Genomic DNA, 55168 nt, shown 5'->3' on the forward strand with positions numbered 1-55168 from the left:
CGCCGGGCGTCCTGGGTGTATTACCGCGTGGTTCCGCAAGCCTTGCAGCGACTGTCGGATGTGCTGCTCGTGGAAAGCGGCGCCGCGGAGGTACGCGCGTGAGCGTCACCACCGAGACACCGACCCCGGTGGTCGGCAAGCTGTCCACCCTCGACCGCTTCCTACCCCTGTGGATCGGCGCGGCCATGGTCGCCGGGCTGTTGCTCGGCCGGATGATTCCCGGCCTCGGCGATGCGCTGAGCGCAGTGGAGATCGACGGGATCTCGCTGCCGATCGCGCTCGGGCTGCTGATCATGATGTACCCGGTGCTGGCGAAGGTCCGCTACGACCGGCTCGACACCGTCACCGGAGATCGCAAACTGCTGCTCGGATCCCTGATCCTGAACTGGGTGCTCGGTCCGGCGCTGATGTTCGCGCTGGCCTGGCTGCTGCTGCCGGATCTGCCGGAATACCGGACCGGGTTGATCATCGTCGGGCTTGCCCGCTGTATCGCTATGGTCATCATCTGGAACGACCTCGCCTGCGGTGACCGGGAGGCCGCCGCGGTCCTCGTCGCGCTGAACTCGATCTTCCAGGTGATCATGTTCGCCGGGCTCGGCTGGTTCTATCTGTCGATCCTGCCCGGCTGGCTCGGCCTCGAACAGGCCACCATCGACGCGTCGCCATGGCAGATCGCGAAATCCGTGCTGATCTTCCTCGGCATCCCGCTGCTGGCCGGATTCCTCACCCGCCATTTCGGCGAGAAGGCCAAGGGCCGCGACTGGTACGAATCCACCCTGATCCCCCGCATCGGTCCGTGGGCACTGTACGGGCTGCTGTTCACGATCGTCATCTTGTTCGCGCTCCAGGGCGAGCAGATCACCTCCCGCCCGTTGGACGTGGTTCGCATCGCCGTCCCGCTGCTGGCCTACTTCGCGATCATGTGGGGCGGCGGCTACCTCCTCGGCGCCGTCATGGGCCTCGGTTACGAACGCACCACCACCCTCGCTTTCACCGCCGCGGGCAACAACTTCGAACTCGCCATCGCGGTCGCCATCGCCACCTACGGCGCCGCCTCCGGCCAAGCGCTCGCCGGCGTCGTCGGACCGCTCATCGAGGTCCCCGTCCTGGTCGGGCTCGTGTATGTGTCGCTGGCATTGCGCACACGGTTCCGCTCGGCCGGCAGGCCCACGTCGATTGCGGCGCACCCGCCAGCCGCACCCTGACAAACCGAACCCCCTCGCTGACCCGAAAGGCACACTCCCCCATGGCGAAAAAGCCCAGCGTCCTGTTCGTCTGCGTGCACAATGCAGGCCGCTCCCAGATGGCCGCCGGATTCCTCACCGCGCTGGCGGGAGACGACATCGAGGTCCGCTCGGCCGGCAGCGCCCCGGCCGATTCGATCAATCCCGCCGCGGTCGAGGCGATGGCCGAACTCGAAATCGACATCTCCGCGCAGACACCGAAGATCCTGACCCACGACGCCGTCGAAGCCTCCGATGTCGTCATCACCATGGGCTGCGGCGACACCTGCCCGGTGTTTCCCGGCACAAGTTACCGCGACTGGGTTCTCGAAGACCCGGCAGGCAAGGGCGTGGAATCGGTGCGCCCGATCCGCGACGAGATCAAGTCACGCGTGGAGGCACTCATCGTCGAACTGCTGCCCGCCCGCGCCTGACTGCCGAGGCAGCTCGACCTCTCTGCGCACCATCGAGGTATCCGAACCGGCACCGTTCTGCACATACCCGGAACCTGCGATCCCGATGTCGACCCGGCGCTGATCACATTCAGTCCCGACTTGGACCGAGTCCGCAGCAACGGTGGCGACATCCGTCGGGAACGAGACAGGTACGGCCAGCAAGCTCGGTCTCGCCGAAACGGCGACACCCCTACTCCACCAACTACTCGACACCTTCGGCATCGGCGTGCACCACATCGTCGATCTTGGTGACCGAGCGGTCCAGCTTCACCAGCGGCACACCCGCGAGCAGGGTCGGGATCACCGCGGAGAAACCGCGCAGCGAGCGCGGGTTATCGGTGTAGAGCTCGATCATTTCCTGGGTCATCCCCGCGCCGTGGGCTTCTTCGCACACGGCCGCGATCTGGGCTTCGGTCATTTCGGGCTTCCCGGCGTAACCGACCCGCACCGCATCGGTGACGCCGGCGGTGGCCGATACCTTGAACCGATGCGTTCGCCCCGCTCGATCGCGTCGCGTTCGGCCACCACCTCGTAGGCCACGTCGCCGACGCTGCGCAGCGTGGTGACACCGCTGTTCAGCTGGGTCGCGATATTGCGTCGGGTCCGGCCGGCGAGCATGCGCCTGCCCAGCGGCCCGCGCAGAAACCACATCGTCAACGGTTCGAGCGACTTGTTGGCGTGGATCGAGGGCAGTGGCCTGCCGTCAGGGCCGCCGCTTTGATCACCAGCCGGATGGTAGCCCGGCCGGATGCCATTGCGGGCCGATACGCCCCCGCTGGATTCCACCGGGAGAACCGAATCCGATGCCGGGAACGCCGCTGCGGTTATCGTCGATCCATGGCAGTTGGCGTGCGGGAAGTAGCCGTATTCGAGGATTTCCGGCCTCGCTTGGAGGCGATCGCGTACCGGCTACTCGGGTCGGCCGGCGACGCCGAGGACGCGGTGCAGGACACGTTCGTGCGCTGGCACGCCGCCGATCATGACGCGGTGGAAACACCACAGGCGTGGCTGACCAAGGTGCTCACCAACGTCTGTCTCAACCAGCTCACCTCGGCGCGGGCGCGCCGTGAAGCCTATGTCGGCCAGTGGCTGCCCGAGCCGGTCTTGGCAGGCGACCGGATGGCGGGTCCGGCCGATACGGTCGAGCAGCGCGAATCGGTGTCGATCGCCATGCTCACGCTCATGGAAAAGCTCTCGGCCAGAGAGCGCGTCGTCTACGTGCTGCGTGAGGCATTCGGTTACCCGCACAGCGAGATCGCCGAGATCCTGGAGATCACCGAGGCCAACTGCACACAGATCTACCGGCGTGCCAAACAGCACCTGGCCAACGGCAAGACGCGCCGGGAGGTCGACGAGATCGCCGCGCGGAAGGTTGTCGAGGAGTTTCTCACCGCTTCGCTCAGCGGCGATATCGACGCGCTGGTGCGGATGCTCGCCGACGACGCGATCAGCATCGGCGATGGTGGCGGCATCGTCTTCTCGCTGCCGGAGCCGGTGACCGGTGCGCTGCGGGTGGCGCGGTTCTTGCGCCGTCTCTTCGAACCCAGCGAGGGCAAATGGGCCATGATCGGAGGCCGCGCCGACATCTTCGCCGGGATGGCCAACGGCATGCCCGCGCTGGTGATCACCGTCGGCGAGCGCATCGTCGGCATCATCAGCCTGGAGCTGACGACCGACGGTATCGCTGCCGTCCACACCCAGGGCAATCCCACCAAGCTCGAACGCGCGACCCGGCATTGGGCGGCAGCTGGGCACGCCGAACCCCTCACCCAGGGTTGGTGATGTAGCTCACAGTCTGCTTCCTGTCAGATTTCGCGCTGCTGTCCGGTTCAGGTACCGAACACCACCGCCAGACAGGAGCAAGACCATGAAGCACCGCATCGTCGTCCTCGGCGCCGGCTACGCCGGAGCCAACGCCGCCGGCCGCCTCGCCCGGCGGCTGCACCCCGCCGACGTCGACATCACCCTCGTCAACGCCGACTCCGAGTTCGTCGAGCGGATCCGCATGCATCAGGTCGCGACCGGTCAGCGGCTTCGCCGCCGTTCGCTGACCGATGTGTTCGCCGGTACCGGTGTGCGCGTGCTGGTGGCGCGGGTCCAAGCGGTCGACGCCGACCGCAAGACCGTCACCCTCGCCGATGCCGACGGCGATCGCGCCATGACCTACGACACCCTCGTCTACGCCCTCGGCAGCGCCGTAGCACACGGCGGCGTGCCCGGAGTAGCCGAATACGCGCTCGATATCGCCGGTAAGCAATCGGCGCTGCGGGTGCGCGATCGGCTGGCAGGCCTCGACGCGGGAGCGACCGTGCTGATCGCCGGTGGCGGGCTCACCGGCATCGAAGCCGCCTCCGAAATCGCCGACGCCCGACCGGATCTCGAGGTCGCCATCGCTGTGCGTGGCCGCCTCGGCGAGTGGCTGAGCGAGAAGGCACGGCAACACCTGCACACGGCGTTCGCCGGACTCGTTATCACCGTGCACGAGCACACCGACATCACGCGGGTCGAGCGTGACGGCGTGGTCGCCGTCGACGGGCGAACGATCCGATCGCAGCTCACGGTCTGGACAGCCGGATTCGCCGCGCACCCGATCGCCGCGGCCTCGACCCTCGAGGTGTCCGGCAGCAGGCAGATCGTTGTCGACGACACGATGCGGTCGATATCGCACCCGGATGTCTACGCCGTCGGGGACGCCGCGCTCGCATCCGGTAAGAACGGTGTGCCGCTGCGCATGTCCTGCGCGTCGGGAGTCCCGTCGGCTCAGTACGCCGCCGACGTCATCGCTGCCCGCTTGGCGGGCCGCGCGGTGCCGCGCAACGAGATCAGTTACTCCGCCCAGTGCATCAGCCTCGGCAGGCGTGACGGCATCGTGCAGTGGGTCACCCCGGACGACCGGCCCAAATCCTCCGCGGTGACCGGCCGATCGGCCGCGCGACTCAAGGAGTTCATCTGCAAGAGCGCTGTCTGGAGCACCTCACACCCGACCTCCATGATGCCGTCGCGCCGCCGCCGCGTCACCGCCATGGCGTAATAGCCAGGCCGCCGCTACCGCTATCGACACCGCCGCGCGGACCGTCACCCTCGACAGCGGGGCCACCCTGCACTACGACACGCTCGTCTACGCCCTCGGCAGCACCACCGACACCGGCATCGTCCCCGGCGCGGCCGAGCACGCCTGGACGCTCGACGACCCCCGCCTGGCCCGCGACTTCTCGAAGCGGCTGGCGGAGACCGCGGCCGCCGCCGGCACGGTCACCGTTTGCGGCGGCGGCCTCACCGGGATCGAGGCCGCCGCCGAAATCGCCGAAGCGCACCCTGGGGTGACCGTCAACCTGATCAGCGCCACCGAGCCCGGGGCGATGATGGGCGACAAGGCTCGCCGCTACATGAATCGCGTCCTGGACGAGCTGGGTGTGGTGCGCACCGTCGGAACGAAGGTCACCAAGGTGCTTCCCGATGCGGTGCACCTCGACAACGGCGACACCATTGCCTCGGACCTCATCCTGTGGACCACCGGAGTAAAGGTGGCTCCGCTCGCCGCGCGGGCCGGAATCGCGACCGACGCGCGCGGGCTGATCGTCACCGATGCGACCCTGCGCTCGATATCGCACCCCGACATTCACGCCATCGGTGACGCCGCGCTGGTCCGTCAAGCGTGGGGGCAGTTGCACGGCACGTGCCAAAGCGGGGTTGTCACCGCCGATTACACCGCTTCGGTCATCGACCAGCTGCTGCGCGGCAAGCCGGTGAGGCCTACAAGGAGCAGGTCAGCAGCACCCCGCCGCTCGCCGCCAAGCTCAGCCGCCACGTCAAACTGCCGGTGCAGCTGTCGAAGGGCGGCCGCGCGACTCGCAAGACGCCGTGAGGCGCAAGTATCGCGTATCGCGGTCGATCGCACGTCCGCCTCGAGACACGGCCGGATCACGACGTGAGGCGTGTCCGTGACGGGGTGTGGTGACCGCGATGGCGGGTACCGCTACAGCAGGTCAGCGATCTGCCCGGGCAAATCGGTGATCGAGAGTGCACCGGTTCAGGCCATGACGCCGGTGCACTCGTCACAACCGCCCGCGGGGATATCCGCTTCCCGGGCGGAGCGCGGCCGTGGGGTTCGTGCCGCGCTGACCCGGGCGGGGTCAGCGGTCGGGGCGGCTCGGCGGGATCGCCTGGTCGATGAGGTCGACGGTGGCGCGGGGGTCGTCGACCTGGATGATCAGGCGGGCGTAGCGTTCGTCGCGCAGTTCGATGACGACGGCGCGGCTCGCGTCGCGGACGTCCCAGAACACCCGCTCACCCCCGGTGTAGAAGGTTCCGGCGGTGATGACGCCGGGCAGGTAGGTGCCGGGGGCGCGAATGCCCTTGGACTCCTTCACCACTCCGGGGTCGACGGTCGCGCCGCGGACGTTGGCCAGCGGAATCTCCAGGCGGCTCTTCAGGGCCCAGAGTTTGCTCAGGCCCTCCATCTCGACGACCAGAGTTCTCTCGCGAATCGCTACCTTGGCCAACGTCATTCCTCTCGATCACGCTCGGACGGATGGGATAGGAGGCTTCCGCTCGCCCTGGCCCGCAGGCGCAGACCGAGGACCGTCGCCGACAGCGCGGCGGTGTCACCGGTGGGGGTGGCACCGTCCGACACAGCCGCGTCGAGCGCATCCAGGGCGGCGGCGATCTCGCGAGCGACGTCCGGATCGACCGGTGCACGCTCGACCGCCGCCAGCAACAGAAAGTCCAGATCGGCTGCCGCCGGCAAAGTTTCGCGCAGGTTCGGCTCGTCGCCGACCCGTGCGAGCACTGGACGCAGCCGGTGCTCGACGTACCACCGCAGCGCGGCCAGATACAGGCCTCGCTTGCTTCCGAACACCTTGTACAGGCTGTTGCGATGGACGCCGAGCCGGTTCACCAGATCGTCCACCGACACACCGTCATAGGCCCGCTCGGCGAACAACCTCGCCGCCGCGGCGATCACCTCATCCTCGTCGAAACCCCGCGGCCTTCCCATGACCACAGCATGCCAGTTGAGGAACGATCGGTCAAGAACGATCGTTCCTCAACCGCGTGGGCCGCCGCTGACCGGTGAGTTACGGCTCGGCCGGCGCGGTGGCAGCAACGGCCGGGACTCCGGAATCCGGCAGCCCCACGTAATCAGGTAGCTCGACTCCATTGATGGCGCGCTCGACCAACTCGGCGAACCACTCCCCGGTGAAATCGGGGCCCGGCTCACCATCGGTCCCGGTGACGTCGCGGCTGCGAGCGTTCAATCGGGCGATCTCCTGATTGGCCTCGACGAACGAGCGCATCCGCGCCTCGTAGCGGGCGAAACCGATCTCCGGATCCCATCCGGCAGCAGCCAACTCGCCGGCCAGCACGTAGGCGCCGACCAGCGCCAGCCCGGTGCCCTGGCCCGACATCGGCGAGGAACTGAACGCGGCGTCGCCGAGCAGCCCCACCCGCCCACGTGACCAGCGATCCATGACCACTTGGGCGACCTGGTCGAGATAGAAGTCCGGGGCATCGTCCAGGTGCGCGAGGATGCGCGGGGTCAACCAGCCGAAGCCGTTCATCCGCTCACGCAGCAGCCGCTTCTGCGCATCGATATCGCGGTAATCGACGTCGACGTCGGCCGCGGGAAAGGAGAACATCGCCATCGCCCGGGTGGCGTCCCGGATCGGCCGCAGCCCGGCCGAGCGCCCGGCCTCCTGATACTCGAGCAGCCAGGTATCGAGCCCGAACTCATTGGGGACGCTGAAGAAGGCCAGCACATGGCCGAGGTGGCGGACGAACTGCTGTCCTCGTAGAGCACCTGCGACAAGTCACCGCGCAGGATCTCGATCTCCGCGATGAAGCCGTCGCCGCCGTCGTCGTCCACGCGGAAGGTCTCCAGCACGTTCCCGTCCGCGTCCACGGTGTGTGCGCCGACGGTCTGGGTGCAGGCCGCGCGAACCGCGGAGTCCAGCCCCATCCGCCGGATGACGTCCTTGGTCACACCACGCGCGTCCACGGCCTGGCCACCGGGGCGCAGTTCGGCGGCTCGTTCCACCACGGTCACCGCGGCACCACGACGGTGCAGCCAGTGGGCCAGCGCCGGCCCCGCTATGCTCGCCCCCGCCACCAACACTCTGACACCGCTCACCGCGCCTCCCACCTGCCCCGCCGGATCATCGTCCGGATCGATTGGTTCCGACACACCGCAATCGGTGCATCCAGAGGTACCGACGGCGGACACGCGAGGAATTCATCGGTGATGACGGCACCGATGACGGACGCCGTCATTTCCGCAGGCGCGGCACACAGCGCAGCCGCCCGAGCCGGCTCATGTCGACCGAGCCTCGATATCGACGCGCATGAGCGCGATGCGTTCGGACCCCACCGAGTCCGAGCAGCATCATCCCCGTGACTGCCCGGCGGCGAGGCCACTCAACAGAGCGCGTGCCACGGCGGCGGCTTCGGCGCGGCCCTTCTCGACGTCGTCGGATTCGGCGATGGTCAGTGACATCTCGGTCAGCGCGCCGTACAGCGCGCTCGCCACCAATTCCGGCGGGTGCGGCTGGATCACGCCGGCGTCGAGCAGGGTGCGCGCGCCCTCGAGCACCAGGTTGTTCAGGTGACGCCGGTCCACTTCCCGCCAGCGCCGCCAGCCCAGTGCGATCGGAGCTTGCAGCAGCACGATATGGCGGTAATCGGGTTCCACACAGACGTCGAGGAATGCCTCCAGACCGCGATCGACACGTTCGGCCGGGTCCGTCGCGGAGTCGATGGCAGCTCTGATGCGTTGCGCTGCACGGACTTCCAGTTCATCGACGACTGCCTCGAACAACCCCTTCTTGCCGTCGAAGTGGTGATACAGCGCACCCCGGGTCAATCCGGCGGTACGCACGAGCTCCTCGGCGGACAGATCGGTGTATTCCCGCACCGCGAACAATCGCGCGGCGGTATCGAGTAGTGCCCGGCGAGTGTCCTCGATGTGCTTGTCACGCAGCGACGCCATACAGTACGTTTACCACATACACGCTGTATGTCAGATACGCGGTGCATGATTCTGGAGGATCGAGATGGACAAGTCAGTGGATGTCGTCGTCATCGGTGCGGGCATCGCCGGCCTCGTCGCCGCCCGCGATCTGGTGCGCGCGGGCCACGAGGTGCTGGTACTGGAGGCGCGGGACCGGGTGGGCGGGCGGCTGCTCAACGCCGAGTTGCCCGGTGGCGCGCCCATCGAAGTCGGCGGCCAGTGGGTCGGCCCGACGCAGCATGCGGCGATGGCATTGATCACCGAACTGGGCTTGCAGACGCATCCGACGCACACCGCCGGCCGCCACATCGCCGAACTGGACACGGTCCGCTCCGAATACACCGGCCGGATTCCCGCGCTGAACCCCCTGGCCCTGGCCGACATCGCGCAGACACAGTGGCGGCTGGACCGCATCGGGCGCCAGGTGTCGCGCATCGAACCCTGGCGGGCGCGACGAGCCGAGGCGCTGGATGCGCAGACCTTCGACACCTGGTTGCGCCGCGCCACCCACACCGCGACAGGCCGGGCATTCTTCCGGGTGATCACCGAGGCGGTGTTCGCCACCGAACCGGCGGACATGTCGGCACTGTGGGCGAGCTTCTATCTCGGCGCGGGCGGCGGGGTCGATGCGATGATCGGCGTCGCAGGCGGCGCCCAGCAGGATCGGGTGGTCGGTGGGACCCAGATGATCGCGCTGACGCTGGCCGGCCGGCTGGGCGACCGGGTAGTGCTGAACAGTCCGGTGACCGAGATCGACTGGGACGAGGCCGGTGTGCGGGTCCGGGCCGGCGGTGCCGTGGTGCGAGCGCGGCGCGCGGTGATCGCGGTGCCGCCGCCACTGGCCGCGCGCATCCGCTTCTCCCCCGCCCTGCCGGGCGACCGCGACCAGCTCGTCCAGCGGATGCCGATGGGCCGCGTCATCAAAGTCAACGTCGTCTACGACGAACCGTTCTGGCGCGCTGACGGATTGAGCGGCCAGGCCGTCAGCGACCGGCGGCCACTCGGGACGGTGTTCGACAACACCCCGCCGGACGGATCACCCGGGGTGATCGTCGGTTTCCTGGAGGGCCGCCACGCCGACGCGGGCTCACGATTGGATCCTGCCGACCGTCGCGCGCTCGTCGTCGACGACCTGGTCGGCTACTTCGGCCCGCGGGCCCGCACACCGATCGACTATATCGAAAAGGATTGGGCCGAAGAGGAATACAGCCGCGGCTGCTACGGCGCGTTCACCGCGCCCGGCACCCTCACCCGCTTCGGGCACGCCCTGCGACCCGCGATCGGCCCACTGCACTGGGCGGGCACCGAAACAGCCACCCGCTGGGCGGGTTACATCGACGGCGCCGCCGAATCCGGTCACCGTGTGGCGCGCGAGATCGATCCTCGGTGATGCTCTGTCCTTCCTGGACGGTCTGGCGCCCCTACTCGGCCTGGCGGTCGATCCGGTCGAGGTAGCGCCGCCGGACGTCGTCGTCGACGCCGTTGATGGCCGCGTCGTCGTGGAACAGCTTGCGGGCGGTCAGGAAGACACGCTCGGGGATGAAGGGGACGGTTTTCGTCGCGAAGCCGACGTAGGAGGGGACGGCGATTTCCGCCGCGCGGGTTTTCACGGACCCGACGATCGCGGCGGCGATGTCCTCGGGGTCGACGGCGGGCAGTACGCCGAGGTCGATGCCCGAGCTCAACTCGGTACGCACCGCGCTGGGTAGCACTGCCGTCACACTGACGCCGGTATCGGCCATTTCCAGTCGCACCGCGGCGGTCAGGCCGACCGCGGCGAACTTACTGGCGTTGTAGACCGCAAGGCCCTTGAGCGGAAATTTTCCGGCCAGCGACGCGACGTTGACGACGTGGCCCCGGCCGCGCTCCACCATGGCGGGGAGCACCAGGCGCATGCCGGTGATGACGCCGTGGACGTTGACGTCCATCATCCTCCGGTCGATCCGCTCGGTCCCCTCCAGGAAGGCCCCGTTCGGCATGATCCCGGCGTTGTTCACCAGGACGTCGACGGGCCGGTCGTGTGTCCGCTCGGCGGCGGTGACGAACTCGGCGAACGAATCCGGGTCGGTGACGTCGAGGTGGTGCGCGCTCACGCCGGCACCGAGCTGCGCGGCCGCCTCCTGAGCGAGGCCGGCGTCGATATCACCGATCGCCACCCGTGCGCGCCGGGCCAGGAACGCCTGCGCGGTCGCCAGCCCGATGCCGCGGGCGCCGCCGGTGATGAGGACGAGAGCGCCCGCGAGGTCGATCGTGGGATAGCGGCTCATCTTGCGATCTCCTGACTGCTCACGCGGCGGTTCCGCGCCGTTCGGCGAGGGCGGTGCATGGTGGCCGGGACGGCGGCGCGTGCGGCCGCCAGGGTCGCCGTGCGCCTGCGGACATCCATGAAGTTGGGGCCCATGACATCGAGTTCGGCGTGGCCGGGCTCGACGCGGACGACGGCGACACCGGCGCGGCGGAGGAGTTCGACCTCCCGGTTCAGCCGCTGGGTCATCGCATGCCGCATGAGCCGTTCCAACCGCGACAAACCGCGGGCGGGTGCGCCGCCGTGTGAGGTCATCGGGGCGATCACGACGACCTCGTCGACGTCGGCGTCGAGCAGCAGATCCGCGGACGCGGTGGAGCACGCGCCGCCGTCGATCAGGTCGCGGCCGCCGATCCGGACCGGTGGAAACCATCCGGGGATGGCCCACGAGGCGGCGATCGCCTCGCCGAGTGACGCCGACGGTGCGCCCGGTGCGCCGAGGGTGACGCGCTCGCCGGTGCGTACGTCGGTGGTGCCGATCCACAGCGCCGGATGGTCCACCCAGCCCGCGTCGTTGCTCAGGGCGGCGCCGAGCGTGCGCAGCCACGAGGCGTCGCCGCGGCCACGGGGCAGCAGGCCCGCCGCGGCCACCAGTGGTGGCGCGTCCCCGGTGACGAGCCGGGCTGTCATGCCGAAGCCGGGCCAGCGGGGAGCCGGCAGCGGCGGCAGCATTCCCGGGTGGTAGGCGAGGTGCTCGCGCAGCCGGGCATCGGTGGCGCGGCCGTCCAGGGCGTCGTTGATCTCGCGGACGCTGATCCCCGCGCCGAGGATCGCCCCCATTTCGGCGCCGGCCGAGGCACCGACGATAGCGACGGCCTCGCGCGCATCCCAGTCCATGGCTCGTTCGACGGCCGCCAGTGCGGCCGCCGACCAGGCGAATCCCAGTGTCCCGCCGCACCCGAGTGCGAGTCCGCGGCGGGTCATCGACCGCCGCCGCGGAATGAAATGTCGTGAACGGAACCGTGCGTCATGAACGGAACGGTATGTCATTTCGAGGGGCCGGGCAACGAGCACACGACGATTCCGCCGATGCCGGCCATCCGAGCGCACACCCGGCGGTTCGAACCACGACCGGCTCCGCTGCGTATGCCACTACGACGTCGTGGAGGTTACGCATGCGGGTGAACAGGGCGACGGTGGATCTGTCGGGGTATCCGGACCTCGTGGTGATCTACCTGGGGATGCGGGTACGCAGGCCGCGCGGAATGCTGCGGCTGCTCGGGGTGGGCCCGAAGCTGTATCGATCTCATCGGGATCGGCCCGACGGGCTGCTGTCCCACGAAGACGTCATCTGGTCACTGTTCCCGCCGCACTGGGGTGCGCGCCAGTACTGGCGTGATCTCGACAGCCTGGAGCGATGGACCCGATCGGCGCCGCACCGCGACTGGTGGCAGCAATTCCTGCGGGATTCCGGCGGCACCGGCTTCTGGCACGAGGCCTACTTCCTGCGCGGCGGCATCGACGCCATGTACGACGACATGAGCACCACCACCGGACTCAGCCGATTCGCCCCGGTCCGGGCCAGCCGCGGCCGCATGTTCTCCACCCGCGGCCGCGTACACGGCGAACCCGCGGCATATCCACCGGTGGTGACCGAAACCGATTACTATCCGGGCGATTCCGTAGGATAGGAACGGATTCGCCGGCATCGCGCAATACTCGCGACACACCCGAACTCGAATGGACATCGCGCGGCGATTGTGTACGGGACGCTAAGCGCAGATGAATATGTGGCCGAGCGAGTGTGATTTTGCACTTTTCGTACTTCTGGTCGGTAATCGGGCGATTTACCGTATCCGCATGCACGTCCTGTTCGTCTGCAATGGCAATGTGTGCCGTTCGGTCATCGCCGAACGGCTCGCCCGCGCCATCGCGATCGAACACGGCCTCACCGGGCTCACCGCGGAAAGCGCCGGAACCCGCGCGCTGGTCGGTTTCCCGGTCGAGCCGCTGGCCGCGCAGACCATCGCGGGCCTGGGCGCCGACCCGGACAACTTCCGGGCCCGCAAACTCAAACCCGAGCACATCGACCGCGCGGATCTGGTGCTGGCCATGACCGAACAGATCCGAGATCAGGCCGCCGCCATGGCTTTCGGGGCCGCGGCGCGCACCTTCACCCTGCTCGAGGCGCACCGCATCGCCAAGGTCACCGGCGCGCGCACCGTCGCCGAATTGCACCGGGCCCGCAATGATCTGTCGCTGGTCGGCCGGGAGAATATCGCCGACCCGGTCGGCCTGTCCGAACCCGCCTACTGCGCCGTCGGCGACCGCATCGCCGAAGCCCTGCTGCCGCTGCTGCTGGCCCTCGACACCGGCGCACCGCAGCCCGAAGATGCCGAGCATCCGGGGCTTGTTCTGCAACCGGCGCACGGCCCCGCTCCGCTGGCAACGTTTCTGGCCGCTCAGCGCACGGGCTGGTATGCCTGACGCCCGCGCGGTTACGGACTACACTCCCGCGAAAAGACCTCCGCCGTCGACGTTTAGACCCGGTGGCGCCCTCCGCACACACGACAGGAATCAGACATGCCGAAACGCATTTCGGATGTTTCGCTCCATGTTTATGTGACACCGGAAAACCTCGAACGCATCGTCGATGCCGTGCGAACGGCCCTCGACGACCACCTACAAGACCGCGATGTGTTCGCCTGGCGGTTCACCCTGCCCGCCGCGCCCGACGATCCCTTGCATCGGGAATTCGAAAACAGCTGGCGCACAGCCCATTCCGGTGCCGCGCCGGAAGGGCACGGCACCTACGAAATCGCACTGAGCCTGGTGGGCGATCCCACCGAATTGACCGATGCCGACATGGTGGCGCTCCAGAACCGTCTGCGCGCCGGCCTCGACAGCGTCACCACCGCCGATACCCCGCTGACGATCCGCGCCCACCAGCGCACCGACGTCGACCTCTACCCCACCATCGAACGGATCTGAGCCGCGCAGGCGCCCGGCACCCGGGCGCCTGCCGGCACGATCAGCGGCGGGCCGGGAAGTGGCGGATCAGCCCTTCCTGCACCGTGGTCGCGAGCAGTTCGCCGCTGCGGGAGTAGAAGCGGCCGGTGGCCAGGCCGCGCGAGCCCGCCGCCACCGGGGATTCGGTCGCGTAGAGCGCCCAGTCGTCGAAGCGGAACGGGCGGTGGAACCAGATGGAATGGTTCACCGTCGCCGCGACGATGCGATCCAGGCCCCAGGACAGACCATGGGTGGTGATGATCGAATCGAGCACCGTGGTGTCGGAGGAGTAGCCGAGGGTCGCGACGTGGATCAGCGGATCGTCGGGCAGGATGCCGTCGGCGCGCATCCAGACCCGGTTGTGGTTGAGCCGCTCACCGGTGCCCTTGAGGATCCAGGCCGGATCGTTGGTGTAGCGCATATCGATCGGATGCGGGGCGTTGACGAACATCTCCAGCTTGTCCTCCAAGCCTTCGAAGCTCTCCTCCACCCGCGGCAACGTCTCCGGATCCGGGACCTTCGGCTGCTCGTGGGCATGCTCGAGGCCCTTGCCCCAGTCCTGGAAGGCGGCGAGCATGACGAACAGTTCCTGCCCGTCCTGGCTGGCGGTGACGGTCCGGTTGGCGAACGAGCGACCGTCGCGGTGGCGGTCCACCCGGTATTCGATCGGCTTCTTCACATCGCCGCCGCGCACGAAATGCGCGTTGACAGCGTGCACCGGACGGTCGCCGACCGTCCGGCCCGCGGCCATGATCGCCTGCGACACCAGCTGCCCGCCGAACGTGCGGCTCCACACCTTCTCCGGGTGCTGACCGACGAACACGTCCTCGTCGACCTGTTCCAGATCCAGCAGATCCAGCAGTACGTCCAGATCGGTACGCTGCGCCCGCGTCACATCGACGCCGACGGAGTCGTCAAGCGAAACGCTCACTCTAATGGTCCTCCTCACCGATACGGTGCACGTGGATCAGGTTGGTGGAACCGACGGTACCGGGCGGGGAGCCGGCCACGATGACGACCAGGTCGCCCTTCTGGTACCGGTTCATGCTCAGCAGCGCCTGATCGACCTGTTTGATCATGGCGTCGGTGCTGTCCACCGTAGGCACGATGAACGTTTCGGTGCCCCACGTCAAGGCCAGCTGGCTGCGCACCTCCGGCAGCGGGGTGAACGCGAGCAGCGGCAGCGGGGTGTGCAGGCGGGCCAGCCTGCGCACCGTATCGCCGGACTGGGTGAAGGCCACCAGCGCCTTGGCGTTGAGCCGCTCACCGATATCGCGGGCGGCGTAGGAGATGACGCCGCGCTTGGTGCGCGGCACATGCGTCAGCGGCGGCACCCGGGTGGATTCGGTCTCCACCGCGTGCACGATGCGCGCCATGGTGCGCACCGTCTCGATCGGGTAGGCGCCGACCGAGGTCTCACCGGACAGCATCACCGCGTCGGCGCCGTCGAGCACCGCGTTGGCGACATCGGAGGCCTCGGCCCGGGTGGGCCGGGAGTTCTCGATCATCGACTCCAGCATCTGGGTCGCCACGATGACGGGTTTGGCGTTCTCCCTTGCCATTTGGATGGCGCGCTTCTGCACGATCGGCACCTGCTCGAGCGGCAGCTCCACACCGAGGTCACCGCGCGCGACCATGACCGCGTCGAAGGCGAGCACGACGGCCTCGAGGTTGTCGATCGCCTCGGGCTTTTCCAGTTTGCCGATCACCGGCACCCGCCGGCCGACGCGATCCATCACGTCGTGCACCAGCTCGACATCCGACGGCGAACGCACGAATGACAGCGCGATGAAGTCGACGCCCAGTTTCAGGGCGAATTCCAGGTCTTCGATGTCCTTGTCGGACAGGGCGGGCACCGACACGTCCATGCCGGGCAGCGACACGCCCTTGTTGTTGCTGACCGGGCCGCCCTCGGTGACCCGGCACACGACGTCGTTACCGTCGACGGCGGTGACCGTCAGGCCGACCTTGCCATCGTCGACGAGCAGGCGGTCGCCGGGCTTGGCGTCGGCGGCGAGTTCTTTGTAGGTGGTGGAGACGCGGTCGTGGGTGCCGTCACAGTCCTCGACGGTGATGCGCACCTCTTCGCCCGTCGCCCACACCGTCCGGCCTTCGATGAAGCGGCCGAGGCGGATCTTGGGGCCCTGTAGATCGGCGAGAATGCCGACGGCGCGGCCGACGTGGTCGGCGGCCTGCCGCACCTTCTTGTAGTTGTCGGCATGGTCGGAGTGCTCACCGTGGCTGAAGTTCAGCCGCGCCACGTCCATACCGCTCTCGACGAGTTCTCGAATACGGTCCTCGGTGGCAGTGGCCGGTCCGAGGGTGCACACAATCTTCGTCCGTCGCATCACGAGTAGAGCCTAGTCCCGACCGCGGTGTGGGTCGCGTCGTGGATGCGCCGAGTCGCCGCGTGACAGTTGCCGAGGCGCCGCGTGGCAGTGCGGGGCCGCCGGGTGGGTGCACGGAATCGCCGGGCCGGGCCGGCTCACCGGGCGCTGAGTGAACGCGCGTAGTTCACCTGATGCAGCAGCATCGGGAAGGTCTGCTGATTCTGCGCCGGGATCATCGTGGAGTGGTAGCGGCCCTCGCTGGTGACCGTCACCTGGACGTAGCCGACCGTGGTCTTCTCCTTGACCAGCAGAAACAGCAGGCCGAGGAAGCACGCCGGGAACAGCAGGATCGCCAGCACCACCGCGTAGGTGGGAATCTTCTCCGAGGTCTGCGACATATCGGTGATCGTCCAGACCGCACCGCGCAACGGCATCGTGCCCGCCGGAGTGGTCACCGAATCCTCGGAGACGCCGATATCGCCGATGGACATCACGAACCCGCCCGGCACGCCGAACGGCATCGGACCGGCCGTGCCCGGCGGCATCGACGGATACATCACACCCACCATGGGTGGGAAAACTGCGGTGTGTTGCGGCCCGGCGGGTCGCTGTGCGCCGGTCACCGGCCGGGCGGGACCGCCGTCGGCGGGGTAGGCCTGATCGCCCGGATGTGATGGTGGTGGATCGGTGGCCTTGCGCAGACTCGGCCCGGTGCCGGGCGGGCCGTACCGCGGGCCACCGGTTCCCGGCGCGTTCGGATCATTGTCGGCCACTCGCGTCCTCCTGTCTCCCGGGCGCTCGCGCCGCCCCCCGGTCAGCTCAATCTCTTCGCCCAACCATGCGGGCCCGCGCCGGACCCCACCGCCCCCATTCTGTCGGGACGGAGCGCGGTTGTCGCTCGAACCCGATCATGGGCTCCCAGCGCTGTCCTCCGCCGGCCGCGAAGGATCGGCGGTGAGCCCGGGCCGCCGGACATGACTGTCGCCGGCCTCTGAGCGACAACGCCCGACAATGTCGATCAAAGGTGGGCGAAAGGACCCTTCGCGCGGACTAACCGCCCTTCTGCACCGTGGACTGCGTCGGCTCGGCGTCGCCATCGGTGCTCGTCTCGGCGCCGGCGTCGGACTCGGCTGTCCGGGTCGCGGCGTCGGCCGGCGCTTCCGACTCGTCCGCGTCGGCACCGGAAGAGCCGCCCTCCGGCGACTTCGTTTCCTTGTCGCTCTCGTCGGCTCCCGCATCCTCGGCCGCAGGGGCACGGCGCAGGGCGCCGATCTGCCACGGCCACGGGCGCGGTTCGGCGCCGGGCTGCAGTTGTGCCGGCGTCTCGCGGCCCTTCGTCGCGAAGACGAAGTAAGCGATGGCAGCGAGGAAGACCAGGGCCGAGGTGAAGGAGTTGATGCGGATGCCCGCGATATGGGTGGCCTCGTCGTCGCGCATGAGTTCGACGAAGAACCGGCCGAAGCTGTAGCCGGCGACGTAGAGCGCGAACAGGCGGCCGTGGCCGATGCGGAAACGTTTGTCGACGTACACCAGCAGCAGCACCACCAGCACGTTCCACAGCAATTCGTACAGGAACGTCGGGTGCACGACCTTCTCCACCACGCCGGTGGAGACGCCGTTCATCATGTCGAGGCGGCCCTGGTCGTCGAAGCGCTGGTAGATCTCGAGGCCCCAGGGCACCTCGGTCTCGCGACCGTAGAGTTCCTGGTTGAAGTAGTTGCCGAGGCGGCCGATGGCCTGCGCCAGCAGGATCGGCGGAGCGATGGCGTCACCGAGGGCCGGCAGCGGGATCTTGTAGACGCGGCAGCCGATCCAGGCGCCGACACCGCCGAGGAAGACCGCGCCCCAGATGCCGAGGCCGCCCTGATAGATCTTCAGCGCGTCCATCGGGTTGCCGTCGGCGCCGAAGTACTTCTGCCAGTCGGTGGCGACGTGGTAGAGCCTGCCGCCGATGAGACCGAACGGAACCGCGAACATCGCCACGTCCAGCACCGCGCCCTGCTGTCCGCCGCGCTCGCGCCAGCGCCGCTCACCCCACCAGATGGCGACGATGATGCCGGCGATGATGCACAGCGCGTAGGCCCGCAGCGGGAAGGGCCCGACCTGCCACACGCCCTGCGGCGGGCTGGGGAGATAGGCGAGCACGTCGGCGGTGGCGGCGCTCAGGACACCGTCACCCGGCGTGCCGATGCTGGAAACACTGTCTGCCAGGACTCGTAAGGTCACGGGGGCCACCGTAGTCGAGGAGCGCGACGGTGCGCCTTCGGGTCAGGACGCGACGGTGGCCGAGCGCACGCCGTCGGCCAGCTCGGCCGTCAGCTTCCGCACCGCGTCCAGGCCGTCGGCGGCCGCGCTCACCAACGCCGAGCCGACGATCACGCCGTCGGCGTAGGCGGCGATCTCGGCGGCCTGCGCACCCGAACGCACCCCGAGACCGACGCCGATCGGGATGTCGGAATGCGCGCGGATGCGGGCGCACAGTGCGGGCGCGGCCGAGGACACCGCGTCACGGGCACCGGTGACGCCCATGGTGGAGGCGGCGTAGACGAACCCGCGCGACGCCTCCAGCGTCTTGACCAGGCGTTCTTCGGTGGACGACGGCGCCACCAGGAAGATCCGGTCCAGGTCGTGCGCGGCCGAGGCGGCGAACCACTCGCCGGCCTCGTCCGGGATGAGGTTCGGGGTGATGATGCCCGCGCCACCCGCGGCCGCCAGGTCGCGGGCGAACCGGTCGACGCCGTACTTCAGCACCGGGTTCCAGTAGCTCATGACCACGGCCTGGGCACCGGCGGCGGTGACGGCCTCGACCACGGAGAACACATCCCGCACCCGCACCCCGCCGCGCAGCGCCTGCTCGGCGGCCCGCTGGATGGTCGGCCCGTCCATCACCGGATCGGAGTAGGCCACGCCGACCTCGACGATGTCGCAACCGGCCTCGACCATCGCGCGCACGGTGGCGATGGAGCCGTCCAGATCGGGGTAGCCCGCGGGCAGGTAGCCGATCAGGGCGGCACGATGTTCGCTGCGGCAGGCCGCGAAGGTGTCGGCGAGTCTGGACTGCTGGCTCACTGCGCGTTCCCCTTGCCCTCTGCGTCGTCGAACAGTCCGAACCAGCGCGCGGCGGTGTCCATGTCCTTGTCACCGCGACCGGACAGATTCACCAGGATGATGGCGCCGGGGCCGAGCTGCTTGCCGAGTTCGAGCGCACCGGCCACCGCGTGCGCGGACTCGATCGCCGGGATGATGCCCTCGCTGCGGCTGAGCAGCAGCAGCGCGTCCATCGCCGCGGTATCGGTGACCGGCAGGTATTCGGCGCGGCCGATGTCCTTGAGGTAGGCGTGCTCCGGGCCGACACCCGGATAGTCCAGTCCGGCGGAGATGGAATGCGATTCGATGGTCTGGCCGTCCTCGTCCTGCAGCAGGTACGAGTAGGCGCCCTGGAACGCACCGGGCGAGCCACCGGTGAAGGTGGCGGCGTGGCGGCCGGTCTCGACGCCATCGCCCGCGGCCTCATAGCCCACCAGGCGCACGCCCGGATCGTCGATGAAGGCGTGGAAGATGCCGATGGCATTGGAGCCGCCGCCCACACAGGCGGCGACGGCGTCGGGCAGCCTGCCGGTGAGCTCCTGCACCTGCTCACGCGCCTCCAGCCCGACCACGCGCTGGAAATCGCGCACCATCAGCGGGAAGGGATGCGGGCCCGCGGCGGTGCCGAAGCAGTAGTAGGTGTCATCGGCGTTGGAGACCCAGTCGCGCAGGGCCTCGTTGATGGCGTCCTTGAGGGTGGCCGAGCCGGTGCTCACCGACACCACCTCGGCGCCGAGCAACCGCATCCTGGCCACGTTGAGTGCCTGCCTGGCCGTGTCGACCGCGCCCATGTAGACGATGCAGTCGAGGCCGAGCAGCGCGCAGGCCGTCGCGGTGGCCACGCCGTGCTGGCCGGCGCCGGTCTCGGCGATGACGCGGGTCTTGCCCATGCGCTTGGCCAGCAGCGCCTGCCCGAGCACATTGTTGATCTTGTGCGAGCCGGTGTGGTTGAGGTCTTCGCGCTTGAGCAGGATGCGGGCGCCGCCGGCGTGCTCGGCCAGGCGGGTGCATTCGAACACCGGCGAGGGACGGCCGGTGTAGTCGCGTTGCAGCCGGTCCAGCTCACCGAGGAATTCGCGGTCGCTGCGCACCTTGTCGTATTCGGCGGTGACTTCGTCGATGACGGCCATCAGCGCCTCGGGCACATGCCTGCCGCCGTAGACGCCGAAGTGGCCGCCGTCGTCGGGTTCGTGTCCGCTGCGGTGGGCGACGCCCTCGCTGGCCGCGGGCAGCCCGGTCGCGGCCATCAGCGCGCCCGCCGGGCGGGCTTCGGGCAGGACGGGTGGGTGCCCGCGGTCACCAGCTGCGATACCGCTGCCCGCGGGTCGCCGCTGGTCACCAGGCCTTCGCCGACGAGCACGGCGTCCGCGCCCGCGCCCGCGTAGGCCATCAGATCGGCGGTGCCGCGCACCCCGGATTCGGCGACGCGGATGACCTCGGTGGGCAGCCCCGGCGCGATCCGCGCGAAGCAGTCGCGGTCGACCTCGAGCGTCTTGAGGTTGCGGGCGTTGATGCCGACGACCGAGGCGCCGGCATTGAGGGCCCGGTCGGCCTCTTCTTCGGTGTGCACCTCGACCAGCGCGGTCATTCCCAGCGACTCGGTGCGGTCGATGAGCGAGCTCAGCGTGTCCTGTTCGAGCGCGGCGACGATCAGCAGGATGACGTCGGCGCCGTGCGCGCGCGCCTCGTGGATCTGGTACGGGCCCACGACGAAGTCCTTGCGCAGCACCGGGATGTTCACGGCCGCGCGGACGGCGTCGAGGTCGTCGAGCGAGCCGTGGAAGCGACGGCCCTCGGTGAGCACACTGATGATGCGGGCGCCGCCGTCTTCGTAGGCCTTGGCCAGGCTGGCGGGGTCGGCGATCTCGGCGAGCGGCCCCTTGGAGGGGCTGGCCCGCTTCACTTCGGCGATGACGCCGATGCCGTCTTCATGCAGTGCCGCGAGCGCGTCCTTGGGCGGCGGCGCGGCGGCCGCTGCGGCTTTGATGGCTTGGAAGTCCAGCAGGGATTCCCGTGCGGCCACATCCGCGCGGACCCCGTCGAGAATCGAGTCGAGTACCGTCATCTGGCTCGAATCCTTTCTGGGGAGACGGACTCACTGCCTGAGAAATCCCCCCAGGCGCTGTCTCACCGGTGCTGATCAAGAGTAAAGGGGCGGGTGTGACGCGCGTTCGCCGGGGTTGTCCCCCGGGTTGCGGGCGTCGGCTACTTGTGCTGCGCGAGGTCGCCGGATCATCGGATCACCTGGTGCCGGGCTCGGCCGGGCCATCATCGGAGCCGGTCCGCGGGTGATCTTCGGTGGGGTCGGTCCCCGCGTCGAGCGCGTCCCAGAGGACTCGTTCGGTCACCGGCGGCGCGGTGGGGTCGCTCGCCTCGCCGCGCCCGGCGACCAGGTCGGTGGCGGCGGCGCGGCGGGCGACCGGCGTGTCGTACTTGCCCGACAGCTGTGCGCTGTCTTTGGGCATTCTGGCCAGCAGCACGCCCGCGGCGAAGGCGGCCAGCGCGCCTGCCATGGTCAGCACGGCGGGCGCGGCGGAAGTGCTCACCTGCTCGACCTGGGCGCGTGCCGGGAGTTCGGCGAGGGTGGCGGCGCGTTGCGAGGTCGCGCCGGAGCCGGTGAGCAGTGCCAGCGCGGGCACCGCGACGACCGCGCCGACCAGCGCCACCAGCACGCCGACGACCCGGCGCAGCCAGCCCTTGGTGGCCAGCACCGCGGCGATGGCGGCCAGCAGCACCAAGGCCAGCGGGGTGAGCGCGCCGAACCAGGTGCCGCCGTCGAGGTCGTCGGTGCGTGGTTCGGTGAGCCCGTCCGAGGAGCGCACGCTCACCCAGGTCATCCGCGAGGCGCCCCACAGGGCGGCCGCGGAGACGGCGAGCAACACCACCGGAGCGACGGGATAGCGCCGTCCGGCCGGCGTGCCGGACGTGCCCGCACTCTGCGCTGACGTCCCGGGTTCCGGGGTGTTCTCGTCGCTCATGCGGGCGCCTCGCCGATTCCGGTGGTGCTCGTCGCCGGCCCGGCGCCGGTACCGGCGTCGGTGTCCGCGACGGTCTCGGGGTCCGCCCGATAGGCCCGCACGGTCTTCGCCGCAGCCACCGCCCGCAGCACCGCCATGGCCTTGTTGCGCGATTCGGCGTCTTCGTATTCGGGTTCGGAATCGGCGACCACACCCGCACCGGCCTGGACGTAGGCGGTGCCGTCCTTGAGCAGCGCGGTGCGGATGGCGATCGCGGTGTCGGCGTCGCCGGCGAAGTCCAGATAACCGACCACGCCGCCGTAGACGCCGCGGCGGCTGGGTTCGAGTTCCTCGATCAACTCCATCGCCCGCACCTTCGGCGCACCCGAGAGCGTGCCCGCCGGGAAGCAGGCGCGGACCGCGTCGAGCGCGATCTTGCCCGGCGCCAGCCGCCCGGACACCGTCGACACCAGATGCATGACGTGGCTGTAGCGCTCGACATGCCGGTACTCGGTGACCCGCACCGTGCCCGGCTGGCAGACCCGGCCCAGATCGTTGCGGCCGAGGTCGACGAGCATCAGATGCTCGGCGTTCTCCTTCTCGTCGGCGAGCAGGCCCTTCTCCAGCAGCAGATCGTCTTCCTCGGTGGCGCCGCGCCACCGTGTTCCGGCGATCGGGTGGGTGGTGGCCACGCCCTCCTTCACCGTCACCAGCGATTCCGGGCTGGAGCCGACGATGGAGAACGCGGTCCCGCCGGAGCCATCGGGCACGTGCAGCATGTACATGTACGGGCTCGGGTTGGAGGCGCGCAGCATCCGGTAGAGGTCGATCGGGGCGCCGTCGTAGTCCATCTCGAAGCGCTGCGACAACACCACCTGGAAGGCCTCGCCCGCCTCGATCTCCTTGACCAGCCTGCGCACTCCGGCGCCGAATTCCTCGCTGGTGCGCTGGCGGCGGTACTGCGGTTCGGGCTGGTCGAACACCGAGACCGTCGATGCGGCGGGCGCGGCGAGTGCGGCGGTCATCCGGTCCAGCCTGGCCACGGCGTCGTCGTAGGCCTCGTCGACTCGCTCGGCGGTGCCGTTCCAGTTCACCGCGTTCGCGATGAGGGTGATCGCACCCTCGTGGTGGTCGAAGGCGGCGAGGTCGGTGGCCAGCAGCAGCACCAGATCGGGCAGCCGCAGATCGTCGGCGGCCAGATTCGGCAGCCGCTCCATCCGGCGCACGGCGTCGTAGCCGAGGTAGCCGACCATGCCGCCGGTCAGCGGCGGCAGCCCCGGCATGCGTTCGGTGCGCAGCAGTTCCAGGGTCTGGTGCAGCGCGTCCAGCGGATCGCCGCCCGAGGGCGCGTCGGCGGGGGTGGCGCCGAGCCAGGCGGCCTCGCCGTCGACCACGGTCAGCGCCGACGGGCTGCCCGCGCCGATGAACGACCAGCGCGACCAGGACCGCCCGTTCTCCGCCGATTCGAACAGGAAGGTGCCTGCCCGGTCACCGGCGAGCTTGCGGTAGGCCGACAGCGGAGTCTCGGAGTCCGCCAGCACCTTTCGGGTCACCGGCACCACCCGATGCTCGGCGGCCAGCTGATGGAACTGTTCGCGGGTCGTGGTGGCCGTGGTGTCCTGGCGGTGGGATGCGCCCTGCATCGGTCCATCATCCCAGGCGGCTACGACAGGCCGATGGGCGCACCCGCCGGTAGGGTCGGTCCATGAAGACTGGCCAGCTCGCTCCGCAGTTCGAGCTCCCCGATCAATCAGGCACCAAACGTTCCCTCGACGAGCTGCTCGCCGACGGGCCGCTCGTGCTCTTCTTCTACCCCGCCGCCAATACTCCGGTGTGCACGGCCGAGGCCTGCCATTTCCGTGATCTGGCCGAGGAGTTCGCCGCGCTCGGCGCGAGCTGTGCCGGTATCAGCACCGACGCGGTCGACACCCAGGCCGGATTCGCCGACAAGCAGCGCCTCGGTTATCCGCTGCTGTCGGATGCCGATGGCGCGGTGGCTCAGCAGTTCGGCGTCAAGCGTGGCTTGCTCGGCAAGCTGGCTCCGGTCAAGCGCCAGACCTTCGTCATCGATACCGACCGCACCGTGCTCACCGTCATCACCGGTGAACTGCGCGCCAACGTGCACGCCGACGAGGCGCTGCAATTCCTGCGCGAACGCGCCAAATGATCCATCGCCGGTCCGGGTGCCCCCCGGACCGGCACTTTTCCTGCCGAAACACCGTCCGAGCACCCGCACCGTCGTCCCCGGGCAACCTACGCTGGAGTCATGACCACGCCCGAGCGCACGCCGGACACGCGGACCTCCACGATCTCCTGGCGCACCCGGATCATCGCGGGTGCGGTCCTGGTCGTAGTACTGATCGTCGCCTATCTGATTCTCGCCGCGTTCATTCCCCGCTGGTGGGCCCAGCGGGTGGGCGAGATGGTCAACGGCAGCTTCTCCAAGGGCATCGGCTGGGGCCTGGTCTACGGCGGACTGTGTACCGCCATCCCGTTGTTGCTGTTGCTCGTCGCGGCGCTGGTGTGGCGGCGACGCGGCGGCAAGGTCATCGCGGGCGGGGCCGTGGTGCTGGCCCTGGTCTTCGCGATTCCCAACCTGATGACGCTGACGGTGGTGCTCGGCGGCAACAATGCCGCGCACGCCGGCGAACGCATCATGGACGTCGACGCGCCCGCCTTCCGCGGCGCCTCGCTCACCGGCGCGATCATCGCCGCGCTGATCTTCCTGCTCGTGCTGTTCCTGGTGGTGCGGCGCGGGTGGCGGCGGCGCGCGGAAGCCAAGGCGCTCGTGCAGTCGGGCGGTTCGGCGCCGATCGACACCGGCCGGCCGGTCCGCGAACCCGGCACCGCACCCCGCGCGGAGGGACGCCGCCCCGACCACCTGTGAGTGACCTCACGTCGTTTCGTGTCTCGCAGACGGTCGAGCGAAGTCGTGGCAAACTCATGGGCGCGGGTGACTGTCAGGGCACGACCACGTCACTTGGCTCGAGAGAAGGCGCACAGTGACGAAGTGGCTAAACCCAGTAGAACAGCGAGCTTGGCGGGCGATTGTCGCGTTGATGACACGCCTGCCGGGCACTTTGGACACCCAGCTGCAACGCGAGGCCGGACTCACGCACTTCGAATTCTGGGTGCTGTCGCTGCTGTCGGAGGAGCCGGGACACCGGCTTCAGATGAGTGAGCTTGCCCACAGGGCAAACGCATCGCTATCGCGACTGTCTCATGTGGTGTCCAAGCTGGAGCGGATGGGCTGGGCCGAGCGCACCGTCACCGCCGGGCGGCGTGGTGTCCAGGCCGTCCTCACCGATGACGGGTACACGAAGGTCGTCGAGGCCGCGCCCGGATACCTCGACGCGATCCGCTCGCTGGTTTTCGACGGTCTCGACGCCGGTCAGATCTCCACCCTCGCCGATCTGGGCGAGGCGATGGCCACCCAACTGGCCGACCGGCTCGGTGTCCCCCGCACCAAGGGCGAACCCTCCGGTTTCTGATCAGCCCTCGGAACCGGCGGCGAGCAGCACATCCGCATCGAAGCAGGTGTGGGTGCCGGTGTGGCAGGCCGCGCCCACCTGGTCGACGGTGAGCAGCACGGTGTCGCCATCGCAATCCAGGCGCACCTCGTGCACGTGCTGGGTGTGACCGGAGGTCTCCCCCTTCACCCAGTACTGGCCGCGTGAGCGCGAGTAGTAGGTGGCCTTGCGGGTGGCGAGGGTGCGGGCCAGCGCCTCGTCGTCCATCCACGCGACCATCAGCACATCGCCGGTGCCCCGTTCCTGCGCGACGGCGGAGAACAGGCCGGCCTCGTTGCGCTTGAGGCGAGCGGCGATGGCTGGATCCAGAGTCATGCCACCGTTATAGCAGTGCCAGCTCTTCGGCGAGGATCGCGACGGCCTCGCGGATCTGCTGCTCGCTGTGGCAGGCGGTGACGAAGAACCGCAGTCGCGCCAAATCTTCTGGGACAGCTGGATACAGGATCGGGTTGACGTTGATCCCGCGTCGCAGTAGCGCGTTCGACAGCGTCAGTGTCTTCAGCGAATCGCCGACGATGCACGGGATGATCGGGGTGTCGTGGCTGTCACCGGTGTCGATCCCGGCGTCCTTCGCCAGCTTCAGGAACAGTTCGGCGTTGCGACGCAGCCGCGCCAGCGGTTCCGGATCGGTGCGCAGCAGGCGGATCGCCGCCGCCGAGGCCGCCGCGTTCATCGGGGTCATGCCGACGCTGTAGACGAAGCCGGGCGTGGTGTATTTCAGGAACCGGATCAGCTCCGCGCTGCCCGCGACATACCCACCGCACCCGGCCAGCGCCTTCGACATCGTGCCCGACCACAGCTCGACCTCGCCGCGATCCACCCCGTAGTACTCGCCGATGCCGCCGCCGCCCGCGCCGAGCACGCCGACGCTGTGCGCTTCGTCGATCATCAGCAGCGCCCGGTGCTTGTTCTTGATCTCGATGATGGCGGGCAGGTCGGGGATGTCGCCGTCCTGGCTGTACACGCCTTCGATGAGGATCAGCACCCGGCGATACCGGTGCCGCAGTTCGCTCAGCATCCGGTCGAGGGCGGCGTGGTCGTTGTGCGGGAACGGTCTGCGGGTGGCGCCGGAGAGCTTGCAGCCCTGCAGGATGCTGTCGTGGGCCAGGCTGTCGTGGATCACCAGATCCTGCGGCCCGACGATATGCCCGATGATGGTGACGTTCGTGGAATGCCCGCCCACCAGCGCCATCGCGTCCTCGGTGCCGAGCAGCGCGGCGAGTTCGGCTTCCAGCTCCCGATGCACCGGCTTCTCCCCGGAGAGCACCCGGCTGGCCGAGCACGAGCTGCCGTACCGGGCGACGGCGTCCTGCACGGCCGAGACGACCGCCGGATGCCCCGACAGGCCGAGATAGTTGTAGCTGGAGAAATTCAGCACCGGCACACCGTCGATCACCGAGGTGTCGCGGGTGACGCCGTCGTTGACCAGGAAGTACGGATTGGCCAGGCCGAGCGCCTGCGCCCCGGCGAGCCTGCCCTCGATCGCCTTCACCTCGGCGAACTCGCTGATGCGGAACTCGGGTACGACGTGCGGTTCAGGGGCCGCAGCAGTGGGCGCTGTCGCGGCACCACCCGCCGCGACGTACTCGACCACCTCGCCGAGCGTCGCCTGCTCCCCGAAGCGAGCCGGATCGATGACCAGCCCGGGCATCCGGCGGACGATTCCGGTGAACAGGTCGGCGGTCATGATCGAATCGAATCCCAGGTCGCCGCTGAGAGTTTGGGCGTTGCGCAGCCGGTCGGCCGGGTAGCCGCTCACCCTGGCCGCTTCGGCGTAGACAACGCCGATGGCCTGCTGACCGGACGTCCGCGCGCCGTCGGTAGCCGCTGCGGCGGGACCGGCGGCCCCGTGCGCGAGCTTCGCCAGTAGCGCGTTCTGTTCGCGGAAGAGCGCGATCATCTGGTCCATGGTGGTGATGTCCTCGGAGTGTTCGGATGTGGCCGTGCGGGTTCGTACTTCGGGTTGTGCCGGATGATCGGTGTTCTGCTGTTCGCGGGGTGCCGGTGCTGCCGCGCCGAGTTGTGGTCGCTGCTGTGCGCTGTGCGGGCCGGGCGGGTCGAACCAGAAACGGTGTTCGGTGCTGAACTCGTACACCGGCAGCCGGTGACGCACTCGGTGCGCGGGTTCGTAGAGCCGGTCCCAGTCCGGGTCGAAGCCGTCGCGGTACAGGGCGGCGATGGTGCCGGCGAATTCGTGGCCGGTGGCGCCTGGGCCGGGGCTGGGAACCAGGCAGCGGCCGGCGAACTCGGGTCGGATGCGGTTGATCATCGGTGTCAGCACGCGACGCGGTCCCACCTCGATCAGGTGGGTCGGTTCGGTGCCGAGTGCGACGTCGACGGCCTGACCGAACCGGACGGTGGCGCGGATGTGTTCGGTCCAGTAGGCGGCGTCCATCGTTTCGCCGGGCGCGAGCAGACGCCCGCGCACGGTCGAGTAGATCGGCAGGTTCGGCGCGCGGTAGGTGCAGGCGTGCGCGGCGGACTCGAACTCGGCCAGCATGGGTTCCATGCGAGGGCTGTGGAACGCGTGGGAGACGGTGAGCGTCTTGGTGCTCACCGCACGCTCGGCCAGGATCTCATCGATGCGTGCGAGCGCGGCGGCGTCGCCGGAGAGCACGAGGTCGGCCGGTGCGTTGACGGCGGCGATCGCGACCTCGGGTTCCTCGGCGAGCAGGTCGGCCACCGCGGATTCGCCGGCGCGCACCGCGAGCATCGCGCCGCCGCCGGGCAGCCGCCGCATCAGCGCGCCGCGCAGCACCACCAGCCGGCAGGCGTCGTCCAGGTCGAGCACGCCCGCGACGACCGCGGCCGCGTATTCGCCGATGCTGTGCCCGAGCAACCAGGCCGGGCGCAGCCCCGTCTCGGCCAGGGCACTCGCGAGCGCGTACTCCATCGCGAAGATCGCCGGCTGCGCCAGATCGGTGCTGTCGATGTGGGCGGTGTCGTCGAGCAGCAGTGCGCGCACGGACCGCCCGAGGTGAGCGCGCATGGCGTCGTCGACCGTGCGCAGCGCCCGGCGAAAGCCTCGGCTCGCCGCGTCGAGCGCGCGCGCCATTCCGGCGAACTGCGCGCCCTGCCCGCTGAACATCCACCCGGCGGACACCGGCTGGGCGACACCGCTGTCCGGTGCCCGCCGCAGCTGCTCGATCGCCTCGTCCCGATCGGCGGCGACGACGGCGAGCCGCTGCCGACCGGAGGCCTTGACCTGATTGCTCGTCCAGCACAGCTGCGCGAACCGATCGCGAGGCAGGGCGGCCACCGCGTCGGCGATCCGTGCCGCGTTACGGCGCAACCCGTCGGTGGTGTCCGCCGACAGTGTCAGCACACCAGCGCCGGCCACCGGGTCGCCGTGACCATCCAGGCCCACACCGTCATCGGTGTCCGCCGATGGCACACCACCGTCGACCGGATGGTCCGGCAGCGCATCTCGGCCCGGCCGGTCAACCGTGTCCGCAGACACCGACGGACCGCCGACCGCACCAGCCGAACCGCCGGCAGCCCGCGAGCCAGATCCCGGCGCGCGGCCGACGGCAGCGGGTGGCGATGACAGCGGCGCACTGCCCAGCACGATATGCGCATTCGTCCCGCCGACACCGAAGCTGCTCACCCCGCCCACCGCTTGCTCACCGAGCGGCATGGCCTCTCCCAGCAGACGCAAACCGTGCCGTGCGAGCCGCAGTTTCGGATTCTCGGTATCGGCGAACCGGGTCGGCGGCACCAGTCGGTGGTGCAGGCCGAGCGCGACCTTGATCAGCCCCGCGATGCCGGCCGCGCCCTCGGTGTGCCCGAGATTGCCTTTGACCGAACCGATGCCGCAGGGCCGGGCGCGGCCTGCGTGCAGTGCGCCGAGCGCCTTGACCTCGATCATGTCGCCGAGCACCGTGCCGGTGCCGTGCGCCTCGATGAAATCCACCTCCTGGGCCCGCACCCCGGCGCGCTGGTAGGCCTGCTCGACGACCTGCTGCTGCGCCCACCGGTTCGGCGCGGTGATGCCGTTGCTGCGGCCGTCGGAGTTGACGGCACTGCCCTTGATCACCGCGTAGATCGGCAGTCCGGCGGCTTGCGCGTCGGCCAGCCTGCGCAGTACCAGCACGGCCGCGCCCTCGCCGCGGACGATGCCGTCGGCCGAGCCGCTGAACGGTTTGCATCGCGCGTCTGGCGCCGACAGGCCGGCCTGGGTGTAGAAGATGCCGACCGCGGGCGTCAGCACGAGGTTCACTCCACCGGCCAGCGCCTGATCGCATTCCCCCGAGGCCAAGGCGGTGCAGGCGAGGTGGACGGCGCTCAGCGACGACGAGCACGCGGTGTCGACAGCCATACTGGGACCCCGCAGATCCAGCTGGTAGGACAGCCGGTTGGCGGTCATGAAGTACCCGTTGCCCGACCCGTGCTGCGCGGTGATCGCGGAATAGTCGCTCATCTGCACATTCGCCCACTCGTTGGCCATCACGCCGACGTACACGCCGGTGCGGGACCCGGCCTGGGCTCGCGGATCGAGGGTGGCATCTTCCAGGGCGCGCCACGCGGTGTGCAGCAGCAGCCGCTGCTGCGGGTCCATCGCGGCCGCCTCGCGCGGGGTGATGCCGAAGAATGCGTGGTCGAAAACGTCGGCGTCGGTGAGGAATCCACCGCCGCGGTTGTTGATGGTGCCGGGACCGCCGGCCGGATCGTGGACGTCCTCGGCCGCCCAGCGGTTCACCGGAACCTCGGAGATGGCTTCGTCGCCTTCGATCAGCAGCCGCCACAGTGCGCCCGGGTCGGCGGCGCCGGGGAATCGGCAGTCGATACCGACGACGGCGATATCGGCGTGCTCGCGCGAACTCTCGGATCCGGTAGGCGAACTCATCACGCCGCGCAGGTGGTGTCGATGGCGAGGAACGCGGCGATATCCGCGATGGTCGGATAGTCGAACACCAGGGTCGGATCCACCTCGATCGACCAGCGGTCCTCGATCTCCCCGCACAGCGCCACCGCCGAGACGGAGTCGAGGCCGAGTTCGGCGAGCGGGACGGCAGGATCCACCTGGTGCGCGGCGCGTCCGGTGTAGTCGGCGACGCGCTCGGCGAGCCAGCCGGTGATCGATGTCGGAGGGGTGGTTGCGGTGGCGAACACGGTCGTCTCCCGGGTGGAATAGGGGTGGGTGGTCACCGGCTCGGCGCCGGTTCGAGGTCGTGGTGCAGCACGCCGTCGACGCGGCGGTGCAGCAGTGCGGTGCGCATCGAGTTGCGCTGCACTTTGCCGCTGGTGGTGCGGTGCACCGAGCACGGTTCGACGAGCACGACATTCGGTGCGGGCACCGCGAATTCGCGCGCGACGGCGGTCTTGATCACGGCGGTGAGTTCGGCCAGGCTGACGCCCTCTTGCCGCGCGGTCTTCACGCTGTGCACCACGACCAGGCGTTCCCGGTCGCCGGCGTCGACCGAGACCGCGACGCCTGCGCCCGCCAGCGCCGGATGCAGCCCGCGCACCAACTCCTCGATGTCCTGCGGATAGATGTTGCGGCCGTTGACGATCAGCAGATCCTTGCGGCGCCCGGCGACGAACAGCTCGCCGTCGGCCATGAGCCCGAGATCACCGGTGCGCAGGAACGGCCCTTCCGCGCCGAGGTGGGCGCCGAAATCGTCGCTGGCCTCGGCCGGGCGATTCCAGTAACCGGCAGCGACGCTGGCGCCGCGGATCCAGATCTCGCCGACGACGGTGTCGGGCAGCGGCCGGCGGGTGTCGGGGTCGACGATGCGGATGTCGAGCCCACGCGCGGGCTGCCCGCAGCCGACCAGGGGCGCGTCGGCGGTGTGGAAGGAAGCCGGCAGCGACGGCGTGCGTGCGGCGCTGGCCAGCAAGGTCACCTCGGCCAACCCGTAGGCCGGACGCAACGCCGTCGCCCGCAAGCCCGCGGGCGCGAACCGTTCCCGTACGGCCGCCATGGTGCGTGCGCGCACCGGCTCCGCACCGCACAGCGCGATCTCCAGACTGGACAGATCCAGCTCGGCCAGCTGTTCGTCGGTGACCCGGCGGCTGATCAGTTCGTAGGCGAAATTCGGTGCGGCCGTGGCGGTCGCCCGGTATCGGTCGATGGCCTGCAGCCAGCGCACCGGCCGCTTGAGGAACGTCATCGGCGCCATGAACACCAGGTTCGCCCCGGCGTGGACCGCGCCGAGCAGCATGCCGATCAGACCCATATCGTGGAAGTGCGGGATCCAGCTGACGGCGGTCGTGGTGTCGTCGATGCCCAGTTCCGCGATCGCCGCCTCGTTGTGCAGCAGATTGCCGTGCGTGACGACGACGCCCTTCGGGTTGCCGGTGGACCCCGAGGTGTACTGCAGAAACGCCACCGTGTCCCGGTCGATCTCCGGCATCTGCCAGGCGTCGGGGTCGCCCAGCGCGGCGTCGGTGGCGGAAGCCGACACCGTGGGAGCCGCGGCCGCGATCAGCGGCGCGAGGTCGGCGGTGGTGAGCACCAGCCCGGCACCGCAGTCGGCGATCACCCCGGCGACGCGCCGGGTGCTGCGTTCATCATGCGGAACCGGCGCCGGAACGGCGATCACACCGGCGTACAGGCAACCGAGGAACGCGCGCAGGAACGCCATCGGGTCGGCGTAGAGCAGCACCACCGGCCGCGTCGACGCCTGCTGCCCGGCCAGCCAGACCGCGAGGGCCCTGGCGTCGCGGTCGAGATCGCGATAGCCGACGACCTCCTCGTCGAGCTCGCGGCCGCGCTCACGGAGATAGGTGTAGGACCTGGTATTACCGTATTCGGCGACCTGTTGCCTGACGTGCTGCACAAAACTGTCGTGCACGGGCGGATTCCTTCGCGGTGGGTGGTGGGAGTTCTCACTCTCACCGATTCACCGCTGCCGAAACAGCACCCTCAGGGACCGGGCCGCGCACCCGCAGGGTGCGTCCGGCCTCACCCTTGGTGTGCGAACGCCGAGCCGGCGCCGCTACCGGACGACGATGTCCGCGGCCCGCATCGCGTCCTTGACCTGCGGGATGCTCAGGTCGCCGAAGTGGAACACGCTCGCCGCCAGCACCGCGTCGGCCCCGGCTTCCACCGCGGGCACGAAGTGCTCGACCTTGCCCGCGCCGCCGCTGGCGATCACTGGGATCGAGACCGCCGCGCGCACGGCGCGGATCATCGGCAGGTCGAATCCCGCCTTGGTGCCGTCGGCGTCCATCGAGTTGAGCAGGATCTCGCCCACGCCGAGTTCGGCGCCGCGCACCGCCCACTCGACCGCATCGATGCCGGTGCCGCGCTTACCGCCGTGCGTGGTGACCTCCCACCCCGACGGCGTATCGGCTTGGCCGTCCGGCACCGTGCGGGCATCGACCGACAGCACGATGCACTGCGAACCGAACCGCTCCGACATCTCCCGCAGCACCTCGGGCCTGGCGATGGCCGCGGTGTTCACCGACACCTTGTCCGCACCGGCGCGCAGCAACCGGTCCACATCGTCGACGGTGCGCACGCCGCCGCCGACGGTGAGCGGGATGAAGATCTGTTCCGCGGTGCGGGTGACCACGTCGATCATGGTGCCCCGGTCGGCGGAGGACGCGCTGACGTCGAGGAAGGTCAGCTCATCGGCGCCCTGGGCGTCGTAGAGGGCCGCCAGTTCCACCGGATCGCCCGCATCGCGCAGGTTCTGGAACTTGACGCCCTTGACCACCCGGCCCGCGTCCACGTCCAGGCACGGAATCACGCGTACCGCGACCGTCATCGCCTCATCCTTCCCGGCCACCGCGCGCGGCGGTGGGTTCTGTTTCCGCCGACACCGAACCGATCATCTCCAGCAGCTCGGCGTGCACCCCCGGCGCGGCGGCCAGCACCGAGCCCGATTCGATATGCCACGGCGCGCCGGCCAGGTCGGTCACCACTCCCCCGGCCGCGCGCACCAGCGCCACACCGGCCGCGTTGTCCCACGGGTGATGGCCGAACACGATGGCTCCGCCCAGCGCGCCCGAGGCGGTGAAGGCCAGGTCGATGCCGGTGGAGCCGTGCATCCGCACCCGCGAGGACAGCCTGCTCAGCGCACCGAGCAGATCGAACCGGAAGCGGCCGGGGATGCGCCCGCGCGAATCGAGGTTGAACGCGCCGAAGCCGATCATCGCCTCGGCCAGCGTTCCGGTGGGCAGCGGCGGCAGCGGCACACCGTCGAGCAGCACCGGACCACCGGCGACGGCGGCGTAGCGGCGGCCGAGCACCGGCAGCCAGGTCAGGCCGAGCACCGGTTCCCCGTCCCGCACCAGCGCCAGCAGCATGCCCGAGAGTGGATGCCCGGACGAGTAGTTGAAGGTGCCGTCGATGGGGTCGAGCACCCACGCGGTACCGCTGGTCAGCTGCGGGCCGCCGAATTCCTCGCCGTGCACCTCGATTCCGGTGAGCTGGTGCAGCCGCGCGGAGATGGTGCGTTCCAGTTCCAGATCGAGTTCGGTGGCGAAATCGTTGTGGCCCTTGTCGACCGCGCTCGGCGCGCCGAGGCCGTCGACGAAGCGCGCCGCGGCCGCGTCGAGTACCTCGGCGGCGATGGGCAGCAGTGTGGCGGGATCGGGGTTCGGGACGGTCATATCGGTGGGGTCAGCGCACCGCGGCGAGCGCCTCGGGCAGCGTGAACCGGCCCGCGTAGAGCGCCTTGCCGACGATCGAGCCCTCCACCCCGTCGGGCACCAGCTCGGCGATGGCGATCAGATCGTCGATGGTCGACACCCCGCCGGAGGCGATGACCGGGGCGTCGGTGGCGGCACACACCTCGCGCAGCAGATCCAGGTTGGGGCCGGTCAGCGTGCCGTCCTTGGTGACGTCGGTGACCACGTAGCGCGAGCACCCGTCGCGTTCCAGGCGCTCGAGCACCTCCCACAGGTCGCCGCCGTCGCTGACCCAGCCGCGCCCGCGCAGCCGGTACTCGCCGTCGATGATCCGCACATCCAGGCCGACGGCGACCCGTTCGCCGTATTCGGCGATCGCGCGGGCGCACCACACCGGGTCCTCCAGCGCGGCGGTGCCGAGGTTGACCCGCGCGCAGCCGGTGGCCATCGCGGCCTTCAGCGATTCGTCGTCGCGGATGCCGCCGGACAGCTCCACCTTCACATCGAGTTCGCCGACCACCTCGGCCAGCAGTTCCCGATTGGATCCGCGCCCGAAGGCCGCGTCCAGATCCACCAGATGCACCCATTCGGCGCCGGCTTCCTGCCAGGCGAGCGCGGCCTCACGGGGCGAACCGTAGCTGGTCTCGCTCCCGGCCTCCCCCTGTACCAGGCGGACGGCCTCTCCATTGGCGACATCGACGGCGGGCAGCAGCACAAGACTCACTCCGAACAGCCTAGTAGCTCACCTTCGGCAACCCGGCCCCGGGCCTGCGGATTCACCGATCGCCGAGGCAGCCGCGCCGCGCCTTCGAGCACCGGTTCGGTACGTGCCGCCGTCAGAGTGCCGCGGCGAACTCGTCGGCCGCGGTCTCCAGCACCCTCGCGCGATAACAGGCCAGCGCCGCGACCACCGCGCAGACCGCGGTCACCCCGGCGGCCGCGATGCGCACGCCCTGCCCGAGCAGGAACTCCGAGGCGGCCTGCTCGATCTCGGCCAGGGTGTGCTCGTCACGGTCGTCGAACAGAATGGACGCACGCGGCCACTGGTACAGCACCGAGAGCAGGAACTGCCCGCTGATCAGCGAGATCAGCGACGCCGTCATCCAGGCCCGGCCCATGCGGTAGCGCACCGCGACGGCGCAGGCGATGAGCGCGGTCAGCGTCAGCACCCCGCCCATCGGCCGCATCACGTCGCCGACGGCGACCACGGACATGAACTCCTCGGTCTGCGCCAGCGAATCCGGCACCTCACGAAAGATGTTCGGGTACAACAGCATCGTCTCGACGGCCGTGGTGGCGAAGGCGAAACTCGCGACGACCGCGTACACCCCGATCACGGCCGACGCTACGGTGACGGATCTCATGGCGACCTCCTGCCGACCACGCTAGATCCGTGGGCGGGCACCCGAATCCGGGAGCGCCCCGGGGATTTCGCCCCCTCCGGGTCAGGGTTCTCCCCGACTCGGCGCCGAGGCCCGCACGTACTACGCCCACCTCCGGCGCGTGGGACCATCGCCGACATGCCCGAGGACACCGAAGACCTGGTGCCGGAACCCCGTGCGAGCTCGACCGAGGTCACGCGCACCGCTGCCCGTCCGCCACAGCGGACGGCCGAGGAGTGCTCGAGACATGGACCGCGTGATCGCCGACCACCGCGAGCTGCGCTCGGCCCGACGCCGACCTACAGCGACCGCACCCAGTTGCGCAGCAGCTGCGCCCCCGCATCCCCGGATTTCTCCGGGTGGAACTGCGTCGCCGACAGCGCGCCGTTCTCCACCGCGGCCAGGAACTTGGTGCCGTGTTCGGCCCAGGTGAGCTTCGGTGCGGCGATGTGCTCGCTGGTGGGCAGGTCCCACTGCTGGGCGGCGTAGGAGTGCACGAAGTAGAAGCGGGTGTCGGCGTCCATGCCTGCGAACAGCACGCTGTCGGCGGGGGCGTCGACGGTGTTCCAGCCCATGTGCGGGAGCACCGGGGCGTCGAGGCGGGCGACGGTGCCGGGCCATTCGCCGCAGCCCTCGGTCTCCACATCGAACTCGACGCCGCGGTCGAACATGATCTGCATGCCGACGCAGATGCCGAGCACCGGACGGCCGCCGGCCAGGCGCTGGCCGATGATGCGTTCCCCGCGCACCGCGCGCAGCCCGGCCATGCAGGCCGCGAACGCGCCGACGCCGGGCACCACCAATCCGTCGGCGGCCAGCGCGGCCTTCGGGTCGGCGGTCACCTCCACCTGGGCGCCGGCCCGCACGAGCGCGCGTTCGGCCGAATGCAGATTGCCGGAACCGTAATCCAGCAACACCACCGAGGTACTCACAGCGCCCCCTTCGTCGACGGGACGCCGCTGACCCGCGGGTCGGGTTCGACGGCCGCGCGCAGTGCCCGCGCCACCGCCTTGAACTCGGCCTCGGTGACGTGGTGCTGGTCGCGCCCGTACAGCACCCGCACATGCAACGCGATGCGCGCGTTGAGCGCGATCGATTCGAAGACGTGCCGGTTGAGCACCGTCGAATACGGCGCGCCCGGCTCACCGCGCCCGCGCACCGGCGAACCCGGGATCACCGCGTGCAGCAGGTGGTCCGGTTCGCCGACATGCACGCAGTAGGGCCGCCCGGAGACGTCGACGGCGGCGTGGGCGAGGGTTTCGTCCATCGGGATATAGGCGTCGCCGAAGCGGCGGATGCCCTTCTTGTCGCCGAGCGCCTGGCCGAGTGCCTGGCCGAACACGATCGCGGTGTCCTCCACGGTGTGGTGGGCCTCGATCTCGATATCGCCGTCCGCGCGCACGGTCAGGTCGAAGCTGGCGTGCGCGCCCAGCGCGGTCAGCATGTGGTCGTAGAACGGGACACCGGTGGAGATGTCGGTGCGGCCGGTGCCGTCGAGGTTCAGCTCGACGACGATGCTCGACTCCTTGGTGGTGCGCTCCACCCGCGCGGTTCGGTTCATGCTCGCTTCCGTGCTCATCGGGCGGACCCGGCGGTCAGTTCGGTGCCGGCCAGTTTCGCACTGACCCGCAGGAATTCGTCGTTCTCGGCGGCGAGGCCGATGGTGGTGCGCAGGAAGCCGGGGATCCCGACATCGCGGATGAGCACACCTTCGTCCAGGTAGTGCTGCCAGGCGCGTGGCGCGTCGGCGAACCGCCCGAACAGCAGGAAGTTGGCGTCGCTCGGCACCACCTCGAAGCCGAGGGCGGCCAGTTCGGCGGCCACCCGGTCGCGCTGGGCGGCCAATTCCGCGACGCTGCCGAGGGTTTCGTCGGCGTGACGCAGGGCCGCGCGAGCGGCGGCCTGGGTGACCACCGACAGGTGATAGGGCAACCGCACCAGCAGCAGCGCGTCGATCACCGCGGGCGCGGCCACCAGGTAGCCGAGGCGCCCGCCGGCGAAGGCGAAGGCCTTGCTCATGGTGCGGCTCACCACCAGCTTGGCCGGGTACCGGTCGATCAGGCCGATGGCGCTGGGCTGGGCGGAGAACTCGCCGTAGGCCTCGTCGACGATGACGATGCCCGGCGCCGCGTCCAGGATCCGCGCCAGCTCGGCCGACGGCACGCTGTGCCCCGTCGGGTTGTTGGGGCTGGTCACGAACACCACATCGGGCCCGCGCTCGGCGATGGCGGCGAGGGCGGCGTCGATGTCGAGGGAGAAGTCCGCCGATCGCCTGGCTTCGATCCATTCGGTGTCGATGCCCTCGGAAATGATCGGGTGCATCGAATACGACGGCACGAAACCGAGCGCGCTGCGGCCCGGGCCGCCGAAGGCCTGCAAGAGCTGTTGCAGGATCTCGTTGGACCCGTTGGCCGCCCACACATTGCTCGCGTCCACCGCGACACCGGTCTGCCTGGTCAGGTAGGCGGCCAGGTCGGTGCGCAGGGCGACGGCGTCGCGGTCGGGGTAGCGGTGCAGATCCGCGGCGGCGGCGCGGATGGCCTCGGCGACGTCGTCGATGAGGGCGCGGCTGGGCGGATGCGGGTTCTCGTTGGTGTTGAGCTGCACCGGCACCGTCAGCTGCGGGGCGCCGTAGGGGCTCTTGCCGCGCAGGTTCTCCCGCAGCGGCAGATCCGCGAGTCCGATGCGCGCACCGGGCACGGCGCTCACGACAGCGCCTCGAACCGCGCCTGCACGGCCTGGCCGTGCGCGGGCAGATCCTCGGCGTTCGCCAGCGCCACCACGTGACCGGCGACGTCCTTCAACGCCGCCTCGGTGTACTCCACGACGTGAATGCCGCGCAGGAAGGTCTGCACGCTCAGGCCCGAGGAGTGCCGCGCGCAGCCAGCGGTGGGCAGCACATGGTTGGAGCCGGCGCAGTAATCGCCCAGGCTGACCGGGGCGTAGGCGCCGACGAACACCGCGCCCGCGCTGCGCACCCGCGCGGCCACGGCCGCGGCGTCGGCGGTCTGGATCTCGAGGTGTTCGGCGGCGTAGGCGTTGACCACGCGCAGGCCCTGCTCGATGTCGTCGACCAGCACCGTCCCGGACTGGGCGCCGGTGAGCGCCTCGGTGACCCGGTGCGCGTGTTTCACCACTGTCATCTGCGCGGTGAGCGCGGCGTCCACGGCGTCGGCGAGGGCGACGCTGTCGGTGACCAGCACGCTGGCCGCGAGCACATCGTGTTCGGCCTGGCTGATCAGGTCGGCGGCCACGTGCACCGGGTCGGCGGTGGCGTCGGCGAGGATGGCGATCTCGGTGGGGCCGGCTTCGGCGTCGATGCCCACCAGGCCGCGGCACAGCCGCTTGGCGGCGGTGACGAAGATATTGCCGGGGCCGGTGATCATGTCCACCGGTGCGAGCTGCTCGCCGGTGGTGTCGGTGCCGCCGTAGGTGAGCAGGGCCACCGCCTGCGCGCCGCCGACCGCCCACACCTCGTCCACGCCGAGCAGCCGGGCCGCGGCCAGGATGGTCGGATGCGGCAGCCCGCCGAACTGTGCCTGCGGCGGCGAGGCCACCACCAGCGATTCCACGCCCGCGGCCTGCGCCGGGACCACGTTCATCACGACGCTGGACGGGTAGACGGCGTTGCCGCCGGGCACGTACAGCCCCACCCGTTCCACCGGAACCCACCGCTCGGTGACGGTGCCGCCGGGCACCACCTCGGTGACGGTGTCGGTGCGCCGCTGATCGGCGTGCACGGTCCTGGTGCGTTCGATGGCGACCTCGAGCGCGGCCCGCACCGCCGGGTCGAGCTGGTCGAGCGCGGCGGCCAGTTCGGCTTCGGGCACGCGCACGGCGGCCGGGACGACGCCGTCGAACTTCTCGCTGAATTCCTGTGCCGCGGCCACACCACGGTCGCGGATCGCCTCGACCACCGGCCGCACCTGATGCAACACCGAGTCGACGTCGACTCCCCCGCGCGGCAGCGCGGTGCGCAGCTCGGCAGCGGAGGGAGTACGACCGCGCAAATCGACGCGGGCGAGCTCGATGCGGGATGTCATATCGGTGTCGATCCTTGTCTGCAGCGGGTCCGCAACGGGAAAGTTGCCTCTACCAGCCTAATGGGCCGACGCCACCGGTTATCCTCGCGGGCTGCCCAGCGTGTGACGGGCACCCCGCCTTCGTCCGAATCGGCACGTCACACTGCCCGCGCTACGCGAGGTGGCGCGCACGCCCGATACCGATACTCAGGCGCAGCGGCGGCGCAGTTCGGCGACGCCGTCGCCGGTGAGGTCGTCGAGCGCGGCGGTGCGCCCGACCATCGCCAGGGCGAGTGCTTCGCCCGGGCCGCGCACTTCCGGCCCCGCACCCGAGGACCAGGGCACGTCGGTGGCGACGAAACGCAATCCCTTGGTGCGGCGGCGGGGCCGGGCGAACGGGTCGGGATGGTCGAGGAGGGTGATGAGCCGGTCCTCGGGGATGGCACGGGTGCGGCCGAGCGGGCGGCGGATGTCCTGCTGGTGCACCATCAGGTCGGCCAGCAGCAGCTGGGGCGCCAGCCTCGACAGCCGTCCGGCCCGGTGTTCGAGCGCGTCCACGAGTTCGCCGGTGGACAGCCGCGCCGACGCGGTGACGATGGCGGCGTTGGTCTTGTCCACCGACCCGAGGACCCGCGCCGTCAGCACCGCGTAGGCGAGCGGAGAGTAGGTGTCGTACATCAGATGCCCGGCGACATCACGCACCCGCCACCCCGCGCACAGCGACGGCGTTTCCCATTCCGCCGCGGACAGATCGCGCAGCAGCTCGATCAGCTGCGCTCGTTCGGCAGCGACCATCCCCCGAATACCCATGCGGGCGAGGGTATCTGCTAGCGGGTGTCGCTGTCGATGAGCAGTCGTCCGCCGCCGGCGTCGATGATGCGCAGGTCGGGGTTCTTGCTCTGGCCGCCGTAGGTGAGGCCGGTGACGCGCATGTCGACCGAGCCGTCGGCGTTGACGCCGTTGGGGGCGTAGATGCGGCCGAAGCTCTGGATGGTGCGGTTGTCGGCGCTCCAGTACTGCCGGAAGCCCTGCTGGTCGGTGTATACCTTCTGCGCGGCGGGCGTCAGCAGCGACCACGAGCTCTCCGGATCGCTGTAGAACCGCTCCACCAGCTGCCCGGCGGCGCCGATATCGGTGACCTTGCCGCCGACGCTCGGGGTCTGCCCGAGCAGCGGCACCGCTGCCGAGGTGCTCGCGTCACCCGAGGGCGCGGTGGCCACCGACGAGGCCGAGGCCTGCGGCGAGGAGTTGTCGTCGGCCGTGTTGAACGCGCTCACCAGCAGCGCCGACACCGCCACGACCGCACCGACGAGCGCGCCGATCAGCACGGCGCGCCGTTTGCCCGCGGCCGGTGAGGTGGTGCGCGGCTGGGTGGTGGTGCGGGGATGGGCCGCGGTGTCGGGATGATCGCGCGCTGGCGCCACCGGACGATGCGCGGCGGTGTCCACCGCGACCGAATTGCGCCGCGGCGCGGGCTGACGTTCGGTGGCCGGTCCGGCGGCCGCGGCGCGCGAACGCAGCGCGCGGGTGGCCACCACTTCGGTGGCGCCGTCGCCGTTGCGGCGCCCGAACGCCTCACTGGCCGGGACGAATCCGGCGGGCACCGCGTCCTCACCGGCGTCGGCGAAGGCCGCGAGCTGATCGCGCGCCATCCGCATGGTCGGGCGGTCCTCGGGCTGCGGGCTCAGCAGCTGGAGCAGGAAATCGGTTGCGGGACCGGCATTACGCGGCTCACTGACCTGACCGTTGGCCGCCGCGTACAGTACCGCCAGCGGGTTCGAGCTTGCGCCGTAAGGCGGTTCGCCTTCGAGTGCGTGAAAGAGGGTGGCGCCCAGGGCGAAAACGTCGGCGGCGGGGGTCGGATCGGCGCCGCGCGCCACCTCCGGCGCGAGATAGGCGGCGGTACCGCAGATCAGGCCGGTTTCGGTGAGTGTCACATCGCCTGCGGCGCGGGAGATGCCGAAGTCGGTGATCTTCACGGTGCCGTGGTCGTCGAGCAGCACATTGCCGGGTTTGACGTCACGGTGCACGATTCCGGCCTGATGCGCCGCGATCAGCGCCGAGGCGACCTGTTCACCGATCCGCGCGACCTGGTTCAGCGGCACCGCGCCCTGCGCCGAGAGCACCTGCGCGAGACTGCGCGATTTCAGGTATTCCATCACCAGGCACGGGTCGCCGTTGTGTTCGGTGATGTCGAAGACGACGATCGCGTTCGGATGCTGGAACCTGGCGGCGTTGCGGGCTTCCCGGATGGCGCGTTGGCGCAGCACATCGCGTTCCGCCTCGGGCAGACTGGGTTTGATGTGGATCTGCTTGACCGCGACCGATCGCTGCAAGCGCTCGTCGATGGCACGCCAAACTACGCCTGTGCCGCCGCTACCAATCCGCTCGACCAGGCGGTAATGCTCCGCGATCAACTGACCGGTATCGATGGCGCCTACTCCGAACCTTCTCGAAATGTGACAAATCGCGTAACTGACCGCTCGCGCGTTCGGGACGAGTGTAGCGGGCGTGCGGGCCGCACCGGCCACTGATACACCCCTCCACCCGCCTTCGGGGCCCGCCCTTACCCCGCCACCTGCGGGCACGCGGCGCGCGGCTGGTCGCACGGGTCCGAACTCGGCCCGACACGCCGTGCGACTCGCCGAGAGCGCCGGGTACCCACCTGCGCTCCGGACACCCATGCGCCGTCTGGTCCGGCCGGTCCGGTCGAACGTCTGTTCAGCGGCCGGCGCGCAGCATCCGTCCCGCGGCCTCGACGGCGGGCGCCGAACTTCCCGCGTCCGCCACGAACACCGCGAACGCCAGATCACCGTCGATGCCGATGAACCAGCCGTGCGCGTGGGAGTTGTCGCCGTATTCGGCGGTGCCGGTCTTGCCGAGCAGTCCGGGGATGTCGGCGAGCTGGGTGGCGGTGCCCGCGGTGATCGTTTCGCGCATCATCGTGCGCACTTGCTCGGCGACACCGGCCGGCAGCGGCTGCGGTGTCCGATCTGCGACGCCTGGCGCACCCGCGACCAGCATCGGCGCCGGTGTGCTTCCGTGCGCGAGCGAGGCCGCGACCAGCGCCATCCCGAACGGCGACGCGGTGACGGCACCCTGGCCGATACTCGATTCGACCCGTTCGGCGGGCGTGTTGGCGGGCGGGACCGACCCGGTGACGGTGGTGAGCCCGGGCGTGACGTAGTCGATGCCGAGGCCGAGCTGTGCGGCGGTGTCGGTGAGTGCGTTCGGTGGCAGATTCACCGCGAGCCGGGCCATGGTGGTGTTGCAGGAGCGGGCGAAGGCGGTGTGCAGCGGGACGTCGCCCAGGTCGAAGCTGTCGTCGTTGGGGATGCGGCGGCCCTCGATATTCGCCTCGCCCGGGCAGGGCAGCACGGTGTCCGGGGTGACGGCGCCGTCCGCGAGCGCCGCCGAGACGGTGATCGTCTTGAAGGTCGAGCCGGGTGGATAGAGCCCGGTCAGCGCGATCGGGCCTTCCCCGTCGGCGGCCTCGTTCTGGGCGACGGCCACCACCTTGCCGGTCGAGGGTTGCAGCGCCACGATCGCCGCCGGTTGGGTCAGCGGTGTCAGCGCGTCCTCGGCGGCATGTTGCAGGTCGATGTCGAGGGTGGTGGTGAGGTCGGCGGTGGGCTGGGGATCCTGGCCGGCGATGCGTTCGGTGCCCTGCGGGGTCTGGGCGCGCACGGCCCAGCCCGCGGCCTCGTCGGCACGCTGCTGCCACAGTTCGTTCAGCCCCGACAGTGTCGGCGCGGCCAGCGCTTTATCGGTGGTCAGCAGCCGGGTCTGCGGTGCGAGGGTGACGCCGGGGACAGCGGCCAGCGCCTGCTGGATCGGGGCGATATCGGTGGCGCGCAAGCTGATCGGCGTAATGGGTTTGCCCTCGGCGGCGGCGAGCTCAGCGTCCAGCGAGGCGGCGGTGATGGTGGGCGCCACCGGGGCGAGCACGGCGGCCAGCGCGGCGGTGTCGGCGCCTGGCGCGACGTTGACCAGGGTGACGATCTGCTCGGTCATGAGTTCACCGCCGCTCGCGTCCAGCACCCGCGCGGGTTCCGGATACACCGGCGCGTAGGTCAGTGGGCCCTTGTCCAGGCCGGGCGCGACGGTCGCCGGGTTCCAGTGGATCGTCCAGTCGTCACCGGATTCGGCGGCCGTTCCGGTGGTGGTGTAGGTCCATTCGTGCGTGCCGTCCTTGCCGAGCTTCCAGGTCGCGGTGAGGGTGAAGCGGTCGTCGCCGGCGTCGTCGACCCGGAAGACGACCTCCGATCCCAGCCCCTCGTACAGCCCGCGCAGCGCCTCCCCTGCCTGCGCCGGATTGTCGGTCAGTGCGGCCGCCGCGGGCAGATCATCCCTGTTCAGGGCCTCGACGAACTCGCCGGCCACGGTGTCGGGCTGCCCCGGCCCCGAAGAGCATCCCGCAGCGAACAATGCGACGGCGGCCAGTACCACGAAGACTTTCCGATCGGTGCGCACTCGCCCGAGGGTAGCCATGTGCGCTCGATCCGACCCGTCGAGCGGCCGCCCGGCGCGCCGAACACTGCTCGGACCGGTCGACACCGGCTCGTCTCATTCGCGCTCGGTCCAGGGGGCGGAGATCACCGCCTTCGCGTCCTCCTCGGTGAGATCGATATCGAAGACCTCGCTCAGCACCTCGGGCAGTTCATCGAGCTTCACCGCACGGGTTTCGCTGGTGCCGTCCGGGTATTCGGTGGTCCAGGTGGCACCGTCGAGAATGTGGTGTGCGGCGGGGTGGAAGCGTTGCACGAAGGGCCGCTGGGTGAACGGGGACCGCGGCGAGGTCGAGACGAAATGGTTGCCGACTTCGAAATCGATCCGGTACTGGGGGTTCAGCGTGAAGGTGTAGCGGTCCACCCAGCCGTCGCGGGCGAACTGGTGCAGCGTCCACAGCTCGCTGTCGAGCTCGCCTGTGCCCTGTTCGAGGCGGAACTTCCATTCGCCCAGCCCGAATTCGCCGCCGGAATCCACGAGTTCGTACGGCGCGGCCGGCCCGGCGCCGAAACCGACGTCGACGATCCAGACCCGGTCGTCGTCATCGGTGGTGACGCGCAGCAGCGCGTGCGTCGCCGGACGCAACCCGCCCGAGCCCATCGTCACTCGCCCGCTGAGCCCGGTGACGCCGAATCCGAACCGCTCCAACGCCGCCGCGAACAGCCCCACGTTCTCGTAGCAGTACCCGCCGCGCCGCCGCCGCACCAGCTTGTCCTGCAACGACGCCACGTCCAGCGGCACCGGCCTGCCGAGCACCGCCTCGAGATTCTCGAAGGGGATGGAGGTGGTGTGTGCGGCCACCAGCGCCCGCAACGCGGCGACGGTGGGAGCGCGCTCGCCGTCATAGCCGATCCTGGCCAGGTACGCGTCCAGATCGATCTCGGCGCCGTTCCAGTGGTAGGCCGGGTCCGCGGGCTTGCTCATTGATGTCCTCGATTCGTCGCCGTGTCGTCTCGGACAACCGCACCGGGCCCGCGCATGTTCCAGACCCCAGGCGGTCCGCAGCCGCGGCAGCCGGGAGTGATTGCGGTCACAATGCCGAACCGGTGGGAACCGGGCGTGCGCTCCTGCGTCCAAGCCGTTGTAGGACAACCACATTCGAGTGAGGATCACATGATGAAGCTTCGGACCGCGAGCGTCCTGGTCGCCGCAGCGATCGCCGGATTCGGCGTCATCGGCGCCGGATCGGCCATGGCCGCGCCCGTCGAGACCGTGTCGGCGACGCTGGCAGGTGCCCCTGGCGACGGCTGCCCGCCCCCGCCGCTCGGCCCGGACGGCCGCCCGCTCCCGCCTCCGCTCGGCCCTGACGGCAAGCCGCTGCCACCTCCGATCGGCGCCGACGGCAGGCCGTGCCCGCCCCCGGTCGGGCCCGACGGTCATCCGCCGCAGCCGCCGGCCGACCGCTGAGGTTTCGCACCGCTCGAGCGCGCACCCGGCTCAGATGTCCTCGTCCGGGTGCAGCGCATCCAATATCAGCGTCAACCCGAACTCGAATTCGTCGGCATACGCGTAGTCCGGGCGCAGGGCGTGGTCGGCGATGAGTTCGGCCAGGTGCGGGTACTCGTCGGCCGGTGCACCGGACAGAATGCCGGTGGCGACCTCGTCGAGTTCGGCGCGGTCACCGAACGGCAGGCTCAGCTCCTGGAGCACGAACCCGTAGAGGTAGCTGTCGATCACCGAAAAGGCATGCGCCGCCATGGCCGTCGAGAAGCCACCCGCGCGCAGCACGCCGAGCACGGCGTCATGGTGGCGCAGCGTGGCCGGCCCCGGATGACTGCGTGAATCCATCAGCCCGACGGCCCAGCGGTGCCGCCGCAGCGCCGTACGCGTTGAGTGCGCACGCTCGCGCATCGCCGTCTTCCAGTCGGAATCTGTAGCGGGCAAGTCGATTTCGGCGAACACCGCGTCGACCATCCCGTCGAGGATGTCCTCGCGCCCGGCCACGTGGTTGTACAGCGACATCGCTTCCACCCCCAGCCCGGCCGCGACCGCCCGCATCGTCACACCGGCCGCCCCCTTCTCATCGGCCAGCCGCACCGCGGCGGCGATCACCCGATCCCGGCTCAGCGGCGCCCGGTCCGTTCTCCCGCGCCGGCGCGTGCCCTGCTCGCCCATCCGACTCCTTCCACCCTTGACGCACTTACGCCGTAAGTCTACCGTGACTTACAACGTAAGTTCACCTGATCAGGAGCGCGGGAACATGAGCACAGACCAGATACGCAAGGTGTGCATCGTCGGAGCCTCGGGCAAGCTCGGGCAGTACATGGTCCGGCACGCCCTGGACCGCGGATACGAGGTCGTCGGCGTGTGCCGCGAACGCAGCGTGCCGAAACTGGCCGAGGTCGCCGACCGGATCACCATCGTCGCCGGCCCCACCAACGACCGCGAGGTGATCCGGCGGGCGGTCGCCGGATGCGACGGCGTGCTGACGGTGCTGGCGCCCTGGGGCATCCAGCAGTACTCCTCGGGAACCGCCCAGGCGGTGCTCGATTACGCCGAACCCCATGCGCGCCTGATCTTCTCCTGCGGCTGGCATGTGCCCCGCGACGACAACGACCGCTACACCTGGCATTTCAAGGCCATCGTCCGGGTCACCACCTGGCTGGCCCGGCTGGTCCGCGCCGTCGAAATCGACGATCAGGTGGAGGCGGCCCACCGCATCTACGCCAGCGACCGCCGCTGGACCCTGGTGCGCGGCAGCGATCTCGAAGAAGGCGACAGCCAAGGCCTGCCCGTCTGGAGCCCCCATGTCGGCGACCCCATCCTCGCCAGCAACCGCACCCGCCGCACCGACTTCGCTCTCTTCATGGTCGAAGCCCTCACCGACGACTCCCTCATCCACCAGGCCCCCGCCATCGTCGGCCGCCTCACCCCCAGCGCCCTCGCCCACGGTGAGCAGAGCCGGATCGAGAAGTGATCATCCGGTCTCAGCAGATGGGACTGCGCTGTCGCCTCCAGGTCGCCAGAGCCGGACGCAGCCGACGAACGCGCGGCCGACCGGCGGCGTAATCACCCGATCGAGTTCTGCCCCCGTGGAGCTGTGGCGAGCGCCCAGACGCGGTATCCGCGCGACGACCACCGAGTATTGCGGACCGTCGAGCGCTCCCGCCGGGTGGATGAGCGTGGCTCCATCATTGCCGAATCTGCGGGCAGTTCCCTTCTCTCCAGGTACCTGTTCGCCCGCATATGAGCGACAATCGAGCGACAACGCGATCAGGTGTCGCTCATATGCGGGCGAACAGTACCTTGTAGGTAGCCGCCGCCTGCCGAATCCGGATGAGCGTCGCTTCATCGTTGCCGGAACTGCGGGCAGCTCCTCTCCTCCCGAGGTACCTTTCGCCCGCATATGAGCGACAAACAAGCGACAACGCGATCACGTGTCGCTCATATGCGGGCGAACAGTACCTTGTAGGTAGCCGCCGCCTGCCGAATCCGGATGAGCGTCGCTTCATCGTTGCCGGAACTGCGGGCAGCTCCTCTCCTCCCGAGGTACCTTTCGCCCGCATATGAGCGACAAACAAGCGACAACGCGATCACGTGTCGCTCATATGCGGGCGAACAGTACTTTGTCGGTGGCAGCCCGCCGAATGTTGTCGTACCCCGCGTGCATACTGCACGGCATGGACGGGGAGGGATTGCGTATTGTTTCGGGGATCGAACTGCGATACGCGCTGACAGCAACGGTATTCGAGGCCGAAGGCCCGCTCACCGTCGCCGAACTCGTGGACGCACTCGAATTCGCCGGCCTAGGAGTACGCGGGCGACCATCGAAGACGGTATCGGACGCACTGCGCTGGGAAGGGCGGCGCGGACGAATCATCCGCAGGGGCCGCGGCCTCTACGGCCGAGGCCACATGCCCCGCCAAACCGCCGCCCGAATCCGCGACCGCGTACACCGACTGCGCCGCCCGCCCGAGCCGACCCCCACTCCCCCCACCGAGCCCGCCCCCGGGCTCCGCCCGCCACTCGAGCCCACGAGGGAGACATGAGACTGGCGACACGCCGATGCGACCTGCCTCATATCTCCCTCGTCGGTTAGTCGAGGTGGAAGGGGTGGGTGTCAAGGGCGGTCGAAGCGGCCAGAGCGAGCGCCGGTGAGGAAGGCATCCCACGCGCCCGGCGCGAAGATCAGGGCCGGGCCGGTGGGGTTCTTCGAGTCGCGGACGCCGACGAGATCGGCCGGCAAGTGGGCGACTTCGACACACTCGCCACCAGTTTCGCTACGCGTGGATTTGAACCACCGTGCGCCTGCAAGGTCCACGCTCATTGCCTGTACTCCCTAGATATCTGCCTGAGTAGACGCTTACTGTCCGGCGGAGACAACGCTACCCGCTTGAACGCGTCATGCGCTCGACGATACTCGTGGACCGTCCGTGGCCTGTCGTAGTAAATACTCGAACCCAGTTGCTCCAGGTGCACCACGGACGGCTCGGTCTGGATATCCAGGATGACGAACGAGCCTGCCTGGTATCCCAGCGGATATCGCGCTCCGATAGGCACAACTCGAAGCTCGACGTTCACGGGCACATCCGCCATACGGCTCGCCTGTTCAGCCATAGTGGCACGGTCACCGATCACACGACGAAGTACAGACTCCTCGATGACTACGTCGCAGGCTAGCGGACTTCGCGAGCGAGAGATCAAGCGCTGGCGCTTGGCCCGAATACGCACCATATCCTCGATTTCCTCTGGAGGGATGTCGGCCAGCTTGGCCAGCGCGCGGGTATAGGCGGGGGTTTGTAGCAATCCCGGACACAGCGATGGTTGATATTGCGTCACCTTCGATGCGTTCGCCTCGAGGCTCAGATATGAAGCGAAGCTCTCGTTGAGCGCATCCGAATACTGATGCCACCACCCCTGGTCGGGTTCCCCCGCCTCCTCCGCCAGCTTCACCAGCCCGGCAAGCTTCTCTTCCGCATTACACAGCTCGCAGATCCCTTCCAGATCGCTGATCCGGATCGTGTTCGCCGTCCCGGTCTCCAATCTCTGCACCGTCGTGGCTCCCCGTCCGAGCAAGCGGGCGAGGTGTTCGATGGAAAGTCCGGCCCCCTGGCGGATTTCCCGTAGCTGCCGACCGAGCTGCCTGCGTGGGATGTTGGTCGGCACCGGCTTGGTGGTCATCGTTCGCCTTCCCCCTCGTGGATGGATGTGCGGTCGATTCGTGGATGGGATTCGGCACCGCCACGGAGGGCTCTCAGGGGAACTCGACGAACTCCTCCGAGCCGCCCGTGAGAACTGGAAACCGCTGGCAGAGCCATGTTCTCCTGTCGCCGGCCACCAGGGCCGGGACAGCCGAACCGGGAGGATGGGACCCCTTACCGACCCCCGGAACGGACATTCGCACGATGCCTGGAGCGCGGGTTGCGGATGGCGATTGCCCCTCGCCCCGGCCCTGGCGGCTCCCAACCAATCGTGAGGATGACGTGGACGACGATACACCGGTAGCACTGGCGCTCATCTGTTTTCGCAGCGCGCCGCACACCTCGACGTGCTGGGACGAGGCGCGCATACACAAGCTCGCCACGCGGCTCGGCTACACGCTGGGGCACCCGATCTTCGTGTTCGGGCCGGAGGCCTCGTTCTGGGAATCCGATATCACCGACGCGATCGGCCGATATCACGCGGAGGCGTTGTTCGTGCCCTCACTCATCCACCTCGACCACGCCTTCCGGGCGTTGGAACAACAGGTCGACGTCATCACCCTCGATCCGTTCCACGTCTACGCCCGCTGGCCGCTGAAGAATCTGGAGCCCTTCGAATGATCACCGAAGCCATGCTGGAACCGCTGCTCGGGCACGCCCGCCTGCCCGTCATGGACGTGACCACCGCCCATCTGGTGATGCAGAAGCACCGGCACTGCCTCACCACCAACTGCCCGATCCGGCATCAGGCGAAAATCCGTCTGGTGGAGGCGAAAAGGATGGTTCCGGCCGACTGGCCGCATATGTAGGACGCCCGGTACCGCCGCGCCTCAGCGCGCGTACGGCATCACCGGCGGTTCCTCGCTCAGCCGCGGCGCCGACAACGTCGACTGGACCGACACGTTCAACGCCATCGCCGAATTCTGCACGAACCCGGCCGGGTCGACGCCGGGCATCAGCATCGCACCGCAGCCCGCTGCGCCGACCCGCTCCGGTCGCGCGGTCCCGTTGTGGGTGAGTGCGTCGAGGGCGAGCTCGAAGGCGGTGTTGTCGTAGGCCATGCCGAAATGTTCGACGAGCCGGCCCGGGCACAGGTCCTGAACGGACACGTTGGTCACGTTCGGGCCCGTCGGCAGGTAGGAGGAGGTGTAGGGCACGACGATTTCGTCGAGCTGGGTGGTGATCACGGTGTAGTCGATCTGCGGGAACGTTTCCGGCTGCCGGTTGAGTGCGTTGAGGAACGCCGATCCCGCGGTCTGCTGCCAGCGGGCCGCCGAGCATTCCCTGGTGCGGTGACAATCCTGTACCGGGTTACGGGAGCCGTGATTCGACGAGGCCAGCCCCACGTAATCGTCGACCATGGCGCGGGTTTCGGGCCAGTACGCGAACGCCCAGCGCGCCACCATCCCGCCCTGGCTGTGCCCGAGGATCGAGATGGGGCGGCCCGCGCGCTCGAACATGATCGTGATCGCGCGGGCGACGTACTCGCCGCTGAGCTGGATATCGCCGTTGGCGTTGTCCGGCGATTGCAGATCGCAGTGCGCCCAGCCCCGCGCGTCCAGATAGCGGTCCCAATTCCAGGACCAATTGGCGACGGCGGTCGAGGTGGTGCCGTGCAACAGCAGCAGTGGGGTGGGTCCGGTGCGCGGATCGCCGGTGCAGGTCAGCGCCTCTTCGACGGTCTGCACCGACGGTCGCGGCTCGGGTGCGGGGGCCGCGGCGGACACGCCGGTGCCGGAAGCCAGCAGGCACAGGGTCGCTACGGCCGGGAAAACGCGGCGGATGATCAGCCTCATCGTCGAGGGTCCTTCGGTTGTGCGGGAGCGGTCAGCGGTTCAGGGCACCGGAGCGGATGATCGCGGCGACGATCAGGTCGGCGACGCCGCGATGGCCTTCCGGCGTCGGGTGATACGGGAGCAAGGTCTGGTCGGCGAGGATCGGATCGAACCAGCGCACCGCCGGATCGGCGCACATGCCCGCGGGCGGGGAGGCGGCGATGGTGTCGAGGTAGATCGCACCGTGCGCGGCGGCCTCGCGGGCGACGACGGTGTTGAGGCGGGCGAACTTCGACTGGATGTAGCGCGCGTCGGCGTCACGCAGGCCCAGCATCGCCGCGCAGCTGGATTCACCCAGGTAGGTGGGCCAGCCGTCGACGAAGATCGTCGCCTGCGGCGCGCGACGCGAGATCTCGTCCAAGGCAGCGGCGTAGGCCGGGGCGATCGCATCGATATCGGCGTCCCACTGCGGATCCGCGGCCGCCGCGCAGCCGCCCGTCGCCAGACCGGCGTGGCAGCCGCCGAGAATGTATCTGGTCATGTTCGCGTCGTTGGCTCCGATGTGCAGGGTCACGATCCGGGTGTCCGGGCCGAGCGCCTCCACTTGCGGTGCGACACCGGGAGATTGCGAGCGCGTCAGATCGGGGATCTTGGCGCTGCTGCACGTCCGGTCGTCCAGTTCGAGGCCCAGTTGCCGCGCCACCAGGGTCGGCGCGTTCGAGTTGGACCGGATGCACGCCAACGGCGCCGTCGGATCGATATCCACCACACCCGCCGTCGCCGCCCCGGAATCACCGAGCGCCACATACTCGGCACCGCCGGCCGCACCCGGCGCCGCATGCACCGCCGCTGCCGGCGACAGCGCCAGCATCGATAGCGCGAGCGCGGTGAAGAGTCGAGTGCGAGGGAGGGCCATCGGATGTCCTAGGTGTCGAGCGATGGTGGCGTGCCCTGCGCGCGGACGCCACCTTTGAGACTGGGCCGTCTCAATTGATGGCATCGTAGCGAGACGGATCGCCGAGCGTGGGCACTTTCCCGCTTCGAGCAAGTGACCCGGAGCCCCTACTGGCGAAATCGCAGGCAGCTGGCGACGAAATCATGCACGGCCGAGTCGGCGGCGATCGCCGGGTCCCAGGCGACGGCCACCTGGGTGGGCGCGATGCCGTTCACCGGGCGATACACCACACCGGGACGCTGGAAATAGCGCCCGGCCGATTCCGGCGCGAGCGCGACGCCGTAACCGTTGGCGATCGCGCTGAGCCATTCGTCGGTGTGCTCGGTGACGGCACCGATCCGCACCGGATGGCCACGGCGCTCGGCGATGGCGAGCCAGTAGTCGCGCCATTCGCCGGTCGCGTCCGGGGCGGAGATGAACGGCTCGTCCCACAGTTGCGGGAAGTCGATGGTCTCGGCCGCGGCGAGCGGATGCGTGCTCGGCAGCATCACCCCGCGCGGTTCGCTCAGCAGCACTTCGACGCCCCACGACTGCTGGCCGGGAAACGGCACCCGCAGCAGCGCGGCGTCGACCTCGCCGTCGGCGAGCCCCGCGGTGGGATCCCACCAGGAACTCTGCCGCATCTCCACCCGCCAGCCGGGGCGCAGCTCACCGAACGCGGCGATGATGTCCGGCGTGGCCTCGTTTGCCGCGCTGGCGAGAAAGCCCACGCGCAACACGCGGTCTTGTTCGGCCGCAGCGGTTTTCACCTCGGCCACCGCCCGCTGCCAATCCGTCAACAGGACCGGTACCGAGCGGGCCAGCGCCTTGCCCGGCTCGGTGAGCGCCATGCCGGCGCGTGAACGCACGAACAACGTCACTCCGAGCAGTTCCTCCAGGCGGTGGATCTGCTTGGTCAGCGACGGCTGCGACACGTACAGCCGTTCGGCCGCGCGGGAGAGGTTGCCCTCCTCGGCGACCGCCGCGAAATACCGCAGCAGCCGGGTGTCGACATCCATGCCATCAGGTTATGGATGCGGGTATTGGACGGGCAACAGGGCCGGGCGCGAGGGTGGAAGCAGCCCCCGTCCACGCAAGAAAGGCCACCGATGTTCGCCCTGTACGTGATCTCGACCTGTCTCACCGCGCTGCTGTGCGCCGGCGGGGCGTGGATGAACTTCACCCGTCATCCGGTCACGGTGGCGGCGGCCGAGCAGGTGCAGGTCCCGCTGTCGTGGACGCGGCCGATCGGCCTGGTGTTCGCGGCCGGCGGAGTGGGTGTGCTCGCGGGATTCGCGCTGCCGGTCGTCGGCGTCGCCGCGGCCGCCGGGCTCGTCTTCCATTTCGTCGGCGCGATCATCGCCCATCTCCGCGTGCACGACCTCGACCTCGGTAAGGCGGGCGGCGCGCTCGCGCTCATGGCTGGGAATTTCGCAGTGACCCTGGCGTATCACCTCGGCTGAGGGGGTGGGTCCGGCGCAGCGGCGCATCGACCACCCGTCCCGGCCGGGCGGCCGCTGCTCGCCGACCCCGCCGTAGGCTTCTTCCATGGCTCTCAGCGCAACCCTGTACACCTTCACCATCCAGCTGGCCGACGTCGATCGCGGCGTCTACCAGGACCTGGAGCTGCGGGTCGCGCGCCACCCCTCCGAAACCGCCGAGTACATGCTCACCCGCATCCTCGCCTACTGCCTGGAATACGCCGAAGGCATCACCTTCAGCGACGGCGGCGTCTCCGCCACCGACGAACCGCCCGTCCTCATCCGCGACCTCACCGGCCGCCTCACCACCTGGATCGACGTCGGCGCCCCTGACGCCGACCGCATCCACCGCGCCGCCAAACTCGCCGACCGCGTCGCCATCTACACCCACCGCGACCCCGCCAAAGTCCTGGCCGCCCTCACCGGCAAACGCATCCACCACGCCGACGCCATCCCCCTCTACAGCTTCGCCCGCCCCTTCATCGACGCCGCCACCCCCGCCCTCGACCGCCGCACCACCGCCACCGTTTCGATCACCGAACGCCAGCTCTACCTGGAACTCAACGGATCCGGATTCAGCACCGAGATCAGCGAACACGCGCTCGCGTAGTCCGCCGCACCTGCCTGCCGGACCGCGTGCCGAACGCTGCTCGACCGCGCTCTTCACGCGGCCCGATTCAGCACGATCCGCCCGCGCCGCCCGGCCAGGGCGAGCGCACGGGCGGACCTGCTGCCCAATCGCATTCAGTCCGACTGTGCGGACCGCCCCCTCACCCGAGGTCGGCGAGTTGCGGGACGATCGGGGCCAGCCCGTCGATCCACTTGGCCGGGGAGCCGGTGAGCGGAATGGCCATCACGGCATCGACGCCGAGTTTCGCGTAATCGGCCATGGCGCGGACGAATTCGTCGCGGGTGTCGGGGGTGGCGTAAGAGCGGTCGGCCATGATGGTTGTGCGGATCGTGCTGTAGTCACGGCCCACGTCGTCGCAATGGCGGCGCAGGACGTCGAGCTTGTGTTCCACCTCGGCGGGTGAGGTGGCGAAGAGGTTGCAGGCATCGCCGTACTGCGCGACCAGGCGCAGGGTCTTGCGTTCGCCGCCGCCACCGATGAGGACGGTGGGCCGGTGCAGAGGCTGTGGGGAGCACAGGGTTTCGGCCAGCTGGTAGTGCTTGCCGTCGAAGGGGCCGTTGTTGTCGGGGTCCCACATCTGCGCGCAGATGCGCAGAGCTTCCTCGAGCCGTTCGAAGCGTTCGGAGATCGGCGGGTAGGGCACGCCGAGGCCGTGGTGTTCGCGGTCGAACCAGGCGGCGCCGAGGCCGAGGGCGGCGCGGCCGCCGGAGAGCACGTCGAGGGTGGTGACGATCTTGGCGAGCAGGCCGGGATGGCGATAGGTGACGCCGGTGACCAGCAGGCCGAGTTCCACACTCGAGGTGTGCGCGGCCAGAAAGCCCAGCGTGGTGTACCCCTCGAGCATGTGCGCCTCGGCGGGCAGACCGGTCGGCGG

The 55168-nt window shown here is 69.5% G+C and carries 60 protein-coding genes and 1 pseudogene (2 of these 61 running past the window's edge); 20 read left to right on the forward strand and 41 right to left on the reverse strand.

The window, feature by feature from the left end; translation table 11 throughout:
- The 3 genes in view from AC4HOU_RS19375 to AC4HOU_RS19385 are tightly spaced (at most 41 nt apart) and all read left to right on the forward strand, a layout consistent with a single transcriptional unit that may run on beyond the window.
- Nucleotides 1-102, forward strand: the end of a protein-coding gene (locus tag AC4HOU_RS19375; RefSeq protein ID WP_163816288.1) for an ArsR/SmtB family transcription factor. 264 nt of this gene lie to the left of the window's left edge; 102 of the gene's 366 nt are visible here — the last part of the coding sequence; its start codon lies beyond the left edge, outside the window; its stop codon occupies nt 100-102.
- Entirely contained in the window at nt 99-1205 is a 1107-nt protein-coding gene (arsB, locus tag AC4HOU_RS19380; protein WP_195007306.1) for an ACR3 family arsenite efflux transporter, read from the forward strand. Before AC4HOU_RS19375 ends, arsB begins: the two co-directional genes overlap by 4 nt.
- A 41-nt stretch (nt 1206-1246) precedes the next feature.
- Nucleotides 1247-1657 carry an arsenate reductase ArsC gene (locus AC4HOU_RS19385; protein WP_490724881.1) on the forward strand — a complete coding sequence of 137 codons (411 nt, stop codon included), beginning with the start codon at nt 1247-1249 and terminating at the stop codon, nt 1655-1657.
- A 223-nt stretch (nt 1658-1880) separates the two neighbouring features.
- Here the strand turns inward: AC4HOU_RS19385 and AC4HOU_RS19390 are convergent, their stop codons facing one another.
- Together AC4HOU_RS19390 and AC4HOU_RS19395 are read right to left on the reverse strand one after the other, a co-directional pair.
- Complete coding sequence (locus AC4HOU_RS19390) at nt 1881-2096, reverse strand: hypothetical protein (protein ID WP_163816282.1); 216 nt, start codon at nt 2094-2096, stop codon at nt 1881-1883.
- Complete coding sequence (locus AC4HOU_RS19395; protein ID WP_280211741.1) at nt 2093-2464, reverse strand: hypothetical protein; 372 nt, start codon at nt 2462-2464, stop codon at nt 2093-2095. Before AC4HOU_RS19395 ends, AC4HOU_RS19390 begins: the two co-directional genes overlap by 4 nt.
- A 51-nt stretch (nt 2465-2515) precedes the next feature.
- Here AC4HOU_RS19395 and sigJ point away from each other — a divergent pair, with 51 nt between their 5' ends.
- The 3 genes from sigJ to AC4HOU_RS19410 all read left to right on the forward strand — a co-directional run bounded on the left by sigJ (nt 2516) and on the right by AC4HOU_RS19410 (nt 5610).
- A complete protein-coding gene (sigJ, locus tag AC4HOU_RS19400) occupies nt 2516-3460 on the forward strand; it encodes an RNA polymerase sigma factor SigJ (protein ID WP_490724882.1) in 945 nt (314 codons plus the stop codon).
- Nucleotides 3461-3545: 85 nt separating this feature from the next.
- Nucleotides 3546-4709, forward strand: coding sequence for an NAD(P)/FAD-dependent oxidoreductase (locus AC4HOU_RS19405; RefSeq protein WP_490724883.1), 1164 nt, complete (start codon nt 3546-3548; stop codon nt 4707-4709).
- Between the two features lie 67 nt (nt 4710-4776).
- Nucleotides 4777-5610, forward strand: a complete 834-nt coding sequence (locus AC4HOU_RS19410) for an NAD(P)/FAD-dependent oxidoreductase (RefSeq protein ID WP_490725065.1) — start codon at nt 4777-4779, stop codon at nt 5608-5610.
- A 201-nt stretch (nt 5611-5811) separates the two neighbouring features.
- Here the strand turns inward: AC4HOU_RS19410 and AC4HOU_RS19415 are convergent, their stop codons facing one another.
- From AC4HOU_RS19415 to AC4HOU_RS19435, 5 genes and pseudogenes are all read right to left on the reverse strand, one after another.
- The gene (locus tag AC4HOU_RS19415) at nt 5812-6186 is read right to left on the reverse strand and encodes a hypothetical protein (protein ID WP_175585992.1); all 375 of its coding nucleotides are present in this window, start codon (nt 6184-6186) and stop codon (nt 5812-5814) included.
- Nucleotides 6183-6674, reverse strand: coding sequence for a TetR/AcrR family transcriptional regulator (locus AC4HOU_RS19420; RefSeq protein ID WP_490724884.1), 492 nt, complete (start codon nt 6672-6674; stop codon nt 6183-6185). The genes AC4HOU_RS19415 and AC4HOU_RS19420 overlap by 4 nt, the downstream gene beginning before the upstream one ends.
- 79 nt (nt 6675-6753) lie before the next feature.
- The gene (locus AC4HOU_RS19425; protein WP_490724885.1) at nt 6754-7434 is read right to left on the reverse strand and encodes an FAD-dependent monooxygenase; all 681 of its coding nucleotides are present in this window, start codon (nt 7432-7434) and stop codon (nt 6754-6756) included.
- A gap of 203 nt (nt 7435-7637) precedes the next feature.
- A pseudogene (locus tag AC4HOU_RS19430) lies at nt 7638-7898 on the reverse strand (NAD-binding protein); the annotation flags it as partial.
- A 159-nt stretch (nt 7899-8057) separates the two neighbouring features.
- The gene (locus tag AC4HOU_RS19435) at nt 8058-8660 is read right to left on the reverse strand and encodes a TetR/AcrR family transcriptional regulator (RefSeq protein ID WP_490724886.1); all 603 of its coding nucleotides are present in this window, start codon (nt 8658-8660) and stop codon (nt 8058-8060) included.
- A 64-nt stretch (nt 8661-8724) separates the two neighbouring features.
- Between AC4HOU_RS19435 and AC4HOU_RS19440 the strand changes: the two genes are divergently transcribed.
- Nucleotides 8725-10071: a flavin monoamine oxidase family protein gene (locus AC4HOU_RS19440; RefSeq protein ID WP_195021004.1), complete on the forward strand. Its 1347-nt coding sequence runs from the start codon at nt 8725-8727 to the stop codon at nt 10069-10071.
- A 31-nt stretch (nt 10072-10102) separates the two neighbouring features.
- Here AC4HOU_RS19440 and AC4HOU_RS19445 read toward each other — a convergent pair whose 3' ends face one another.
- Both AC4HOU_RS19445 and AC4HOU_RS19450 read right to left on the reverse strand, forming a co-directional pair.
- On the reverse strand, nt 10103-10948 hold the full coding sequence (locus tag AC4HOU_RS19445) for an SDR family oxidoreductase (RefSeq protein ID WP_194992632.1): 846 nt from the start codon (nt 10946-10948) through the stop codon (nt 10103-10105).
- Nucleotides 10945-11910, reverse strand: a complete 966-nt coding sequence (locus tag AC4HOU_RS19450) for a patatin-like phospholipase family protein (protein WP_195021005.1) — start codon at nt 11908-11910, stop codon at nt 10945-10947. The genes AC4HOU_RS19445 and AC4HOU_RS19450 overlap by 4 nt, the downstream gene beginning before the upstream one ends.
- 191 nt (nt 11911-12101) lie before the next feature.
- Here AC4HOU_RS19450 and AC4HOU_RS19455 point away from each other — a divergent pair, with 191 nt between their 5' ends.
- From AC4HOU_RS19455 to AC4HOU_RS19465, 3 genes are all read left to right on the forward strand, one after another.
- Nucleotides 12102-12617, forward strand: coding sequence for a monooxygenase family protein (locus AC4HOU_RS19455; RefSeq protein ID WP_163816265.1), 516 nt, complete (start codon nt 12102-12104; stop codon nt 12615-12617).
- A 169-nt stretch (nt 12618-12786) separates the two neighbouring features.
- Complete coding sequence (locus AC4HOU_RS19460; RefSeq protein ID WP_163816263.1) at nt 12787-13413, forward strand: arsenate reductase/protein-tyrosine-phosphatase family protein; 627 nt, start codon at nt 12787-12789, stop codon at nt 13411-13413.
- Nucleotides 13414-13509: 96 nt separating this feature from the next.
- Nucleotides 13510-13917 (forward strand): hypothetical protein, encoded by a 408-nt coding sequence (locus tag AC4HOU_RS19465; RefSeq protein ID WP_163816261.1) that lies wholly within the window; start codon nt 13510-13512, stop codon nt 13915-13917.
- A 40-nt stretch (nt 13918-13957) separates the two neighbouring features.
- Here the strand turns inward: AC4HOU_RS19465 and AC4HOU_RS19470 are convergent, their stop codons facing one another.
- The 9 genes from AC4HOU_RS19470 to AC4HOU_RS19510 form a co-directional block, all read right to left on the reverse strand.
- Nucleotides 13958-14866: an acyl-CoA thioesterase gene (locus AC4HOU_RS19470; protein ID WP_375139421.1), complete on the reverse strand. Its 909-nt coding sequence runs from the start codon at nt 14864-14866 to the stop codon at nt 13958-13960.
- Nucleotide 14867: 1 nt separating this feature from the next.
- Nucleotides 14868-16286, reverse strand: coding sequence for a pyruvate kinase (pyk, locus tag AC4HOU_RS19475; RefSeq protein WP_175585991.1), 1419 nt, complete (start codon nt 16284-16286; stop codon nt 14868-14870).
- Nucleotides 16287-16420: 134 nt separating this feature from the next.
- Nucleotides 16421-17038, reverse strand: a complete 618-nt coding sequence (locus AC4HOU_RS19480; protein ID WP_490724887.1) for a hypothetical protein — start codon at nt 17036-17038, stop codon at nt 16421-16423.
- A 277-nt stretch (nt 17039-17315) separates the two neighbouring features.
- Entirely contained in the window at nt 17316-18431 is a 1116-nt protein-coding gene (gene lgt / locus AC4HOU_RS19485) for a prolipoprotein diacylglyceryl transferase (RefSeq protein WP_490725066.1), read from the reverse strand.
- Nucleotides 18432-18533: 102 nt separating this feature from the next.
- Nucleotides 18534-19334 (reverse strand): tryptophan synthase subunit alpha, encoded by an 801-nt coding sequence (gene trpA, locus AC4HOU_RS19490; RefSeq protein ID WP_194991646.1) that lies wholly within the window; start codon nt 19332-19334, stop codon nt 18534-18536.
- Complete coding sequence (trpB, locus tag AC4HOU_RS19495; RefSeq protein ID WP_194991647.1) at nt 19331-20599, reverse strand: tryptophan synthase subunit beta; 1269 nt, start codon at nt 20597-20599, stop codon at nt 19331-19333. The genes trpA and trpB overlap by 4 nt, the downstream gene beginning before the upstream one ends.
- Nucleotides 20599-21417, reverse strand: coding sequence for an indole-3-glycerol phosphate synthase TrpC (gene trpC, locus AC4HOU_RS19500; RefSeq protein WP_104359429.1), 819 nt, complete (start codon nt 21415-21417; stop codon nt 20599-20601). The genes trpB and trpC overlap by 1 nt, the downstream gene beginning before the upstream one ends.
- A gap of 175 nt (nt 21418-21592) precedes the next feature.
- Nucleotides 21593-22330 (reverse strand): TIGR02234 family membrane protein, encoded by a 738-nt coding sequence (locus tag AC4HOU_RS19505; protein WP_195007300.1) that lies wholly within the window; start codon nt 22328-22330, stop codon nt 21593-21595.
- Complete coding sequence (locus AC4HOU_RS19510; protein ID WP_490724888.1) at nt 22327-23952, reverse strand: anthranilate synthase component I; 1626 nt, start codon at nt 23950-23952, stop codon at nt 22327-22329. The genes AC4HOU_RS19505 and AC4HOU_RS19510 overlap by 4 nt, the downstream gene beginning before the upstream one ends.
- A 62-nt stretch (nt 23953-24014) precedes the next feature.
- Here AC4HOU_RS19510 and AC4HOU_RS19515 point away from each other — a divergent pair, with 62 nt between their 5' ends.
- From AC4HOU_RS19515 to AC4HOU_RS19525, 3 genes are all read left to right on the forward strand, one after another.
- Nucleotides 24015-24476 (forward strand): peroxiredoxin, encoded by a 462-nt coding sequence (locus AC4HOU_RS19515; RefSeq protein WP_195007299.1) that lies wholly within the window; start codon nt 24015-24017, stop codon nt 24474-24476.
- Between the two features lie 99 nt (nt 24477-24575).
- Nucleotides 24576-25196: a permease gene (locus AC4HOU_RS19520; RefSeq protein WP_194991100.1), complete on the forward strand. Its 621-nt coding sequence runs from the start codon at nt 24576-24578 to the stop codon at nt 25194-25196.
- Nucleotides 25197-25266: 70 nt separating this feature from the next.
- Nucleotides 25267-25800, forward strand: coding sequence for a MarR family winged helix-turn-helix transcriptional regulator (locus AC4HOU_RS19525; protein ID WP_178128273.1), 534 nt, complete (start codon nt 25267-25269; stop codon nt 25798-25800).
- Here the strand turns inward: AC4HOU_RS19525 and hisI are convergent, their stop codons facing one another.
- The 16 genes from hisI to AC4HOU_RS19605 all read right to left on the reverse strand — a co-directional run bounded on the left by hisI (nt 25801) and on the right by AC4HOU_RS19605 (nt 45256).
- Nucleotides 25801-26154, reverse strand: a complete 354-nt coding sequence (hisI, locus tag AC4HOU_RS19530) for a phosphoribosyl-AMP cyclohydrolase (RefSeq protein WP_437198434.1) — start codon at nt 26152-26154, stop codon at nt 25801-25803.
- Between the two features lie 7 nt (nt 26155-26161).
- Nucleotides 26162-30685, reverse strand: a complete 4524-nt coding sequence (locus AC4HOU_RS19535) for a type I polyketide synthase (protein WP_490725067.1) — start codon at nt 30683-30685, stop codon at nt 26162-26164.
- Nucleotides 30685-30951, reverse strand: coding sequence for an acyl carrier protein (locus tag AC4HOU_RS19540; RefSeq protein WP_163816241.1), 267 nt, complete (start codon nt 30949-30951; stop codon nt 30685-30687). The genes AC4HOU_RS19535 and AC4HOU_RS19540 overlap by 1 nt, the downstream gene beginning before the upstream one ends.
- A gap of 32 nt (nt 30952-30983) precedes the next feature.
- The gene (locus tag AC4HOU_RS19545; RefSeq protein ID WP_490724889.1) at nt 30984-32636 is read right to left on the reverse strand and encodes a fatty acyl-AMP ligase; all 1653 of its coding nucleotides are present in this window, start codon (nt 32634-32636) and stop codon (nt 30984-30986) included.
- Nucleotides 32637-32780: 144 nt separating this feature from the next.
- Nucleotides 32781-33554 (reverse strand): imidazole glycerol phosphate synthase subunit HisF, encoded by a 774-nt coding sequence (gene hisF / locus AC4HOU_RS19550; protein WP_490724890.1) that lies wholly within the window; start codon nt 33552-33554, stop codon nt 32781-32783.
- 4 nt (nt 33555-33558) lie between these two features.
- Nucleotides 33559-34401, reverse strand: coding sequence for an inositol monophosphatase family protein (locus tag AC4HOU_RS19555; RefSeq protein WP_195021014.1), 843 nt, complete (start codon nt 34399-34401; stop codon nt 33559-33561).
- A 10-nt stretch (nt 34402-34411) separates the two neighbouring features.
- A complete protein-coding gene (gene priA / locus AC4HOU_RS19560; protein ID WP_130915903.1) occupies nt 34412-35143 on the reverse strand; it encodes a bifunctional 1-(5-phosphoribosyl)-5-((5-phosphoribosylamino)methylideneamino)imidazole-4-carboxamide isomerase/phosphoribosylanthranilate isomerase PriA in 732 nt (243 codons plus the stop codon).
- Between the two features lie 112 nt (nt 35144-35255).
- The gene (locus tag AC4HOU_RS19565) at nt 35256-35783 is read right to left on the reverse strand and encodes a hypothetical protein (protein WP_490724891.1); all 528 of its coding nucleotides are present in this window, start codon (nt 35781-35783) and stop codon (nt 35256-35258) included.
- A 317-nt stretch (nt 35784-36100) separates the two neighbouring features.
- Entirely contained in the window at nt 36101-36733 is a 633-nt protein-coding gene (gene hisH / locus AC4HOU_RS19570) for an imidazole glycerol phosphate synthase subunit HisH (protein WP_163816230.1), read from the reverse strand.
- Complete coding sequence (gene hisB / locus AC4HOU_RS19575) at nt 36730-37362, reverse strand: imidazoleglycerol-phosphate dehydratase HisB (protein WP_085996188.1); 633 nt, start codon at nt 37360-37362, stop codon at nt 36730-36732. The genes hisH and hisB overlap by 4 nt, the downstream gene beginning before the upstream one ends.
- A gap of 14 nt (nt 37363-37376) precedes the next feature.
- Complete coding sequence (locus tag AC4HOU_RS19580) at nt 37377-38510, reverse strand: histidinol-phosphate transaminase (protein ID WP_490724892.1); 1134 nt, start codon at nt 38508-38510, stop codon at nt 37377-37379.
- Nucleotides 38507-39844, reverse strand: a complete 1338-nt coding sequence (gene hisD, locus AC4HOU_RS19585) for a histidinol dehydrogenase (protein WP_490724893.1) — start codon at nt 39842-39844, stop codon at nt 38507-38509. Before hisD ends, AC4HOU_RS19580 begins: the two co-directional genes overlap by 4 nt.
- Nucleotides 39845-40030: 186 nt before the next feature.
- Nucleotides 40031-40633, reverse strand: coding sequence for a maleylpyruvate isomerase family mycothiol-dependent enzyme (locus AC4HOU_RS19590; RefSeq protein WP_228807010.1), 603 nt, complete (start codon nt 40631-40633; stop codon nt 40031-40033).
- Between the two features lie 17 nt (nt 40634-40650).
- Entirely contained in the window at nt 40651-42240 is a 1590-nt protein-coding gene (locus AC4HOU_RS19595; RefSeq protein ID WP_490724894.1) for a serine/threonine-protein kinase, read from the reverse strand.
- Between the two features lie 304 nt (nt 42241-42544).
- Nucleotides 42545-44314 carry a penicillin-binding transpeptidase domain-containing protein gene (locus AC4HOU_RS19600; RefSeq protein WP_490724895.1) on the reverse strand — a complete coding sequence of 590 codons (1770 nt, stop codon included), beginning with the start codon at nt 44312-44314 and terminating at the stop codon, nt 42545-42547.
- A 75-nt stretch (nt 44315-44389) separates the two neighbouring features.
- Nucleotides 44390-45256 carry an arylamine N-acetyltransferase family protein gene (locus AC4HOU_RS19605; protein WP_280210900.1) on the reverse strand — a complete coding sequence of 289 codons (867 nt, stop codon included), beginning with the start codon at nt 45254-45256 and terminating at the stop codon, nt 44390-44392.
- A 192-nt stretch (nt 45257-45448) separates the two neighbouring features.
- Here AC4HOU_RS19605 and AC4HOU_RS19610 point away from each other — a divergent pair, with 192 nt between their 5' ends.
- A complete protein-coding gene (locus AC4HOU_RS19610) occupies nt 45449-45739 on the forward strand; it encodes a hypothetical protein (RefSeq protein WP_195021019.1) in 291 nt (96 codons plus the stop codon).
- 30 nt (nt 45740-45769) lie between these two features.
- Here the strand turns inward: AC4HOU_RS19610 and AC4HOU_RS19615 are convergent, their stop codons facing one another.
- Nucleotides 45770-46447, reverse strand: a complete 678-nt coding sequence (locus AC4HOU_RS19615) for a TetR/AcrR family transcriptional regulator (protein WP_194991947.1) — start codon at nt 46445-46447, stop codon at nt 45770-45772.
- Nucleotides 46448-46532: 85 nt separating this feature from the next.
- Here AC4HOU_RS19615 and AC4HOU_RS19620 point away from each other — a divergent pair, with 85 nt between their 5' ends.
- Both AC4HOU_RS19620 and AC4HOU_RS19625 read left to right on the forward strand, forming a co-directional pair.
- The gene (locus tag AC4HOU_RS19620) at nt 46533-47249 is read left to right on the forward strand and encodes an NAD(P)-dependent oxidoreductase (RefSeq protein WP_163816212.1); all 717 of its coding nucleotides are present in this window, start codon (nt 46533-46535) and stop codon (nt 47247-47249) included.
- A 703-nt stretch (nt 47250-47952) separates the two neighbouring features.
- On the forward strand, nt 47953-48321 hold the full coding sequence (locus AC4HOU_RS19625) for a hypothetical protein (protein WP_228806879.1): 369 nt from the start codon (nt 47953-47955) through the stop codon (nt 48319-48321).
- A gap of 71 nt (nt 48322-48392) precedes the next feature.
- On the opposite strand, the gene AC4HOU_RS19630 is transcribed toward AC4HOU_RS19625, so the two are convergent.
- Together AC4HOU_RS19630 and AC4HOU_RS19635 are read right to left on the reverse strand one after the other, a co-directional pair.
- Nucleotides 48393-48599 (reverse strand): DUF397 domain-containing protein, encoded by a 207-nt coding sequence (locus AC4HOU_RS19630; RefSeq protein WP_437198446.1) that lies wholly within the window; start codon nt 48597-48599, stop codon nt 48393-48395.
- On the reverse strand, nt 48596-49453 hold the full coding sequence (locus AC4HOU_RS19635; protein WP_490724896.1) for a helix-turn-helix domain-containing protein: 858 nt from the start codon (nt 49451-49453) through the stop codon (nt 48596-48598). Before AC4HOU_RS19635 ends, AC4HOU_RS19630 begins: the two co-directional genes overlap by 4 nt.
- A 302-nt stretch (nt 49454-49755) precedes the next feature.
- On the opposite strand from AC4HOU_RS19635, the gene AC4HOU_RS19640 reads away from it, so the two are divergent.
- Nucleotides 49756-50094 (forward strand): hypothetical protein, encoded by a 339-nt coding sequence (locus tag AC4HOU_RS19640; protein ID WP_490724897.1) that lies wholly within the window; start codon nt 49756-49758, stop codon nt 50092-50094.
- The gene (locus AC4HOU_RS19645) at nt 50091-50282 is read left to right on the forward strand and encodes a hypothetical protein (protein WP_195021022.1); all 192 of its coding nucleotides are present in this window, start codon (nt 50091-50093) and stop codon (nt 50280-50282) included. The genes AC4HOU_RS19640 and AC4HOU_RS19645 overlap by 4 nt, the downstream gene beginning before the upstream one ends.
- A 21-nt stretch (nt 50283-50303) precedes the next feature.
- Here the strand turns inward: AC4HOU_RS19645 and AC4HOU_RS19650 are convergent, their stop codons facing one another.
- The 3 genes from AC4HOU_RS19650 to AC4HOU_RS19660 all read right to left on the reverse strand — a co-directional run bounded on the left by AC4HOU_RS19650 (nt 50304) and on the right by AC4HOU_RS19660 (nt 53201).
- On the reverse strand, nt 50304-51269 hold the full coding sequence (locus tag AC4HOU_RS19650) for an esterase/lipase family protein (protein ID WP_195021023.1): 966 nt from the start codon (nt 51267-51269) through the stop codon (nt 50304-50306).
- Between the two features lie 31 nt (nt 51270-51300).
- Complete coding sequence (locus AC4HOU_RS19655; RefSeq protein ID WP_490724898.1) at nt 51301-52164, reverse strand: SGNH/GDSL hydrolase family protein; 864 nt, start codon at nt 52162-52164, stop codon at nt 51301-51303.
- A 146-nt stretch (nt 52165-52310) separates the two neighbouring features.
- Nucleotides 52311-53201, reverse strand: a complete 891-nt coding sequence (locus AC4HOU_RS19660) for a LysR family transcriptional regulator (protein WP_490724899.1) — start codon at nt 53199-53201, stop codon at nt 52311-52313.
- A gap of 90 nt (nt 53202-53291) precedes the next feature.
- Between AC4HOU_RS19660 and AC4HOU_RS19665 the strand changes: the two genes are divergently transcribed.
- Complete coding sequence (locus AC4HOU_RS19665) at nt 53292-53645, forward strand: DoxX family protein (RefSeq protein ID WP_195021026.1); 354 nt, start codon at nt 53292-53294, stop codon at nt 53643-53645.
- A gap of 85 nt (nt 53646-53730) precedes the next feature.
- Entirely contained in the window at nt 53731-54273 is a 543-nt protein-coding gene (locus AC4HOU_RS19670; protein ID WP_490724900.1) for a YaeQ family protein, read from the forward strand.
- A gap of 160 nt (nt 54274-54433) precedes the next feature.
- Here AC4HOU_RS19670 and AC4HOU_RS19675 read toward each other — a convergent pair whose 3' ends face one another.
- On the reverse strand, nt 54434-55168 hold the 3' portion of the coding sequence (locus AC4HOU_RS19675; RefSeq protein ID WP_163816463.1) for an LLM class F420-dependent oxidoreductase. 141 nt of this gene lie beyond the right edge of the window; only the last 735 of its 876 coding nucleotides appear in the window; its start codon lies beyond the right edge, outside the window; it ends in the stop codon at nt 54434-54436.

The sequence above is a fragment of the Nocardia sp. JCM 38205 genome, assembly GCF_058222935.1.

Bases quoted from the DNA above. Each gene is read 5' to 3' on its own strand.
- AC4HOU_RS19630 (WP_437198446.1), bottom strand. From the start codon at position 48,599: ATGAGCGTGGACCTTGCAGGCGCACGGTGGTTCAAATCCACGCGTAGC.
- AC4HOU_RS19605 (WP_280210900.1), bottom strand. From the start codon at position 45,256: ATGAGCAAGCCCGCGGACCCGGCCTACCACTGGAACGGCGCCGAGATC.
- AC4HOU_RS19510 (WP_490724888.1), bottom strand. From the start codon at position 23,952: ATGCAGGGCGCATCCCACCGCCAGGACACCACGGCCACCACGACCCGC.
- AC4HOU_RS19625 (WP_228806879.1), top strand. From the start codon at position 47,953: ATGGACGGGGAGGGATTGCGTATTGTTTCGGGGATCGAACTGCGATAC.
- AC4HOU_RS19440 (WP_195021004.1), top strand. From the start codon at position 8,725: ATGGACAAGTCAGTGGATGTCGTCGTCATCGGTGCGGGCATCGCCGGC.
- AC4HOU_RS19445 (WP_194992632.1), bottom strand. From the start codon at position 10,948: ATGAGCCGCTATCCCACGATCGACCTCGCGGGCGCTCTCGTCCTCATC.
- AC4HOU_RS19390 (WP_163816282.1), bottom strand. From the start codon at position 2,096: ATGACCGAAGCCCAGATCGCGGCCGTGTGCGAAGAAGCCCACGGCGCG.
- AC4HOU_RS19650 (WP_195021023.1), bottom strand. From the start codon at position 51,269: ATGAGGCTGATCATCCGCCGCGTTTTCCCGGCCGTAGCGACCCTGTGC.
- AC4HOU_RS19460 (WP_163816263.1), top strand. From the start codon at position 12,787: ATGCACGTCCTGTTCGTCTGCAATGGCAATGTGTGCCGTTCGGTCATC.
- AC4HOU_RS19620 (WP_163816212.1), top strand. From the start codon at position 46,533: ATGAGCACAGACCAGATACGCAAGGTGTGCATCGTCGGAGCCTCGGGC.
- AC4HOU_RS19635 (WP_490724896.1), bottom strand. From the start codon at position 49,453: ATGACCACCAAGCCGGTGCCGACCAACATCCCACGCAGGCAGCTCGGT.
- AC4HOU_RS19455 (WP_163816265.1), top strand. From the start codon at position 12,102: ATGCGGGTGAACAGGGCGACGGTGGATCTGTCGGGGTATCCGGACCTC.
- sigJ (WP_490724882.1), top strand. From the start codon at position 2,516: ATGGCAGTTGGCGTGCGGGAAGTAGCCGTATTCGAGGATTTCCGGCCT.
- AC4HOU_RS19515 (WP_195007299.1), top strand. From the start codon at position 24,015: ATGAAGACTGGCCAGCTCGCTCCGCAGTTCGAGCTCCCCGATCAATCA.
- AC4HOU_RS19645 (WP_195021022.1), top strand. From the start codon at position 50,091: ATGATCACCGAAGCCATGCTGGAACCGCTGCTCGGGCACGCCCGCCTG.
- AC4HOU_RS19435 (WP_490724886.1), bottom strand. From the start codon at position 8,660: ATGGCGTCGCTGCGTGACAAGCACATCGAGGACACTCGCCGGGCACTA.
- AC4HOU_RS19610 (WP_195021019.1), top strand. From the start codon at position 45,449: ATGAAGCTTCGGACCGCGAGCGTCCTGGTCGCCGCAGCGATCGCCGGA.
- AC4HOU_RS19655 (WP_490724898.1), bottom strand. From the start codon at position 52,164: ATGGCCCTCCCTCGCACTCGACTCTTCACCGCGCTCGCGCTATCGATG.
- AC4HOU_RS19535 (WP_490725067.1), bottom strand. From the start codon at position 30,685: ATGAGTTCGCCTACCGGATCCGAGAGTTCGCGCGAGCACGCCGATATC.
- AC4HOU_RS19615 (WP_194991947.1), bottom strand. From the start codon at position 46,447: ATGGGCGAGCAGGGCACGCGCCGGCGCGGGAGAACGGACCGGGCGCCG.
- hisB (WP_085996188.1), bottom strand. From the start codon at position 37,362: ATGAACCGAACCGCGCGGGTGGAGCGCACCACCAAGGAGTCGAGCATC.
- hisF (WP_490724890.1), bottom strand. From the start codon at position 33,554: ATGACGGTCGCGGTACGCGTGATTCCGTGCCTGGACGTGGACGCGGGC.
- AC4HOU_RS19385 (WP_490724881.1), top strand. From the start codon at position 1,247: ATGGCGAAAAAGCCCAGCGTCCTGTTCGTCTGCGTGCACAATGCAGGC.
- AC4HOU_RS19465 (WP_163816261.1), top strand. From the start codon at position 13,510: ATGCCGAAACGCATTTCGGATGTTTCGCTCCATGTTTATGTGACACCG.
- AC4HOU_RS19565 (WP_490724891.1), bottom strand. From the start codon at position 35,783: ATGAGATCCGTCACCGTAGCGTCGGCCGTGATCGGGGTGTACGCGGTC.
- trpC (WP_104359429.1), bottom strand. From the start codon at position 21,417: ATGACGGTACTCGACTCGATTCTCGACGGGGTCCGCGCGGATGTGGCC.
- AC4HOU_RS19405 (WP_490724883.1), top strand. From the start codon at position 3,546: ATGAAGCACCGCATCGTCGTCCTCGGCGCCGGCTACGCCGGAGCCAAC.
- AC4HOU_RS19415 (WP_175585992.1), bottom strand. From the start codon at position 6,186: ATGACGTTGGCCAAGGTAGCGATTCGCGAGAGAACTCTGGTCGTCGAG.
- AC4HOU_RS19505 (WP_195007300.1), bottom strand. From the start codon at position 22,330: ATGAGCGACGAGAACACCCCGGAACCCGGGACGTCAGCGCAGAGTGCG.
- AC4HOU_RS19670 (WP_490724900.1), top strand. From the start codon at position 53,731: ATGGCTCTCAGCGCAACCCTGTACACCTTCACCATCCAGCTGGCCGAC.
- hisD (WP_490724893.1), bottom strand. From the start codon at position 39,844: ATGACATCCCGCATCGAGCTCGCCCGCGTCGATTTGCGCGGTCGTACT.
- AC4HOU_RS19420 (WP_490724884.1), bottom strand. From the start codon at position 6,674: ATGGGAAGGCCGCGGGGTTTCGACGAGGATGAGGTGATCGCCGCGGCG.
- AC4HOU_RS19600 (WP_490724895.1), bottom strand. From the start codon at position 44,314: ATGGCTACCCTCGGGCGAGTGCGCACCGATCGGAAAGTCTTCGTGGTA.
- hisI (WP_437198434.1), bottom strand. From the start codon at position 26,154: ATGACTCTGGATCCAGCCATCGCCGCTCGCCTCAAGCGCAACGAGGCC.
- AC4HOU_RS19450 (WP_195021005.1), bottom strand. From the start codon at position 11,910: ATGACCCGCCGCGGACTCGCACTCGGGTGCGGCGGGACACTGGGATTC.
- AC4HOU_RS19665 (WP_195021026.1), top strand. From the start codon at position 53,292: ATGTTCGCCCTGTACGTGATCTCGACCTGTCTCACCGCGCTGCTGTGC.
- AC4HOU_RS19590 (WP_228807010.1), bottom strand. From the start codon at position 40,633: ATGGGTATTCGGGGGATGGTCGCTGCCGAACGAGCGCAGCTGATCGAG.
- AC4HOU_RS19660 (WP_490724899.1), bottom strand. From the start codon at position 53,201: ATGGATGTCGACACCCGGCTGCTGCGGTATTTCGCGGCGGTCGCCGAG.
- AC4HOU_RS19555 (WP_195021014.1), bottom strand. From the start codon at position 34,401: ATGACCGTCCCGAACCCCGATCCCGCCACACTGCTGCCCATCGCCGCC.
- trpB (WP_194991647.1), bottom strand. From the start codon at position 20,599: ATGGCCGCGACCGGGCTGCCCGCGGCCAGCGAGGGCGTCGCCCACCGC.
- AC4HOU_RS19520 (WP_194991100.1), top strand. From the start codon at position 24,576: ATGACCACGCCCGAGCGCACGCCGGACACGCGGACCTCCACGATCTCC.